71 protein-coding genes and 2 other annotated features (1 of these 73 running past the window's edge) are annotated in these 57,077 nt (G+C 38.6%); all 71 genes read left to right on the plus strand.

Going from position 1 to position 57,077, the window contains the following annotated elements; translation table 11 throughout:
- Positions 1–950 precede the first annotated feature (950 nt).
- Entirely contained in the window at positions 951–1,646 is a 696-nt protein-coding gene (locus tag ACFFIX_RS22500; RefSeq protein ID WP_378938033.1) for an MgtC/SapB family protein, read from the plus strand.
- Positions 1,647–1,772: 126 nt separating this feature from the next.
- Positions 1,773–2,234: a CtsR family transcriptional regulator gene (locus tag ACFFIX_RS22505; RefSeq protein WP_378938035.1), complete on the plus strand. Its 462-nt coding sequence runs from the start codon at positions 1,773–1,775 to the stop codon at positions 2,232–2,234.
- Between the two features lie 14 nt (positions 2,235–2,248).
- Positions 2,249–2,800, plus strand: a complete 552-nt coding sequence (gene mcsA, locus ACFFIX_RS22510; RefSeq protein ID WP_378938173.1) for a protein-arginine kinase activator protein McsA — start codon at positions 2,249–2,251, stop codon at positions 2,798–2,800.
- Positions 2,801–2,803: 3 nt separating this feature from the next.
- A complete protein-coding gene (mcsB, locus tag ACFFIX_RS22515) occupies positions 2,804–3,901 on the plus strand; it encodes a protein-arginine kinase McsB (RefSeq protein WP_378938038.1) in 1,098 nt (365 codons plus the stop codon).
- On the plus strand, positions 3,898–6,336 hold the full coding sequence (gene clpC / locus ACFFIX_RS22520; protein ID WP_378938040.1) for an ATP-dependent protease ATP-binding subunit ClpC: 2,439 nt from the start codon (positions 3,898–3,900) through the stop codon (positions 6,334–6,336). Before mcsB ends, clpC begins: the two co-directional genes overlap by 4 nt.
- A 117-nt stretch (positions 6,337–6,453) precedes the next feature.
- Positions 6,454–7,827 carry a DNA repair protein RadA gene (radA, locus tag ACFFIX_RS22525; RefSeq protein ID WP_378938042.1) on the plus strand — a complete coding sequence of 458 codons (1,374 nt, stop codon included), beginning with the start codon at positions 6,454–6,456 and terminating at the stop codon, positions 7,825–7,827.
- Between the two features lie 4 nt (positions 7,828–7,831).
- Positions 7,832–8,911 carry a DNA integrity scanning diadenylate cyclase DisA gene (gene disA, locus ACFFIX_RS22530; RefSeq protein ID WP_378938044.1) on the plus strand — a complete coding sequence of 360 codons (1,080 nt, stop codon included), beginning with the start codon at positions 7,832–7,834 and terminating at the stop codon, positions 8,909–8,911.
- 197 nt (positions 8,912–9,108) lie between these two features.
- Positions 9,109–10,203: a PIN/TRAM domain-containing protein gene (locus ACFFIX_RS22535; protein WP_378938046.1), complete on the plus strand. Its 1,095-nt coding sequence runs from the start codon at positions 9,109–9,111 to the stop codon at positions 10,201–10,203.
- Between the two features lie 139 nt (positions 10,204–10,342).
- Positions 10,343–11,038, plus strand: a complete 696-nt coding sequence (gene ispD, locus ACFFIX_RS22540) for a 2-C-methyl-D-erythritol 4-phosphate cytidylyltransferase (protein WP_378938048.1) — start codon at positions 10,343–10,345, stop codon at positions 11,036–11,038.
- Complete coding sequence (gene ispF, locus ACFFIX_RS22545) at positions 11,035–11,514, plus strand: 2-C-methyl-D-erythritol 2,4-cyclodiphosphate synthase (RefSeq protein ID WP_378938050.1); 480 nt, start codon at positions 11,035–11,037, stop codon at positions 11,512–11,514. Before ispD ends, ispF begins: the two co-directional genes overlap by 4 nt.
- A gap of 75 nt (positions 11,515–11,589) precedes the next feature.
- Positions 11,590–13,047: a glutamate--tRNA ligase gene (gene gltX / locus ACFFIX_RS22550; protein ID WP_378938052.1), complete on the plus strand. Its 1,458-nt coding sequence runs from the start codon at positions 11,590–11,592 to the stop codon at positions 13,045–13,047.
- Positions 13,048–13,100: 53 nt separating this feature from the next.
- Positions 13,101–13,346, plus strand: a binding site (T-box leader).
- Positions 13,347–13,479: 133 nt separating this feature from the next.
- A complete protein-coding gene (cysE, locus tag ACFFIX_RS22555; RefSeq protein WP_378938054.1) occupies positions 13,480–14,175 on the plus strand; it encodes a serine O-acetyltransferase in 696 nt (231 codons plus the stop codon).
- Positions 14,126–15,523: a cysteine--tRNA ligase gene (gene cysS, locus ACFFIX_RS22560; protein WP_378938056.1), complete on the plus strand. Its 1,398-nt coding sequence runs from the start codon at positions 14,126–14,128 to the stop codon at positions 15,521–15,523. Before cysE ends, cysS begins: the two co-directional genes overlap by 50 nt.
- A 3-nt stretch (positions 15,524–15,526) precedes the next feature.
- Positions 15,527–15,946, plus strand: a complete 420-nt coding sequence (locus ACFFIX_RS22565; protein ID WP_378938058.1) for a Mini-ribonuclease 3 — start codon at positions 15,527–15,529, stop codon at positions 15,944–15,946.
- 2 nt (positions 15,947–15,948) lie between these two features.
- Complete coding sequence (rlmB, locus tag ACFFIX_RS22570; protein ID WP_378938060.1) at positions 15,949–16,692, plus strand: 23S rRNA (guanosine(2251)-2'-O)-methyltransferase RlmB; 744 nt, start codon at positions 15,949–15,951, stop codon at positions 16,690–16,692.
- 6 nt (positions 16,693–16,698) lie between these two features.
- The gene (locus ACFFIX_RS22575) at positions 16,699–17,208 is read left to right on the plus strand and encodes an NYN domain-containing protein (protein WP_378938062.1); all 510 of its coding nucleotides are present in this window, start codon (positions 16,699–16,701) and stop codon (positions 17,206–17,208) included.
- A gap of 67 nt (positions 17,209–17,275) precedes the next feature.
- Positions 17,276–17,932: an RNA polymerase sporulation sigma factor SigH gene (sigH, locus tag ACFFIX_RS22580; RefSeq protein WP_378938064.1), complete on the plus strand. Its 657-nt coding sequence runs from the start codon at positions 17,276–17,278 to the stop codon at positions 17,930–17,932.
- Positions 17,933–18,076: 144 nt separating this feature from the next.
- Entirely contained in the window at positions 18,077–18,223 is a 147-nt protein-coding gene (rpmG, locus tag ACFFIX_RS22585) for a 50S ribosomal protein L33 (RefSeq protein ID WP_378938066.1), read from the plus strand.
- A gap of 62 nt (positions 18,224–18,285) precedes the next feature.
- Positions 18,286–18,468, plus strand: coding sequence for a preprotein translocase subunit SecE (gene secE / locus ACFFIX_RS22590; RefSeq protein ID WP_378938068.1), 183 nt, complete (start codon positions 18,286–18,288; stop codon positions 18,466–18,468).
- 173 nt (positions 18,469–18,641) lie between these two features.
- Entirely contained in the window at positions 18,642–19,175 is a 534-nt protein-coding gene (gene nusG / locus ACFFIX_RS22595) for a transcription termination/antitermination protein NusG (RefSeq protein WP_378938070.1), read from the plus strand.
- Between the two features lie 176 nt (positions 19,176–19,351).
- Complete coding sequence (rplK, locus tag ACFFIX_RS22600) at positions 19,352–19,777, plus strand: 50S ribosomal protein L11 (RefSeq protein WP_378938072.1); 426 nt, start codon at positions 19,352–19,354, stop codon at positions 19,775–19,777.
- 97 nt (positions 19,778–19,874) lie between these two features.
- A complete protein-coding gene (gene rplA / locus ACFFIX_RS22605) occupies positions 19,875–20,573 on the plus strand; it encodes a 50S ribosomal protein L1 (RefSeq protein WP_446686116.1) in 699 nt (232 codons plus the stop codon).
- A gap of 49 nt (positions 20,574–20,622) precedes the next feature.
- Positions 20,623–20,763 (plus strand) — a sequence feature (ribosomal protein L10 leader region).
- A gap of 54 nt (positions 20,764–20,817) precedes the next feature.
- A complete protein-coding gene (rplJ, locus tag ACFFIX_RS22610; protein WP_378938076.1) occupies positions 20,818–21,318 on the plus strand; it encodes a 50S ribosomal protein L10 in 501 nt (166 codons plus the stop codon).
- A gap of 59 nt (positions 21,319–21,377) precedes the next feature.
- Complete coding sequence (gene rplL / locus ACFFIX_RS22615) at positions 21,378–21,740, plus strand: 50S ribosomal protein L7/L12 (protein WP_378938078.1); 363 nt, start codon at positions 21,378–21,380, stop codon at positions 21,738–21,740.
- Positions 21,741–21,906: 166 nt separating this feature from the next.
- A complete protein-coding gene (locus ACFFIX_RS22620) occupies positions 21,907–22,506 on the plus strand; it encodes a class I SAM-dependent methyltransferase (RefSeq protein WP_378938080.1) in 600 nt (199 codons plus the stop codon).
- A gap of 346 nt (positions 22,507–22,852) precedes the next feature.
- Positions 22,853–26,431, plus strand: coding sequence for a DNA-directed RNA polymerase subunit beta (gene rpoB / locus ACFFIX_RS22625; RefSeq protein WP_378938082.1), 3,579 nt, complete (start codon positions 22,853–22,855; stop codon positions 26,429–26,431).
- Between the two features lie 62 nt (positions 26,432–26,493).
- Complete coding sequence (rpoC, locus tag ACFFIX_RS22630) at positions 26,494–30,093, plus strand: DNA-directed RNA polymerase subunit beta' (protein ID WP_378938084.1); 3,600 nt, start codon at positions 26,494–26,496, stop codon at positions 30,091–30,093.
- A 123-nt stretch (positions 30,094–30,216) separates the two neighbouring features.
- Positions 30,217–30,465, plus strand: a complete 249-nt coding sequence (locus tag ACFFIX_RS22635; protein WP_378938086.1) for a 50S ribosomal protein L7ae-like protein — start codon at positions 30,217–30,219, stop codon at positions 30,463–30,465.
- Between the two features lie 113 nt (positions 30,466–30,578).
- The gene (gene rpsL, locus ACFFIX_RS22640; protein WP_378938087.1) at positions 30,579–31,001 is read left to right on the plus strand and encodes a 30S ribosomal protein S12; all 423 of its coding nucleotides are present in this window, start codon (positions 30,579–30,581) and stop codon (positions 30,999–31,001) included.
- Positions 31,002–31,046: 45 nt separating this feature from the next.
- Entirely contained in the window at positions 31,047–31,517 is a 471-nt protein-coding gene (gene rpsG / locus ACFFIX_RS22645; RefSeq protein ID WP_378938089.1) for a 30S ribosomal protein S7, read from the plus strand.
- Positions 31,518–31,570: 53 nt separating this feature from the next.
- The gene (fusA, locus tag ACFFIX_RS22650; protein ID WP_378938091.1) at positions 31,571–33,649 is read left to right on the plus strand and encodes an elongation factor G; all 2,079 of its coding nucleotides are present in this window, start codon (positions 31,571–31,573) and stop codon (positions 33,647–33,649) included.
- Between the two features lie 110 nt (positions 33,650–33,759).
- A complete protein-coding gene (tuf, locus tag ACFFIX_RS22655) occupies positions 33,760–34,950 on the plus strand; it encodes an elongation factor Tu (RefSeq protein WP_378938093.1) in 1,191 nt (396 codons plus the stop codon).
- A gap of 470 nt (positions 34,951–35,420) precedes the next feature.
- Positions 35,421–35,729 (plus strand): 30S ribosomal protein S10, encoded by a 309-nt coding sequence (gene rpsJ / locus ACFFIX_RS22660; protein ID WP_378938095.1) that lies wholly within the window; start codon positions 35,421–35,423, stop codon positions 35,727–35,729.
- Between the two features lie 41 nt (positions 35,730–35,770).
- Positions 35,771–36,400: a 50S ribosomal protein L3 gene (rplC, locus tag ACFFIX_RS22665; RefSeq protein ID WP_378938097.1), complete on the plus strand. Its 630-nt coding sequence runs from the start codon at positions 35,771–35,773 to the stop codon at positions 36,398–36,400.
- Between the two features lie 27 nt (positions 36,401–36,427).
- Entirely contained in the window at positions 36,428–37,051 is a 624-nt protein-coding gene (gene rplD / locus ACFFIX_RS22670; protein WP_378938099.1) for a 50S ribosomal protein L4, read from the plus strand.
- Positions 37,051–37,338 carry a 50S ribosomal protein L23 gene (gene rplW / locus ACFFIX_RS22675; RefSeq protein WP_378938101.1) on the plus strand — a complete coding sequence of 96 codons (288 nt, stop codon included), beginning with the start codon at positions 37,051–37,053 and terminating at the stop codon, positions 37,336–37,338. Before rplD ends, rplW begins: the two co-directional genes overlap by 1 nt.
- 28 nt (positions 37,339–37,366) lie before the next feature.
- Complete coding sequence (gene rplB, locus ACFFIX_RS22680) at positions 37,367–38,197, plus strand: 50S ribosomal protein L2 (protein ID WP_378938103.1); 831 nt, start codon at positions 37,367–37,369, stop codon at positions 38,195–38,197.
- Between the two features lie 57 nt (positions 38,198–38,254).
- Complete coding sequence (rpsS, locus tag ACFFIX_RS22685) at positions 38,255–38,533, plus strand: 30S ribosomal protein S19 (protein WP_378938105.1); 279 nt, start codon at positions 38,255–38,257, stop codon at positions 38,531–38,533.
- A gap of 17 nt (positions 38,534–38,550) precedes the next feature.
- A complete protein-coding gene (rplV, locus tag ACFFIX_RS22690) occupies positions 38,551–38,892 on the plus strand; it encodes a 50S ribosomal protein L22 (protein ID WP_378938107.1) in 342 nt (113 codons plus the stop codon).
- Between the two features lie 3 nt (positions 38,893–38,895).
- Positions 38,896–39,552, plus strand: a complete 657-nt coding sequence (gene rpsC, locus ACFFIX_RS22695) for a 30S ribosomal protein S3 (RefSeq protein WP_378938109.1) — start codon at positions 38,896–38,898, stop codon at positions 39,550–39,552.
- A 1-nt stretch (position 39,553) separates the two neighbouring features.
- Entirely contained in the window at positions 39,554–39,988 is a 435-nt protein-coding gene (rplP, locus tag ACFFIX_RS22700; protein WP_378938111.1) for a 50S ribosomal protein L16, read from the plus strand.
- The gene (gene rpmC, locus ACFFIX_RS22705; RefSeq protein WP_378938113.1) at positions 39,978–40,181 is read left to right on the plus strand and encodes a 50S ribosomal protein L29; all 204 of its coding nucleotides are present in this window, start codon (positions 39,978–39,980) and stop codon (positions 40,179–40,181) included. The genes rplP and rpmC overlap by 11 nt, the downstream gene beginning before the upstream one ends.
- A gap of 20 nt (positions 40,182–40,201) precedes the next feature.
- Complete coding sequence (gene rpsQ, locus ACFFIX_RS22710) at positions 40,202–40,468, plus strand: 30S ribosomal protein S17 (RefSeq protein WP_378938115.1); 267 nt, start codon at positions 40,202–40,204, stop codon at positions 40,466–40,468.
- 41 nt (positions 40,469–40,509) lie between these two features.
- On the plus strand, positions 40,510–40,878 hold the full coding sequence (gene rplN / locus ACFFIX_RS22715; protein WP_378938117.1) for a 50S ribosomal protein L14: 369 nt from the start codon (positions 40,510–40,512) through the stop codon (positions 40,876–40,878).
- Positions 40,879–40,920: 42 nt separating this feature from the next.
- Complete coding sequence (gene rplX, locus ACFFIX_RS22720; RefSeq protein WP_378938119.1) at positions 40,921–41,232, plus strand: 50S ribosomal protein L24; 312 nt, start codon at positions 40,921–40,923, stop codon at positions 41,230–41,232.
- Positions 41,233–41,257: 25 nt separating this feature from the next.
- Entirely contained in the window at positions 41,258–41,797 is a 540-nt protein-coding gene (gene rplE / locus ACFFIX_RS22725) for a 50S ribosomal protein L5 (protein WP_378938121.1), read from the plus strand.
- Between the two features lie 29 nt (positions 41,798–41,826).
- A complete protein-coding gene (locus ACFFIX_RS22730; protein WP_112179302.1) occupies positions 41,827–42,012 on the plus strand; it encodes a type Z 30S ribosomal protein S14 in 186 nt (61 codons plus the stop codon).
- A 31-nt stretch (positions 42,013–42,043) separates the two neighbouring features.
- Entirely contained in the window at positions 42,044–42,442 is a 399-nt protein-coding gene (rpsH, locus tag ACFFIX_RS22735; RefSeq protein WP_378938123.1) for a 30S ribosomal protein S8, read from the plus strand.
- A 29-nt stretch (positions 42,443–42,471) separates the two neighbouring features.
- Positions 42,472–43,011, plus strand: a complete 540-nt coding sequence (rplF, locus tag ACFFIX_RS22740) for a 50S ribosomal protein L6 (RefSeq protein WP_378938125.1) — start codon at positions 42,472–42,474, stop codon at positions 43,009–43,011.
- A gap of 33 nt (positions 43,012–43,044) precedes the next feature.
- Entirely contained in the window at positions 43,045–43,407 is a 363-nt protein-coding gene (rplR, locus tag ACFFIX_RS22745) for a 50S ribosomal protein L18 (RefSeq protein WP_378938127.1), read from the plus strand.
- A gap of 23 nt (positions 43,408–43,430) precedes the next feature.
- Complete coding sequence (rpsE, locus tag ACFFIX_RS22750; protein WP_378938129.1) at positions 43,431–43,931, plus strand: 30S ribosomal protein S5; 501 nt, start codon at positions 43,431–43,433, stop codon at positions 43,929–43,931.
- A gap of 12 nt (positions 43,932–43,943) precedes the next feature.
- Positions 43,944–44,126: a 50S ribosomal protein L30 gene (gene rpmD, locus ACFFIX_RS22755; protein ID WP_378938131.1), complete on the plus strand. Its 183-nt coding sequence runs from the start codon at positions 43,944–43,946 to the stop codon at positions 44,124–44,126.
- A 32-nt stretch (positions 44,127–44,158) separates the two neighbouring features.
- A complete protein-coding gene (rplO, locus tag ACFFIX_RS22760) occupies positions 44,159–44,599 on the plus strand; it encodes a 50S ribosomal protein L15 (RefSeq protein ID WP_378938133.1) in 441 nt (146 codons plus the stop codon).
- The gene (gene secY, locus ACFFIX_RS22765; protein WP_378938135.1) at positions 44,599–45,888 is read left to right on the plus strand and encodes a preprotein translocase subunit SecY; all 1,290 of its coding nucleotides are present in this window, start codon (positions 44,599–44,601) and stop codon (positions 45,886–45,888) included. The genes rplO and secY overlap by 1 nt, the downstream gene beginning before the upstream one ends.
- 53 nt (positions 45,889–45,941) lie before the next feature.
- On the plus strand, positions 45,942–46,595 hold the full coding sequence (locus ACFFIX_RS22770; RefSeq protein WP_378938137.1) for an adenylate kinase: 654 nt from the start codon (positions 45,942–45,944) through the stop codon (positions 46,593–46,595).
- Positions 46,592–47,338 (plus strand): type I methionyl aminopeptidase, encoded by a 747-nt coding sequence (map, locus tag ACFFIX_RS22775; protein ID WP_378938139.1) that lies wholly within the window; start codon positions 46,592–46,594, stop codon positions 47,336–47,338. Before ACFFIX_RS22770 ends, map begins: the two co-directional genes overlap by 4 nt.
- A gap of 252 nt (positions 47,339–47,590) precedes the next feature.
- Entirely contained in the window at positions 47,591–47,809 is a 219-nt protein-coding gene (gene infA, locus ACFFIX_RS22780; protein ID WP_378938141.1) for a translation initiation factor IF-1, read from the plus strand.
- Positions 47,810–47,842: 33 nt separating this feature from the next.
- A complete protein-coding gene (gene rpmJ / locus ACFFIX_RS22785) occupies positions 47,843–47,956 on the plus strand; it encodes a 50S ribosomal protein L36 (protein ID WP_003156543.1) in 114 nt (37 codons plus the stop codon).
- A 22-nt stretch (positions 47,957–47,978) separates the two neighbouring features.
- A complete protein-coding gene (gene rpsM / locus ACFFIX_RS22790) occupies positions 47,979–48,344 on the plus strand; it encodes a 30S ribosomal protein S13 (protein WP_378938143.1) in 366 nt (121 codons plus the stop codon).
- Between the two features lie 19 nt (positions 48,345–48,363).
- Positions 48,364–48,753 (plus strand): 30S ribosomal protein S11, encoded by a 390-nt coding sequence (gene rpsK, locus ACFFIX_RS22795; protein WP_378938145.1) that lies wholly within the window; start codon positions 48,364–48,366, stop codon positions 48,751–48,753.
- Positions 48,754–48,935: 182 nt separating this feature from the next.
- Positions 48,936–49,880, plus strand: a complete 945-nt coding sequence (locus tag ACFFIX_RS22800; protein WP_378938147.1) for a DNA-directed RNA polymerase subunit alpha — start codon at positions 48,936–48,938, stop codon at positions 49,878–49,880.
- Between the two features lie 76 nt (positions 49,881–49,956).
- Entirely contained in the window at positions 49,957–50,352 is a 396-nt protein-coding gene (rplQ, locus tag ACFFIX_RS22805; protein WP_378938149.1) for a 50S ribosomal protein L17, read from the plus strand.
- Positions 50,353–50,680: 328 nt separating this feature from the next.
- Positions 50,681–51,520: an energy-coupling factor ABC transporter ATP-binding protein gene (locus tag ACFFIX_RS22810; RefSeq protein WP_378938151.1), complete on the plus strand. Its 840-nt coding sequence runs from the start codon at positions 50,681–50,683 to the stop codon at positions 51,518–51,520.
- A complete protein-coding gene (locus ACFFIX_RS22815) occupies positions 51,496–52,365 on the plus strand; it encodes an energy-coupling factor ABC transporter ATP-binding protein (RefSeq protein WP_378938153.1) in 870 nt (289 codons plus the stop codon). Before ACFFIX_RS22810 ends, ACFFIX_RS22815 begins: the two co-directional genes overlap by 25 nt.
- A complete protein-coding gene (locus tag ACFFIX_RS22820; RefSeq protein WP_378938155.1) occupies positions 52,362–53,159 on the plus strand; it encodes an energy-coupling factor transporter transmembrane component T family protein in 798 nt (265 codons plus the stop codon). The genes ACFFIX_RS22815 and ACFFIX_RS22820 overlap by 4 nt, the downstream gene beginning before the upstream one ends.
- 9 nt (positions 53,160–53,168) lie before the next feature.
- Positions 53,169–53,909: a tRNA pseudouridine(38-40) synthase TruA gene (truA, locus tag ACFFIX_RS22825; RefSeq protein WP_378938157.1), complete on the plus strand. Its 741-nt coding sequence runs from the start codon at positions 53,169–53,171 to the stop codon at positions 53,907–53,909.
- Between the two features lie 150 nt (positions 53,910–54,059).
- Positions 54,060–54,497 carry a 50S ribosomal protein L13 gene (gene rplM, locus ACFFIX_RS22830; RefSeq protein WP_378938159.1) on the plus strand — a complete coding sequence of 146 codons (438 nt, stop codon included), beginning with the start codon at positions 54,060–54,062 and terminating at the stop codon, positions 54,495–54,497.
- Positions 54,498–54,517: 20 nt separating this feature from the next.
- Positions 54,518–54,910, plus strand: coding sequence for a 30S ribosomal protein S9 (gene rpsI / locus ACFFIX_RS22835; RefSeq protein ID WP_378938161.1), 393 nt, complete (start codon positions 54,518–54,520; stop codon positions 54,908–54,910).
- A 364-nt stretch (positions 54,911–55,274) separates the two neighbouring features.
- Positions 55,275–55,718, plus strand: coding sequence for a DUF2521 family protein (locus ACFFIX_RS22840; protein WP_378938163.1), 444 nt, complete (start codon positions 55,275–55,277; stop codon positions 55,716–55,718).
- 57 nt (positions 55,719–55,775) lie between these two features.
- The gene (gene cwlD / locus ACFFIX_RS22845) at positions 55,776–56,489 is read left to right on the plus strand and encodes an N-acetylmuramoyl-L-alanine amidase CwlD (RefSeq protein WP_378938165.1); all 714 of its coding nucleotides are present in this window, start codon (positions 55,776–55,778) and stop codon (positions 56,487–56,489) included.
- 114 nt (positions 56,490–56,603) lie between these two features.
- On the plus strand, positions 56,604–57,077 hold the 5' portion of the coding sequence (gene salA / locus ACFFIX_RS22850) for an iron-sulfur carrier protein/transcriptional regulator SalA (RefSeq protein ID WP_378938167.1). 585 nt of this gene lie beyond the right edge of the window; the window shows 474 of its 1,059 coding nt (coding positions 1–474); the start codon lies at positions 56,604–56,606; the stop codon falls past the right edge of the window.

Raw genomic sequence — 57,077 nt, forward strand, 5'->3', positions numbered from 1 at the left:
AACTTCTACTAAGAGCGCCACGTCCTGTGGCAACGTAGAAGTCAGCACATCCATGTGCAAGTAAGGAAGCGAAGAGAACGAAGACCGGAGTGTGCGGAAGTTAAGCTCACAGCGCCGAGAGTTAAGTAATTATTGGATAGCTTTCCGACCTTCAGTTCTGAGCACAGGAAGGGTTTTTAGTCAAAGAGATGAGGCCGGCGTCATCCGCTAGCCAGCCTATGGGGAGAAGCCGCTCAGAAACCGTAGACGAAAAGTCTTTCTTCTTTCTGGTCACCAAGAGAGAGGCGATGGACAACCAATTATTTCTCGCATCGTTAAGAGACTAATCGGGTTTATACTATTTGTCAAACCGAAGTAGATGGTTTGAAATGCGTTGATAGAGCTGTCGAAAAAGATAGTATTTTGTCGAAGCGTTGATAAAAAGAAAATTTCGAAGATAAAATGACTATTTTCGAAGATAAACCGATTAAAATCGTAGAAAACCATTATTTCCGTAGATAAAGCACCTCTACAGCAAAAACAACAGTCCTAAACTTGAAATTCCCCACATAACGATGTATAGTCATCGAAAAATTATGACTTGAGTGAAAATATGTTCACTAAAGAGAGAAAAAGTCCAACTACCCCCATTAACGGGGGCATGTGCAAGTCCTGTGAAAGTAAGATATTGACGGGCAAAGAGGAAAAAGTTAGCAGCGATGCTAACTTTTTTGTTATAAGCTTATATATTTATATAAAAAGACGAAGTCGTGCATATCTGACAAAGTTTTAGACATACCCTAAATAAACTCTAGTCTCAATGCGATTCTATTACTACAAACAACCCTAACTCTCTCAAATACAAAAACTTAAAGAAAAGATTTTCTCCTCTCTCTCTAAAAAGGTGTTTAGAGTCAATTAAAAACGTATATATATATAGTTCAGTTATTTGTATTGAAAGGGGGAATTAGATGTTTACAGAGTTAATAGATAATGATTCCTTAATAATGATGATTCGTATAATTTTCGCAGCAATATTAAGTGGATTTATTGGTTTGGAACGTGAATTCAAAAGACATCCCGCTGGTTTTCGTACTCATTTATTAGTTGGAGTGGGAGCCTGTCTAATGATGGTATTGTCTTTGTATGGCTTTGAAGATTACATACATGAATATCCTAATGTTCAATTTGATCCCGCAAGAATTCCATCATACGTTATAAGTGGAATTGGATTTTTAGGAGCTGGAACCATTCTTGTAAAAGGTGCGACTGTAAGGGGCCTAACGACAGCAGCATCTATTTGGATAGTTGCAGGTTTAGGCTTGGTTATAGGTGCGGGGATGTACTTGTTAGCTGTTTTTACAACAATACTGGTTTTATTAAGCCTTATTTTCCTTAATCGTTTAGAACAATTTCTGTATCGAAAAACAAGGAGAAAAAGGTTAAAGATTACCACTTATTCTGGACAGAATGAAATAGGAAAAATTTTAACAAGTATAGCTGAATATGATCTAACCGTTTATAAATTGCACTTAATATCTTCGAAGAAAGATAAAAAGGGAATAATTAGTTTTAACTATTTTGTGGAATTAGAACCTGAAAATTTAGATGATAAGGTCTTATCAGACTTGATAACAAGCATTAAGGAAGTCGAAAAAGTTTTATAACAAGGTTTTATAAGAGCAGATTTTGGAAATATTTATTATTAAACGTCAAAGTTGAAAAAAATTGAGATTCGCTTTATAGTAAAGTTAAAGTCAAATATAGTCAAAGTCAAGTAAGGAGGAGGTTGGGTGAGGAATATATCAGATATCATTGAACAATATTTAAAAAAAGTACTGGATACTAACGGTAAAGAAATTGTTGAAATAAAACGAAGCGAAATTGCAGATAAATTTCAATGTGTACCTTCCCAAATAAATTATGTTATTAATACGAGATTTACCATCGAGAGAGGATACCTTGTTGAGAGTAAACGAGGTGGTGGAGGTTACATTCGAATTATTAAGGTTCAGGCCAACGACACTGCGCATTTAATCGATCAGATTTTACAGTTGATTCATCAACAGCTTTCCCAAGCTTCAGCTGGAGATATTATAACAAGATTAGTTTCTGAAGGAGCCCTAACTCTAAGAGAGGCAAAGTTAATGTTAAGTGTAATTGATCGGTCGGTTTTGTACATTGAATTACCGCACCGAGATGAGTTAAGGGCACGAATGGTAAAAGCAATGATAACTTCTTTAAAATATAAGTGAAAGTAGGTGAGGAGATGATTTGCCAAGAGTGTCAAGAAAGGCCGGCAACTTTTCACTTTACGAAAGTGATTAACGGTGAAAAAACCGAAGTTCATATTTGTGAACACTGTGCAAAGGACAATAGCGAACTTTTTATGTTTGATAGTAATACTGGCTTCTCTTTTAACAGTTTACTAACAGGTTTGCTAAAAATGGAACCTGTGATAGCAAAAGCGGAAGAGCACAATGTTTTTAAGCAAAGTGTAGTTTTACAATGTGAGCGGTGCAAGATGACCTTTCAGCAATTTTCAAAAGTGGGAAGATTCGGTTGTTCTAATTGTTATGAAACATTTAAAAATCAAATTACCCCTATATTAAAACGTGTGCACGGGGGTAATACGGTGCACGCGGGCAAAATTCCTGAACGGATTGGTGGAGACATTCACCTTCGAAAGAAAGTGGATGAATTGAAAGGCGTCATTCATAATCTTATTTTGCAGGAGGAATTTGAAAAAGTTGCAGAAGTGAGAGATGAAATAAGGTTGCTTGACAAAAAATTAAAAGGGTCAAAAGAGGAGGGGTCATAATATATGTCGCTCCAGCATTTTATAAATAAAGCAATGAGTGCTTGGATGAGTCAAGAAGGTCCAGATTCAGATATAGTGATAAGTAGCCGAATTCGTCTCGCACGAAATATTGCAAAGTATCAATTTCCTACTCTTGCTTCAAATGAGGAAATGCAAGAAGTACTAGACATATTTGAGCTGAAATACTCTGATAAAGACTTTAACCAAATAGGTAACCTTGAATTATTAAAAATGAATGATCTGCAACCGATTCAAAAAAGAGTGCTAGTTGAGAAACACCTAATTAGCCCTAACTTAGCTGAACATGCAAATTTTGGTGGATGTTTACTTTCAGAAAATGAAGAAGTAAGCATAATGGTAAATGAAGAGGACCATATTCGCATACAATGTTTATTCCCAGGTCTTCAATTAATGGAATGCTTAAATGTTGCTGGGAAAATTGATGATTGGATTGAACAAGAAGTTGACTATGCCTTTGATGAAGTAAGAGGTTACTTAACTAGTTGTCCAACAAATGTAGGTACGGGATTGAGAGCTTCGGTTATGATGCATCTTCCAGCCCTCGTGCTTACTCAAAAAATCAATCGCATTATTCCTGCAATCAATCAACTAGGATTAGTTGTCCGAGGTATCTACGGAGAAGGCAGCGAAGCCCTCGGGAATATTTTTCAAATTTCTAACCAAATCACACTGGGTAAGTCGGAAAAAGATATTGTAGAAGATTTAAATAGTGTTGTTGGGCAGCTTATTACTCAGGAAAGATTAGCACGAGAAGCACTATATAACACTTCCCAGGCGCAATTAGAAGATCGAGTTTTTCGATCCTTTGGAATTCTTGCTTATAGTCGAATAATTGAATCGAAGGAAACGGCAAGATGTCTTTCAGATGTTCGTCTAGGAATAGATCTCGGAATCATTAAAGATGTATCAAGAAATATTTTAAATGAACTAATTATTTTCACACAACCAGGTTTTTTACAGCAATACTTTGGTGGACCATTACGTCCAGAGGATCGAGATATTAAGCGAGCAACATTAATTAGAGAAAGATTGAACCTTGAGATGGAACGAAACAAACGGATGGAGGATGATGAATCATGATGTTCGGAAGATTTACTGAACGCGCCCAGAAGGTTTTAGCATTAGCACAGGAGGAAGCTGTTCGTTTAGGCCATAATAATATCGGAACAGAGCATATTCTTTTAGGTCTTGTTAGAGAAGGTGAAGGAATTGCAGCGAAAGCCCTTTTAGCATTAGGGCTTGTACCTGAAAAAATTCAAAAGGAAGTTGAAGGGTTAATTGGACGAGGACAAGAGAATTCACAAACGATTCACTATACTCCTCGTGCTAAAAAGGTAATTGAGCTTTCAATGGATGAAGCAAGGAAACTAGGACATTCTTATGTCGGAACTGAGCATATTCTCTTAGGGTTAATTCGTGAGGGTGAAGGGGTAGCTGCTCGTGTCCTAAACAACTTAGGCGTTAGTTTAAATAAAGCAAGGCAACAAGTTCTTCAGCTGTTAGGTAGCAACGATTCTTCCTCAGGTCATCAGGGTGGGGGAATGACAAATGCCAACACACCGACTCTCGATAGCCTTGCCCGTGATTTAACGGTGATTGCTAGAGAAGGCAACTTAGATCCAGTTATTGGTCGAGGCAAAGAAATTCAGCGTGTCATAGAAGTACTGAGTCGTAGAACAAAAAATAACCCAGTCCTTATCGGTGAACCTGGTGTAGGTAAGACAGCTATTGCAGAGGGATTGGCTCAGCAAATTATTAATAATGAGGTTCCTGAAATATTACGTGACAAAAGAGTCATGACGCTTGATATGGGGACCGTTGTTGCCGGTACTAAATATCGCGGAGAATTTGAAGATCGCTTGAAGAAGGTGATGGACGAGATTCGCCAAGCTGGAAACATTATTTTATTTATTGATGAACTTCATACACTGATTGGTGCGGGTGGTGCAGAAGGTGCAATTGATGCATCGAATATTTTAAAACCATCATTAGCTCGTGGGGAGCTACAATGTATCGGTGCGACTACATTAGACGAATACCGAAAATACATCGAGAAGGACGCTGCGCTTGAACGACGTTTCCAGCCAATTCAAGTCGCTGAGCCAACAATGGATGAAAGTGTACAAATTTTGAAAGGTCTGCGTGACCGCTATGAGGCACATCACCGAGTATCCATAACAGATGAGGCAATTGATGCGGCAGTTAAATTATCCGATCGATACATTGCAGACCGCTTTTTACCTGATAAGGCAATTGATCTAATTGATGAAGCAGGATCTAAGGTTCGCCTACGCTCATTTACAACTCCTCCAAACCTAAAGGAGCTTGAAGTAAAACTAGAAGAGGTTCGGAAAGAAAAGGATTCTTCCGTTCAAAGTCAGGAATTTGAAAAAGCTGCTTCCTTACGTGATACCGAGCAAAGATTACGTGAGCAGTTAGAAGAAACGAAAAAGACATGGAAAGAGAAGCAAGGTCAAGAAAACTCTGAAGTAACTGTTGAAGATATTGCAATGGTTGTTTCAAGTTGGACGGGAATTCCAGTGTCCAGACTGGCTCAAACAGAGACAGATAAGCTCTTGAATATGGAGAGTCTTATCCATTCACGTGTGATCGGTCAGGAAGAAGCAGTTGTTGCAGTTGCAAAAGCAGTTCGCCGAGCACGAGCAGGTTTAAAAGACCCGAAACGCCCAATAGGTTCATTTGTGTTTTTAGGACCAACAGGTGTTGGGAAAACAGAGTTAGCTAGAGCACTTGCAGAATCCATCTTTGGTGACGAAGACTCAATGATTCGAATTGATATGTCTGAGTATATGGAAAAGCACTCAACATCTCGTCTAGTTGGCTCACCTCCTGGGTATGTAGGCTATGAAGAAGGCGGACAACTAACAGAAAAGGTCCGTAGAAAGCCTTACTCTGTGGTTCTACTAGACGAAATTGAAAAGGCTCATCCAGATGTCTTTAATATTTTACTTCAAGTATTAGAAGATGGCCGATTAACAGACTCCAAGGGTCGCACAGTTGATTTCCGAAATACCATTTTAATTATGACGTCTAATGTTGGTGCAAGTGAATTAAAGCGAAATAAATATGTCGGATTCAATGTCCAAGATGAGACGCAGAATTATAAGAATATGAAAGATAAAGTCATGGGTGAATTGAAGAAAGCATTCCGTCCTGAATTCCTTAACAGAATTGATGAAATTATCGTTTTCCATGCACTTGAGAAAAAGCATTTAAAAGAGATTGTCTCACTAATGTCTGATCAATTAACAAAACGTCTAATTGAACAAGATTTATCATTAGAATTAACAGAAGCTGCAAAAGAGAAAATAGTAGAAGAAGGCTTTGACCTCGAATATGGTGCCCGTCCTTTGCGTCGAGCAATTCAAAAGCATGTTGAAGATCGACTTTCAGAAGAATTGTTAAGAGGTGCAATTGATAAAGAACAACTGATTATACTCGATGTTGAAAATAATGAATTTGTGGTAAAAACGGAAGTGAAAATAAATAAATAAACAAATGATCGAGGCATACTTCTCGCAGTATGTCTCAATTTCTTTATCAAGGAATTTATTCACAATCATCATAAATGTCTACAATCCTTGGTAATCTATTAAGAGAGGAACTAATTGATGGCAAAAACGAAAGTGAAGTTTATTTGTCAGTCCTGTGGATATGAATCACCGAAGTGGATGGGAAAATGTCCTGGCTGTGGCGAATGGAATACAATGACAGAAGAAGTGATAAAAGCCTCATCATCAAGGAAAACAGTATTTAATCATTCAAACCAAACTGTGCAAAAGCCATCTCCAATCACAAGTATTGAAACATCAAAAGAGCCCCGTATTCATACTAATTTAAAAGAGTTCAACCGCGTATTAGGTGGTGGAATTGTAAAAGGATCGCTTGTTTTAATAGGTGGGGATCCTGGTATCGGAAAGTCTACTTTGCTTTTACAAGTATCTTCTCAACTAGCAGACAACGGTAATGATGTTTTATATATTTCGGGAGAAGAATCCGTGAAACAAACAAAGCTAAGAGCCGATAGATTAGGTGTAAAAGCACAAAAACTATTTGTGCTCGCAGAGACGGATTTAAGCTTTATTTCAAAGGCAATCGAAGAAACCAACCCTGGTTTTGTTGTTGTAGATTCCATACAAACTGTTTTTCACAGTGAAATTAGTTCAGCGCCAGGCAGTGTTTCCCAAGTAAGAGAATGTACGGCGGAGTTAATGAGAATTGCTAAAACTAAGGGAATAGCGATCGTAATCGTTGGTCATGTAACGAAGGAAGGTTCAATTGCGGGGCCAAGATTGCTAGAACATATGGTTGATACAGTTCTTTATTTTGAAGGGGAAAGGCACCATACGTACCGAATTCTAAGAGCAGTAAAAAACCGTTTTGGTTCTACGAATGAAATGGGTATTTTTGAAATGAAGGAAAGTGGGTTAGAAGAGGTTCAAAATCCTTCTGAAATTTTCTTAGAGGAACGCTCCAAGGGTGCTGCAGGTTCAACAGTATGTGCTTCAATGGAAGGAACAAGACCGGTCCTTGTCGAAATACAAGCATTAATCTCTCCAACCAGCTTTGGGAACCCAAGAAGGATGGCAACGGGTATTGATCATAATCGTGTACCATTATTGATGGCAGTATTAGAGAAACGTGTGGGTCTCTTATTACAAAACCAGGATGCATATTTAAAGGTAGCGGGAGGGATTAAGCTAGATGAACCTGCTATCGATTTAGCTGTTGCGATAAGTATTGCATCAAGCTTTAAAGATGCTCCACCAAAACCGACCGATGTCATTATTGGTGAAGTCGGGTTAACAGGAGAAGTACGAAGGGTCTCTAGAATTGAACAAAGAGTGATCGAGGCTGCAAAGCTAGGATTTAAACGTGCGATTATTCCAGAGGCAAACATAGGTGGCTGGAGCCCTCCAAACGATATCGAAATAATTGGAGTGAAGAGTGTTGCGCAGGCCCTTAAACACACATTAGGGGGTTAAAAGAATGTCAGACAGAGAAAAAAAGTTTAGTGGAAAAACATTAAATGATATTCTTCAATTTGTAGCACCAGGAGCACCAATTCGGGAAGGAATAGAGAATGTCTTACGTGCAAAAACAGGTGGTTTAATTGTCGTCGGACACAATGACAAGGTAAAAGAAGTGATAGATGGCGGCTTTTATATTCATTCAGCCTTTTCACCTGCACATCTTTATGAATTAGCAAAAATGGATGGAGCTATCATTTTAAGTGATTCAGGAAACAAGATAGTTTTTGCTAATGCGCAGCTTGTCCCAGATTCATCAATTATTTCCTCGGAAACAGGTATGAGACATCGAACAGCTGAAAGAGTGGCAAAACAAACTGGAAACTTGGTCATAGCCATTTCACAACGAAGAAACGTTATTACTCTATATCACGGAGAGCTTAGGTATGTACTTAGAGATATTGGTGTCATTCTGACAAAAGCGAACCAAGCGATACAGACGTTAGAGAAATATAAATCGGTCCTTGATCAGTCCATTGTCAACTTAGGTGCACTCGAACTAGAAGAAATGGTCACCTTCAGAGATGTTCTGCAGGTTTTACACAGATTTGAAATGGTATTAAGGATTAAGAACGAAATTAATGATTATGTAAATGAACTCGGCGCAGAAGGACATTTAATTCGCCTTCAATTGACAGAACTTCTTTCAAATTTCGAAGAAGAAGCTGCCCTGCTTATTAGGGATTATAAATATGGTTCTGGAAATGATCACTATCCAATATTAAAACAATTACAGGACTTATCTAGCTTAGATTTATTAGAGGATGCAATTTTATTAAAACTATTAGGTTATTCTCCTTTCACAAATATTGATGAAGTCATCATGTCTAGGGGTTATCGAATTCTTCATAAAATTCCGAGGCTCCCTGGAATTATTATTGAAAAATTAGTGACAAAATTCTTAAATTTGAAACTTATTTTAAGAGCATCCGTAGAACAATTAGACGAGGTTGATGGAATAGGGGAAGTGAGGGCGAAAAAAATTAAAGAAGGTCTAAAAAGATTACATGATCAGCTAGATATTGACCGTCAAATATAACAACTATTTTTAAAAATTTCCCATTTGTTGTTTTATTATAGTGTATTTAGGGTATATTAAAATTGTTTTTCACTTTAAAAAACATTAATCTCAGCAGAAGATTACGAGAGGATTTCATTCTATTTACATTTTTAAGAAACTATTTAACAAATGTGTCATTTAGGTTAGAGTATTTAATACATAGAGGAGGTGAAGGTATGTTAAAACGCATTATACAGCTTGTTTTCCTAAGTGTTGGTGGTATGCTTGGAATCTTCTTCATGCCAAAGCTTATAGAACTCTTAAATATGCAGGACATACCTTTTATTGATACGCCATATACATTAGCGGTGTTAGGAGCCATCATATTCTTTTTAGTTACATTCTGGCTAGTGGATTATGTGGTAAATTGGATTAAAGTTTTAGAAGAATCATTAGTAAAAGCGCCTGTAACGGATGTATTATTTGGTAGTTTAGGTTTGATTTTTGGACTTATAGTTGCATTTCTTATTGTTATTCCATTACAGGACATTCAATACCAAATCTTTAATACGATTATTCCACTCTTTTTGACGCTATTATTAGGTTACTTAGGATTTCAGGTTGGTTTTAAAAAGAGAGACGAACTCGTCAATCTATTTTCGAATTCAAATCGAGCTGGTAAGAAAAAAGGCACAGATGAAGAAGAGGTTGAAGTTGAAGACAAAAAGTTAAAAATCTTAGATACAAGTGTTATCATTGATGGAAGAATCGCCGATATCTGTCAGACCGGGTTTTTAGAAGGAACAATGGTAATCCCTCAATTTGTTCTTGAAGAGCTTCAACATATTGCTGATTCATCTGATGTATTAAAAAGAAACCGTGGTCGAAGAGGTTTGGATATTTTAAACCGTATTCAGAAAGAGCTAGCTATTAAGGTTGAAATATACGAAGGTGATTTTGAAGAAATTCAAGAAGTTGATAGTAAGCTTGTAAAACTAGCAAAATTAACTTCGGGAATGGTGGTTACCAACGATTTTAATCTAAATAAAGTGTGTGAACTACAAAATGTTGGAGTTTTAAATATTAATGACCTTGCTAATGCAGTAAAACCGGTTGTTCTTCCTGGTGAAGAGCTTAAGGTACAGGTAATTAAAGACGGTAAAGAGCATAATCAAGGTGTTGCTTATTTAGACGATGGTACTATGATTGTTGTTGAAGATGGACGTAATTATATTGGAAAGCACATTGATGTTCTAGTAACGAGTGTTCTCCAGACTTCAGCAGGGAGAATGATCTTTGCTAAGCCAAAGCTTCTAGAGAAAGCTTTATAAAGTACTTTAAATACATTAGTATAAAAGAGATAGAGTAGCCCTCGGAAACCCACCAATTCACTAGGGTATTCCTAGGGCTGTTTTTCTTAGAAATAGAAATTTAGCGAAGCGCTGAGTTTACTGGTGAGGAGAACAAAGTATGAAATACCAAGTTGTGATACCTGCAGCAGGTCAAGGAAAAAGGATGAATGCAGGGAAAAATAAACAGTTCATAGAGTTAGAAGGTGTCCCTGTAATTATCCATACATTGCGTGTCTTTCAAAAGCACTCTTTATGCGAAGGAATTGTACTTGTTATTAATGATAAGGAAAGAAATGATTTTTCCTTTTTGTTAGAGAGATATAATATAAATAAAGTCATTCAAACTGTTTCGGGTGGGAGAGAAAGACAGGATAGTGTGTATAATGGATTAAAAGCCGTTAATAATGAAGCGATGGTTCTTATCCACGACGGTGCTAGGCCATTTATCAAGCTAGCAACGATTGAAAGGCTTTTAGAAGTAGCGGCAATTAAAGGGGCTGCAATTGTTGCTGTACCAGTGAAAGACACGATTAAGCGTGTTGAAGACAACCTTGTGAAAGAAACAATTGAACGTGCTAGTTTGTGGTCTGTTCAGACACCACAGGCTTTCAGATTTCCGATAATTTTGGAGGCACATAAGCAGGCTAAAAGTGAAGACTACCTAGGGACAGATGATGCGAGTCTTCTTGAGAGAATTGGACAAACTGTTGCTGTCGTTCAAGGTGATTATACAAACATAAAGCTCACTACACCGGATGATTTATTACTAGCAAAAGCGATACTAGATCAAAAAGAGGAGAAAGATTATCTATGATACGTATTGGTCAAGGATTTGATGTGCATCAATTAGTAGAAGGAAGACCTCTTATCCTAGGGGGCATTGAAATACCATTTGAAAAAGGACTATTAGGTCACTCTGACGCAGATGTTTTGCTCCATACTGTTGCAGATGCTTGTCTAGGTGCGATTGCAGCTGGAGATATTGGAAAGCACTTTCCAGATACAGATGCTAACTTTAAAGATGCAGATTCGGCAAAACTGCTCTCACATGTATGGCAATTAGTGAAGGAACAAGGCTACATTTTAGGAAACATTGATTGCACAATTATTGCTCAAAAACCGAAGATGGCTCCATATATTGATCAAATGCAAGCTCGAATTGCAGAATTACTTGAGTCAGAGGTTTCAAATGTTAATGTTAAAGCTACAACTACTGAGAAACTAGGATTTACTGGAAGGCAAGAAGGGATCGCGTCCCAGGCTACAGTTTTGCTACAAAAAAGCACGTAACTGAGGCAGGCTTTTGTATCTGATCGTTTTTGGTGATAAAATAGGCATGAATTTAGTTTAGTGGAGGTACATAGGATGACAAATGAAATTAGAGTGCGTTATGCACCAAGTCCAACTGGACATTTACATATAGGAAATGCACGTACAGCATTATTTAATTATTTATTTGCTCGAAATCAAGGTGGAAAGTTTATCATTCGTATTGAAGACACGGATCAAAAACGAAACATTGCAGGCGGAGAAGAGAGTCAATTAAAATACCTAAAATGGTTGGGTATTGAGTGGGATGAAAGCGTAGATAAACCAGGCGAATATGGTCCATACCGACAATCTGAACGCACAGATATCTATAAAAAGTACTATGAAGAATTAATTGAAAAAGGGTTGGCATACAAGTGTTATTGTTCAGAGGATGAGCTTGAAAAAGAGCGTGAAGAACAAATTGCTCGTGGAGAAACACCCCAATATTCAGGCAAGCATGCAAACCTTTCCGTAGAGGAAGAGCAAGAGCTTGAAAAAGATGGAAGACAACCGAGTATCCGCTTCCGTGTACCAACTGGTAAGGTGTACCGTTTTAACGATATGGTGAAAGGCGAAATAGCTTTTGAATCGGATGGCATTGGTGACCATGTAATTGTCAAAAAAGATGGGACACCAACGTACAATTTTGCCGTAGCGGTGGATGATCATTTGATGAAAATCTCCCACGTGCTTCGTGGAGAGGATCATATTTCGAATACACCTAAGCAAATGATGATTTTTGAAGCATTTGGATGGGAGACACCAATTTTTGGTCATATGACACTGATTGTAAACGAAAATCGTAAAAAATTAAGCAAACGGGATGAATCAATTATTCAATTCATTGAACAGTATGAAGAACTAGGTTATTTACCAAGCGCTTTATTCAACTTTATTGGTTTGCTTGGTTGGTCACCAGGTGGAGAAGAGGAGATATTTAATAAAGACCAATTCATTGAAATCTTTGACCCTACACGTCTCTCAAAGTCTCCGGCTGTTTTTGATACTCAAAAGCTTGAGTGGATGAATAATCAGTATATAAAAGAAATTGATGGGGATCTTCTTACAGAGCTCTCGCTCCCACATCTAATCAAAGCAGGAAGAGTTGCGGAGACTATGGGTGACCAGGAGAAACAATGGGTTCGTAAGCTCATTACACTTCATCAAGAAAAAATGAGCTACGGGGCAGAAATTGTTGAGCTCACAGAGTTATTTTTTAATAAGGACATTTCCTATAACCGTGAAGAACAAAGTGTCTTAGATGATGAGCATGTTCCAGAAGTGTTAAAAGCATTTTCAAACGAGCTAGCAGCATTAGAGGATTTTTCAGCTGATCAAATTAAAGCGTCAATGAAAGCTGTACAAAAAGCAACAGGTCAAAAAGGTAAAAATCTATTCATGCCAATTCGAGTAGCGACTACTGGGCAAACTCACGGACCAGATCTTCCACAAGCAATTGAAATTTTAGGAAAAGAAACCGTTTTAACTAGATTACAGAAACTTATTGGTTAACTTTTTTTAAAAAATATAATATAGTATGTATAACTACAAGTCACCATAATAGTATGAAAGCGTTGATAAGGAGAGTAAGGCACTGTTTCCTTTATTAGAGAGAACCTTCTAGGCTGAAAGAGGTTTAAGTGAAGCAATGCATGAAATGCACCTTTGAGTCTCTTGCTAAACATCCGAGTCTTTAGATTCGGTCAGTAAGCAAGGGCGGATAGCTCTACGTTAACAGAGCAAAAGTTGAGGTAACAGGTAAGAACACTGTTTCCTAAACAGAGTGGAACCGCGCGGACAGCGTCTCTGTATATGTAAATATGCAGAGGCGCTTTTTTGTATTAGAGAGAACTTTTCTAAGAAGGCTTGCTTCTAGATACAGAAGTTGTTTAAATAACAACAATTCGTATGAAAACTAGACTTAATAAATAGGGAGGGAAATCAATGTTACGTATGTTTAAAGAAGATGTGGAAGTGGTGTTTGATCAGGATCCTGCTGCAAGAAGTTATGTTGAAGTCATTCTTACTTATTCAGGTTTACATGCAATTTGGGCCCATCGGATTGCTCATGCCTTTTTTAAACGCAGATTGTTCTTTATGGCTAGAGTGATCTCTCAAGTTAGTAGATTTTTCACGGGCATTGAGATTCATCCAGGGGCGAAAATTGGTAAAAGGTTTTTTATCGATCATGGTATGGGGGTTGTTATTGGAGAAACGTGTGAGATTGGAGATAATGTCACTGTTTTTCAAGGGGTTACATTAGGTGGGACAGGAAAAGAAAAGGGAAAGCGACACCCGACAATTCAAGATCACGCACTCATTGCTACAGGAGCAAAAGTACTAGGATCAATTACGGTTGGAGCATACTCTAAAATAGGAGCGGGTTCAGTCGTTTTGCACAACGTACCAGATCACTCCACGGTTGTAGGGATACCTGGTAAAGTTGTCATTCAAAACGGAGCAAGAATTAAGCACAATTTGAACCACTGTGACTTACCTGATCCGGTTGCCGATCGTTTTAAAGACCTAGAAGCTGAGATTATAAAATTACGAGGCGAAATTCAACATCTTAAGAAAGGGAGTTTAGAGTATGACGATAAAGTTGTTCAATACGCTAACGAGGCAAAAAGAAACGTTTGAACCGTTAGAAAAGGGTAAAGTAAGTATGTATGTATGTGGTCCAACCGTCTACAATTACATCCACATTGGGAATGCAAGACCAGCAATCGTTTATGATACCGTTAGACGCTACCTAGAGTATAGCGGATATGACGTGAACTTTGTTTCGAATTTTACGGACGTCGATGATAAACTCATAAAGGCAGCAAATCAACTAGGCGAAGATGTGCCGACGATTGCAGAACGTTTCATAGAGGCGTACCATGAAGACGTTAAAGCACTAGGCTGCAAACAGGCAGATGTTCATCCTCGTGTTACAGAAAGTATTGACATCATTATCGAATTTATTGAAGCGCTTATTAACAAAGGATTTGCATATGAAGCTTCAGGTGATGTTTATTATAAAACAAGAGAATTCAAAGATTACGGAAAATTATCACATCAATCCATAGACGAATTACGTATTGGTGCAAGAATAGAAACAGATGATAGGAAGAGAGATGCCCTTGACTTTGTTCTTTGGAAAGCAGCAAAGGAAGGGGAGATTTCTTGGGATAGTCCATGGGGAAAAGGACGTCCAGGCTGGCATATTGAATGCTCGGCAATGGTAAAAAAATACCTCGGTGATACAATTGATATTCATGCTGGTGGACAGGACTTAACATTTCCGCATCACGAGAACGAGATTGCTCAATCTGAAGCACTTACCAACAAGCCTTTTGCAAAGTACTGGATGCATAACGGTTATATTAATATTAATAATGAAAAAATGTCGAAATCGCTTGGGAACTTCGTGTTGGTCCATGACATCATTCAACATCATGATCCACAAGTTGTTCGATTTTTCATGCTTTCTGTCCATTATCGTCACCCGATTAATTTTTCAGATGAGTTGCTTGATAGTACGAAAAATGCATTCGATCGCTTGAAAACGTCTTACTCCAATTTAAAGCACCGTATCCAAAGTAGCACAAATTTAACGGAAAACAACTCAGAATGGCTCTCACAAATAGAAGAATTGCAAACGCAGTTCAAAAGGGAAATGGACGATGATTTTAATACTGCAAATGCAATATCAGTCCTTTTTGAGTTATCAAAGCAAGCAAATTATTACTTGCAAGAAAAAAATACCTCAGTAGAAGTAATTCAAACTTTTCTACAAAGATTCGATGATCTAGGAGAAGTACTAGGTCTAACATTCTCATCAATTGAGTTGTTGGATGAAGAAATAGAAGTTATGATTGAGCAACGAATTCAAGCTAGAAAAGACCGGAATTTTGCACTGTCCGATGAAATTCGCGATAAACTAAAAGAGTTGAACATTATCTTAGAAGATACTCCTCAGGGTACAAGATGGAAAAGAGGTTAACAGATGTTTTTTGACTTTCCAAACATTGAGGAATCCAAACAATTAAATAGCTTAGCAATGGCGTATATTGGCGATGCTATATACGAAGTGTATGTGAGGCATCATCTTTTAGCAGAAGGAAATGTACGACCAAATCAATTGCATCGAATAGCAACAAAGTATGTGTCAGCAAAGGCGCAGGCAGCAACGTTGCATCATTTTTTTTCAAAAGATTATTTTGATGAGGAAGAACAAGCGGTTATCCGCCGTGGACGAAACGCCAAATCAAGAACAGTCCCTAAAAATACTGATGTTCAAACATATCGGTACAGCACTGCATTTGAAGCCCTAATCGGTTATCACTTTTTAGAGAAAAATAAAGAACGACTAGAAGAAATTATACAAGCATCATTTGTTTACATTTCAAGTGAAGGGAGGAAATAATAATGGAACAGGATTACATTATTGGTCGCAACCCTGTTCTTGAGGTTTTAAAATCCTCAAGAGATATAAATAAAATATGGGTTGCAGAAAACTCCATTAAAGGATCGGCACAAGTGATTACCGCGCTTGCAAAAGAAAGAGGCGTTACAGTCCTAATCGTTCCGAAGAAGAAGATCGATCAGATGGTTGAAGGAAATCACCAAGGAGTTGTAGCACAGGTAGCGGCTTATGACTATGTAGAGGTTGATGATCTACTTAATGTTGCAAAGGATCGAAACGAACCCCCATTCTTACTAATACTTGATGAAATTGAAGATCCGCATAACTTAGGATCTATTATGAGAACTGCAGACGCGGTTGGTGCCCATGGAATTATTATTCCTAAAAGAAGAGCAGTTGGGCTCACAGCAACGGTTGCAAAGGCATCCACTGGGGCAATTGAATATATTCCAGTCGCCAGAGTTACGAATACAGCAAGAACAATTGAAGAATTAAAAGAACAAGGAGTATGGATTGTTGGCACAGATGCAAAAGGCGCTGACGATTATCGAAACCTAGATGGTAAGATGGCACTAGCCCTAGTGATTGGTAGTGAAGGAAAAGGGATTGGACGTTTAATTAAAGAGAAATGTGATTTTCTAGTAAAAATGCCGATGGTTGGTCATGTGACATCGCTTAACGCATCAGTAGCAGGGAGTTTACTTATGTATGAGGTTTATCGAAAGCGGTACCCTTTAGGGGAGTAAGGGAAAATGGATATCCTTTTAGTTGATGGATATAACATTATAGGCGCATGGCCTGATTTACAAATATTGAAAAAGAGTAATTTAGCTGAAGCTAGAAATTTGTTGATTGAAAAAATGGCGGAATACCAGGCATACACTGGTTACCGTGTTATTATCGTCTTCGATGCGCACCTTGTTAAAGGAATTGAAAACAAACAAAAAAGGTATCGTGTTGAAGTCATTTTCACTCGAGAGAATGAAACAGCAGACGAACGTATTGAGAAACTTGCAAAAACTTTAAATAATATAAAAACACAGGTTCATGTTGCCACCTCCGACTTTACAGAGCAATGGGCAATCTTCGGTCAAGGTGCTTTAAGGAAGTCTGCTAGAGAACTATTAAACGAGATGGCATCAATAGAAGGCCGCATAAAAAAAAGAGTGAAAAAAATTGAAGATAACCGCCCTTCATCGAAAATACTTTTTCCAAATGATGTTATGGAAAAACTTGAAAAAATGAGAAGAGGCGACCTATAGATGGTTGACGCTTACAAAATAAATAAAGTATACTAATGTTATCTTGTGTGCGGTCGGGGGGATCGGCGTGAACTCACATTTCAACAAGGGGAAACTCAACAAAGAAGATTTTCTAACACTCCAGGATGAACAGATCATTGAAATGGTTCATCAAGGGGACAGTGATGCGCTCGATTTTTTAATTACCAAGTATCGTAATTTTGTTCGTGCGAAAGCAAGATCTTATTTTTTAATTGGCGCTGATAGAGAAGATATTATTCAAGAAGGAATGATCGGTTTATACAAATCCATTCGTGACTTCAAAGAGGACAAGCTTACTTCATTCAAAGCATTTGCTGAATTATGTATTACCCGCCAAATAATAACCGCAATTAAAACTGCAACTCGCCAAAAGCACATTCCACTTAATTCTTATGTTTCTTTGGACAAGCCAATTTACGATGAAGAGTCGGATCGTACTCTGATGGATGTTATTTCTGGCACAAAGGTAATGAATCCAGAAGAATTAATTATTAACCAAGAGGAATTCGATGATATTGAAGTAAAGATGGGTGAGCTATTAAGTGATCTAGAACGTAAGGTACTAGTTTTATACTTAGATGGCCGCTCATACCAAGAAATTTCAGAAGAGTTAAACAGGCATGTGAAATCAATTGATAATGCTCTTCAGAGAGTAAAGAGAAAGCTTGAGAGATACTTAGAACTCAGAGAAATTAGTTTATAATGATTATCGCTCTCTTTAAAAAGACAAACTAGCAGAAAGTCACAACAGATACTACGTTCAAATCATCACTTTTTAACGTTTATTGACGAAAAAACAGCACTATGATACAGTTTTAGGGAATCAAACCGTAACGGCAGGTGAAACATGCGAAATAAAGTAACGATGGCTTGTACAAACTGTGGAAGTCGGAACTACACAACAATGAAGAATACGGCAGACATCGAACGACTCGAAGTTAAGAAGTTCTGTAAAACGTGTAATTCGCATACAAACCACCGTGAAACGAAATAGCACTTATTGTTTACTATTTATTCTAAGTCAAGGTTTTCCTATTTCTCTTGGAGGTAGCTTACATGCAACGTTTAGTTAAATTTTTCCGAGATGTCGCTCGTGAAATGAAAAAGGTTAGTTGGCCAAAAGGAAAAGAACTTACTCGCTATACAATTACTGTTGTTACAACAGTTGTATTTGCGGCATTGTTCTTTGTGGTTGTTGATTTAGGAATTTCTTCTATAATTCGATTTATCCTTGAATAACAATGGCTTAACCGTGCTATAATAGAAGATATGAATCTTTGTCTGCAAAACCCGTTTAGCGGGTTTTTTCATTGTTTAAAAAAATACGAGTTACGTTACAGAGTTTATTGAAAACCCAAAGTAAAAAAAGTGATTTTTAAATGGGGAGGGAAGGACAAGTTGTCCTGCTAAAGATGGAAAAGAATTGGTATGTGGTACACACGTATTCCGGTTACGAAAACAAAGTCAAAGCAAATCTTGAAAAGCGTGTTGAATCAATGGGCATGCAAGATAAGATTTTCAGAGTAGTCGTACCTGAAGAAGAAGAAACAGATTTTAAGAACGGTAAAAAGAAAGTTTCAATGAAAAAAGTTTTCCCAGGTTATGTACTAGTGGAAATTGTTATGACAGACGACTCTTGGTATGTAGTCCGCAATACTCCTGGTGTTACAGGATTTGTAGGTTCTGCTGGTCATGGTTCAAAACCAACACCATTACTTCAGGAGGAAATAGATTTTATCCTAAAACGCATGGGTATGGATGAGCGAAAAATCGAAATCGACTTCGAATTAAAAGAGACAGTCAAAGTTTCAGAAGGACCATTTGCAAACTTTACTGGTTCTATAGAAGAAATCGATCGCGATAAGAGCAAAGTCAAAGTACTTGTGAATATGTTCGGACGTGAAACACCAGTCGAATTGGATTTTGCGCAAGTTTCTAAATTATAATTTAAAAGAACTTGAAATAGAAGTCGAAAAGTGATAATATGTCATAAGTCAGTATGTCTCAACTAGTTGAGGCTAAAAACTTGATTTTTTTTATCATTCATATAAAAGAATGAGTTAATGAGTGGGAGGGTTTTTTAACCCAATTACCACATCACGGACTTAAGGAGGTGTGTCTCGTGGCTAAAAAAGTAATTAAGCTTGTAAAACTACAAATTCCTGCTGGGAAAGCAAACCCTGCACCGCCGGTTGGACCTGCATTAGGTCAAGCTGGTGTTAATATCATGGGATTCTGTAAAGAGTTTAATGCTCGTACAGCTGATCAAGCTGGTTTAATTATTCCAGTTGAAATTACGGTATTTGAAGACCGTTCATTTACATTTATTACTAAAACTCCACCTGCTGCAGTATTACTTAAAGTAGCAGCTGGTATTGAGTCAGGTTCTGGTGAACCAAATCGTAATAAAGTAGCGACAGTGAAGCGTGACAAAGTACGTGAAATCGCTGAAACAAAAATGCCGGATTTAAATGCAGCAAGTGTTGAAGCGGCTATGCGTATGGTTGAAGGTACTGCACGTAGCATGGGTATTGTTATTGAAGACTAATTTTTGATTAGTCAAGGATTGTGTTTAGGGTTGCGAGTTTTCGCAACCTTTATTCGTGGGAGGTTATTCCGCTAAAACCACTAAGGAGGAAATAAACATGGCTAAAAAAGGTAAAAAGTACGCTGAAGCTAGTAAATTAGTAGATCGTACAAAAGTTTACGCAGTTGGAGAAGCGATCGATTTAGTAAAGAAAACAAGCGTTGTTAAATTTGATGCAACGGTTGAAGTTGCTTTTCGTCTAGGAGTAGATCCTAAGAAGGCAGACCAACAAATCCGTGGTGCAGTTGTACTTCCGAACGGAACTGGTAAAACTCAACGTGTATTAGTTTTTGCAAAAGGTGAAAAGGTAAAAGAAGCAGAAGCTGCTGGTGCTGATTACGTTGGAGATGCTGATTACATTACTAAAATTCAACAAGGTTGGTTTGAGTTTGATGTAATCGTTGCGACACCTGATATGATGGGTGAAGTTGGTAAGCTTGGTCGCGTATTAGGACCAAAAGGTTTAATGCCAAACCCTAAAACAGGAACTGTAACATTTGACGTAACAAAAGCAGTCAACGAAATCAAGGCTGGTAAAGTTGAATACCGCTTAGATAAAGCTGGAATTATTCACGTGCCGATCGGTAAAGTTTCATTTGAAGATAGCAAGTTAGTAGAGAATTTCACAACTATTTTCGAAACTCTTCTTAAAGCTAAGCCTGCTGCTGCAAAAGGAACTTACATGAGAAGTGTTGCAGCTACCTCTACTATGGGACCTGGCGTAAAAGTTGACACTTCAAGCTTCTCAGCAAAATAATATTGACTTTATAAAAAAGTTTATATATAATAATTTAGGTTGCATGACAACTTTATAATTCGCTATACCGTAGACAGTAGGAGCTCAAAATTGAGCTTAATATCCTACCTAGGTGTATTTACGCAAATAAGCTTACGTGCTTATGTATATACGACCTCCATGTCTAACGTGGAGGTCTTTCATTTATACGCGCCTACACACGAACGGTACTAGTGTACACATCGAAATTTCAGGAGGTGTAACGATGAGCAGCGCTATTGATCAAAAGAAACAGGTCGTAGAAGAAATTTCTACAAAATTCCGCGATAGCAAATCTACAATCATTGTAGATTACCGTGGACTAAAAGTTGCTGAGCTAACAGAATTACGTAAGAGCTTACGTGATGCAGGCATCGAATTCAAAGTGTATAAAAACACAATGACTCGCCGTGCTGCAGAACAAGCTGAACTTTCTGGTTTAGACGAAGCACTCACAGGACCAAATGCAATTGCATTCAGTAACGATGATGTAGTAGCTCCAGCTAAAATTCTTAATGACTTCGCAAAAAAACATGAAGCATTAGAAATCAAAGCGGGTGTTGTCGAAGGCAACGTTGCAACAGTTGAGGAAATTAAAGCTCTTGCTGAACTTCCATCAAGAGAAGGTTTACTCTCTATGTTGCTTAGCGTACTTCAAGCTCCAATTCGCAATCTTGCTCTTGCTACAAAAGCAGTTGCAGAACAAAAAGAAGAACAAGGTGCATAATTCACTTTGTCTAACAAACGCATTACTAAAATAATAGGATAATAAGGAGGAACAATACAATGACTAAAGAACAAATCATTGAGGCAGTTAAAGAAATGACTGTTTTAGAATTAAACGACTTAGTTAAAGCAATTGAAGAAGAGTTTGGTGTAACTGCTGCAGCTCCTGTAGCTATGATGGGTGGCGCTGGTGCTGAAGTTGCTGAAGAGCAAACTGAATTTGATGTAATACTTACAGCTGCGGGCGCTCAAAAAATCAAAGTTATCAAAGCTGTACGTGAAATCACTGGTCTTGGCTTAAAAGAAGCTAAAGAAGTAGTAGATAACACACCTAAAGCTGTAAAAGAAGCTATTGCTAAAGACGAAGCTGAAGCAGTAAAAGCTAAACTTGAAGAAGTAGGCGCTTCTGTAGAGGTTAAGTAATTAATTTTTTAAACATGAAAGCTCGCTGTATTTGTTATAGCGAGCTTTTTTCTGCGTTTTAGTTTTTATTGGTTTTTTTATAGTGAAATCTCAAGTATTCACTATAAAATTTTTTGTATGAATTTATCATTTATATCCTATACTCCTATGATAGGGAGGTTCTTATATGACCGATCATTATTACTCGCAAAAACCAAATGTTCAAAGCAACCGAAAAACTTGGACCTATGAATTGAAAGGTCATTCCTTCACATTTCAAAGTGACCGCGGTGTATTTTCAAAAAATGAAGTTGATTACGGGTCGCAATTATTAATTGAGAGCTTTGTCATGCCGGAAACGTCTGGAGACGTTCTTGACGTTGGTTGTGGGTATGGACCAATCGGTTTAACAATTGCTAAAGATTCAGATAGACAAATAGAAATGATTGATATCAACGAGAGAGCGGTTGAACTTGCAAATAGTAATGCGACTCTCAATAAGATATCGAATGTTATTGTTTATCAAAGTGATCAATTCACCAATGTAAAGTCTAATAAATTCGCAGCTATTTTAACTAATCCACCGATTCGTGCAGGAAAAAAAGTAGTCCATGAGATTTTTGAAGAGAGCTACAATAGATTGACTGACTACGGGGAGTTATGGATTGTTATACAGAAAAAGCAAGGTGCGCCCTCGGCAATTGAGAAATTGAATGAATTTTTTCAAGAGGTGGAAGTTGTTACAAAGAAGAAAGGCTATTATATTATTAAAGCTAAAAAATATTGACTCAATTTTCTAGCTATGTTAACATTATAAAATGCCAATATATAATTTCCATAACTATCTAATTTTATAGGAAATATGTATAAATTTAGAAATATTGGAAAGACTTATAAAATCAATAGTTCGTTTGTGAAATGTGGTTTTTCTATGAAGAAACCCTTTTTCTTTTTGTTTTTCCCTTACATTGTACCATGATTATACCATACATAATTGGCAGAAATTCATATATATAGTAGATGTTGGGATCTAAGAGAATCAATTTTGTATTCTCTTATTCGTCTGTCTATGTTTTGAGTGTAATTTAAGTACATTGTAAGATCTATTACGCTAGATTTGAGGGGTGAATCAGTTGACAGGTCAACTAGTTCAGTATGGACGACACCGCCAACGCAGAAGTTATGCACGTATTAGTGAAGTATTAGAATTACCAAATCTTATCGAAATTCAATCATCCTCTTATCAGTGGTTTCTTGATGAGGGCTTGAGAGAAATGTTCCAAGACATTTCTCCTATTGAGGATTTCACAGGTAACCTTTCGCTAGAATTTATCGATTACAGCTTGGGTGATCCAAAATACTCTGTAGAAGAAACAAAGGAAAGAGATGTAACCTATTCTGCACCACTTCGTGTAAAGGTACGTTTAATTAACAAGGAAACTGGTGAAGTGAAGGATCAGGATGTCTTTATGGGTGATTTTCCTTTAATGACAGAAACAGGTACATTTGTAATCAATGGTGCTGAACGTGTCATTGTTTCACAACTAGTGCGCTCACCAAGTGTATATTACAGTGGTAAAGTTGATAAAAACGGAAAAAGAGGCTTTACTGCGACTGTTATTCCAAACCGTGGAGCCTGGTTAGAATACGAAACAGATGCGAAGGATGTCGTATATGTTCGTATTGATCGTACTCGTAAATTGCCAGTTACGGTTCTTTTGCGTGCTCTTGGGTTTGGTTCTGATCAAGAAATCACCGACTTATTAGGTGAAAATGAATATTTGCAGAACACACTCGATAAAGACAATACAGAAGGCAGTGAAAAAGCTTTACTGGAAATCTATGAGCGTTTAAGACCAGGAGAGCCACCAACCGTTGAGAATGCGAAAAATCTATTAGATACAAGGTTTTTTGATCCAAAGCGATATGATTTAGCTAGTGTTGGTCGCTATAAAATCAACAAGAAACTTCATATTAAAAATCGATTGTTCAACCAACGTTTAGCTGAAACATTAGTGGATCCTGAAACAGGTGAGATTATTGCTGAAAAAGGAACGTTGATTGATAGAAGAACATTGGATCGTATTATTCCAAACCTTGAGAGTGGAGTAGGTTTTAAAACACAAAACCCATCAGGTGGAGTAGTAAAGCAAGAGATTATCCTACAATCTATTAAAATCTTTGCTCCAAATGATCCTGAAGGTGAAAAGATTATTAATGTATTAGGTAATGCTTACGTCGGCGAAAAAGTAAAAAATATCACTGCTGCAGATATCCTGTCTTCCATTAGTTACTTCTTTAATCTTCTACATGGAGTAGGCGACACAGATGACATTGATCATCTTGGAAATCGTCGTTTACGTTCTGTAGGTGAGTTGTTACAAAACCAGTTCAGAATTGGACTTTCAAGAATGGAACGTGTAGTTCGTGAAAGGATGTCCATTCAAGATACTGCGACGATTACACCGCAGCAATTGATTAACATTCGTCCAGTCATTGCATCTATCAAAGAGTTCTTTGGTAGTTCACAATTATCTCAATTCATGGATCAGACAAATCCTCTTGCTGAGCTTACTCATAAGCGTCGTTTATCTGCTTTAGGACCCGGTGGACTAACGCGTGAACGTGCAGGATTTGAAGTCCGTGACGTTCATTACTCTCACTATGGTCGTATGTGTCCGATTGAAACGCCTGAGGGACCGAATATTGGTCTTATCAACTCATTGTCATCTTACGCAAAAGTAAATCGTTTTGGATTCATTGAAACGCCTTACCGTCGAGTTGATCCTGAAACAGGAAAAGTAACAACGCGCATTGATTACCTAACTGCCGATGAAGAAGATAATTATGTTGTAGCGCAAGCGAATGCAAAACTTGGTGAAGATGGTTCATTCCTTGATAATGACATCGTTGCTCGTTTCCGTGGTGAAAATACGGTAGTCGTTCGAGATCGTGTGGATTACATGGATGTATCCCCTAAACAAGTTGTTTCTGCTGCAACAGCGTGTATACCTTTCTTGGAAAATGATGACTCCAACCGTGCACTTATGGGTGCGAATATGCAACGTCAAGCTGTGCCACTTATGCAACCGGAATCACCGATTGTAGGTACAGGTATGGAATATGTATCTGCAAAAGATTCAGGGGCAGCAGTCATCTGTAAACAACCAGGAATTGTAGAACGTGTTGAAGCGAAGAATGTTTGGGTTCGTCGTTACGAAGAAGTGGACGGCCAGCAAGTTAAAGGAAATCTTGATAAATACAATATGATGAAGTTCATCCGTTCTAACCAAGGAACTTGCTATAATCAACGTCCAATTGTTAGTGTTGGCGATGAGGTAGTAAAGGGTGAGATTTTAGCAGATGGACCTTCCATGGAAAAAGGAGAGCTTGCATTAGGACGTAATGTAATGGTTGCTTTCATGACATGGGATGGTTACAACTACGAGGATGCTATTATCATGAGTGAACGTCTTGTAAAAGATGACGTTTATACCTCTATTCACATTGAGGAATATGAATCAGAGTCACGTGATACAAAACTAGGACCTGAAGAAATCACGCGTGATATTCCAAACGTTGGAGAAGACGCGCTTCGAAACTTAGATGATCGTGGTATTGTTCGAGTAGGTGCTGAAGTAAAAGACGGTGATTTGTTAGTAGGTAAGGTAACGCCTAAGGGAGTTACAGAACTGACTGCAGAGGAACGTTTGTTACACGCAATCTTCGGTGAAAAAGCCCGTGAAGTTCGTGATACATCACTAAGAGTTCCACATGGTGGTGGGGGAATCGTACTTGATGTTAAAGTGTTTAATCGCGAAGATGGCGACGAATTACCACCTGGTGTTAACCAATTAGTTCGTGCTTATATTGTTCAGAAACGTAAAATTTCTGAAGGAGATAAAATGGCTGGACGACATGGTAACAAAGGGGTTATCTCTCGCATCCTACCTGAAGAAGATATGCCGTTCATGCCAGATGGAACACCGGTTGACATCATGTTAAACCCATTAGGAGTTCCTTCACGTATGAACATTGGTCAGGTATTAGAGTTACATCTCGGAATGGCTGCACGTAAACTAGGTATACATGTTGCATCACCAGTATTTGATGGAGCACGTGAAGAAGATGTATGGTCTACTTTAGCAGAAGCAGGAATGGCTAGAGATGCCAAGACAGTCTTATATGATGGACGTTCAGGAGAACCATTTGATAACAGGGTATCAGTCGGAATTATGTATATGATTAAACTCGCTCACATGGTTGATGATAAACTTCATGCTCGTTCAACTGGACCGTATTCTCTTGTTACACAACAACCACTCGGTGGTAAAGCACAGTTCGGTGGACAACGTTTTGGTGAGATGGAAGTATGGGCACTTGAAGCTTATGGTGCTGCCTATACACTACAAGAAATTCTCACAGTTAAATCCGATGATGTTGTGGGTCGTGTTAAAACATACGAAGCGATTGTAAAAGGTGAGAACTTACCAGAACCAGGCGTTCCAGAATCATTTAAAGTATTAATTAAAGAGCTTCAAAGCTTAGGTATGGATGTTAAGATTCTATCGGGTGACGAAAAGGAAATTGAATTGCGTGACACGGAAGATGACGAAGATACTAGTCAAGCAGAAGGTCTTTCTATAAATGAAAAAGATACGGCAGAGTCTGCAAGCATTGTAAAAGAAAAGGACGCTGTCGTAAAAGAATAGTAGCTGTAGCAAATGTTAAGCAATAAGGGTAAAACCTGAAGAAGAATAGGGAGGTAGGCCCCTTGCTAGATGTAAATAACTTTGAATATATGAACATCGGTCTTGCATCACCTGATAAAATCCGTTCTTGGTCATTTGGTGAAGTTAAGAAACCAGAAACGATTAACTATCGTACGTTAAAGCCGGAAAAAGATGGTTTGTTCTGTGAACGTATTTTCGGTCCTCAAAAAGACTGGGAATGTCATTGTGGAAAATACAAACGAGTACGTTATAAAGGTGTCGTTTGTGATCGTTGTGGCGTAGAAGTCACGCGCGCTAAAGTGCGTCGTGAGCGTATGGGGCATATTGAGCTAGCTGCCCCTGTCTCTCATATCTGGTATTTCAAAGGAATACCAAGTCGAATGGGATTAGTATTGGATATGTCACCACGTGCATTGGAAGAAATTATTTATTTCGCTTCTTATGTAACAACGGATACGGGCGATACGCCTCTTGAAAAGAAACAGCTTCTTTCTGAAAAAGAATACCGTGCATACCGTGAAAAATACGGAAACACATTCCAAGCATCAATGGGTGCAGAAGCGATCAAAAAACTTCTGCAAGATATCGATTTAGATAAAGATGTTGAGGGATTGAAAGAAGAATTAAAAACTTCTCAAGGTCAACGTAGAACGAGAGCAATCAAAAGACTCGAAGTACTTGAAGCGTTTCGTCACTCAGGCAACAATCCATCATGGATGATCCTTGATGTACTACCAGTAATCCCGCCTGAACTACGACCAATGGTACAATTAGATGGTGGCCGTTTTGCAACATCTGATTTGAATGACTTATACAGACGTGTAATTAACCGTAATAACCGTTTAAAGCGTTTATTGGACTTAGGTGCACCAAGTATTATCGTTCAAAACGAAAAGCGTATGCTACAAGAAGCTGTTGATGCTTTAATCGATAATGGACGTCGAGGTAGACCTGTCACAGGTCCTGGTAATCGTCCATTAAAGTCACTTTCACATATGTTAAAAGGGAAACAAGGACGTTTCCGTCAAAACCTTTTGGGTAAACGTGTTGACTATTCAGGTCGTTCTGTAATTGTTGTAGGACCAAACCTACAAATGTATCAATGTGGATTACCAAAAGAAATGGCCCTTGAGCTTTTCAAGCCATTCGTTATGAAAGAGTTAGTTGAAAAAGGATTAGCTCATAACATAAAAAGTGCAAAACGTAAGATAGAGCGCGTGCATCCGGAAGTTTGGGATGTTTTAGAATCAGTTATTAAAGAACACCCAGTTTTACTTAACCGTGCACCGACTCTTCATCGACTAGGAATTCAAGCGTTTGAGCCAACTCTAGTAGATGGACGTGCAATTCGTCTTCATCCACTCGTATGTACAGCATACAACGCTGACTTTGACGGTGACCAAATGGCTGTTCACGTTCCTTTATCATCAGAAGCACAAGCAGAAGCTCGTATTCTAATGCTGGCAGCTCAAAACATCTTGAATCCTAAAGATGGAAAACCAGTTGTTACCCCGTCACAGGATATGGTACTAGGTAATTACTACTTAACAGTAGAGCGCGAAGGTTCGATTGGTGAAGGGATGATCTTCAAAGATACAAACGAAGCCCTTCTTGCTTATCAAAATGGATATGTTCATTTACACACTCGTGTTGCTGTGCATGCAGGTTCTCTTAACAACGCAAGGTTTACCGAAAAGCAAAACAAGATGTTGCTTGTTACAACGATTGGTAAGTTGATTTTTAATGAAATTCTTCCAAGCTCATTCCCATACATGAACGAGCCTACTAGACAAAACATTGAAGAGAAAACACCAGAGCGATACTTTATTGAACCAACGGTTAATGCGAAAGAATACATTAAGCAACAAGAACCTATTTCTCCTTTCAAAAAAGGAATTCTAGGAAAAGTCATTGCGGAAGTATTTAAGAAGTCCCATATAACTGAAACTTCAAAAATGCTAGACAGAATGAAAAATCTCGGCTTTAAATATTCAACAAAAGCTGGAATCACAGTTGGCGTTGCTGACATTCTCGTTTTAAAAGAAAAAGAAGAAATCGTTGGAGAAGCGCAAGCAAAAGTTGATAACGTTTTAAAACAATTCAGACGCGGATTAATTACAGATGATGAACGTTATGAACGCGTAATCTCTATCTGGAGTGCTGCGAAAGATACGATTCAAGGGAAACTGATGGAGTCACTAGATAAACGTAATCCAATCTTCATGATGAGTGATTCAGGTGCCCGTGGTAACGCATCTAACTTCACACAGCTAGCAGGTATGCGTGGACTAATGGCCAATCCGGCTGGACGTATCATTGAGTTACCAATTAAATCTAGTTTCCGAGAAGGATTAACTGTACTAGAATACTTTATCTCGACTCATGGTGCTCGAAAAGGTCTTGCGGATACAGCACTAAAAACAGCTGACTCAGGATACCTAACACGCCGTCTAGTTGATGTTGCCCAAGATGTAATTATCAGGGACGAAGATTGTGGAACTGACCGAGGAATTCTCGCAGTTTCAATCAAAGACGGTACAGAAATCATTGAAAAACTTGATGAACGCCTTATCGGTAGACATGCTCGTAAGAAACTTGTCCATCCTAAAACAGGTAGTGTCATTCTTAGAGAAAATGATTTAATTACTGAAGATCTTGCTGAAGAAATTGTCGAAGCTGGAATTCAAGAAGTTTGGATTCGTTCTGCCTTTACTTGTAATACGAGACACGGTGTGTGTAAGAAATGTTATGGTCGTAACTTAGCTACCGGAACTGAGGTTGAGGTTGGAGAAGCAGTAGGAATTATCGCAGCCCAATCAATCGGTGAGCCAGGTACACAGTTAACGATGCGTACCTTCCATACAGGTGGAGTTGCAGGAGACGATATAACCCAAGGTTTACCGCGTATTCAAGAGTTATTTGAAGCGAGAAATCCTAAAGGTCAAGCAACGATCTCTGAAATAGATGGTGTAGTATCAGAAATTAATGATGTAAAAGAGAGACAGCAAGAAGTTGTGATTCAAGGAACAGTGGAATCTCGCACATACACCGCCCCATTCAACGCACGCTTAAAAGTAGTTTTGGGTGAAAAAGTTGAAAATGGTCAAGTGTTGACTGAGGGTTCAATTGATCCAAAAGAATTATTAAAAGTAAAGGATTTAACAGCTGTTCAAGAATACTTACTACGTGAAGTTCAAAAAGTATACCGTATGCAAGGGGTAGAAATTGGCGATAAACACGTAGAAGTAATGGTTCGTCAAATGCTACGTAAAGTAAGAGTAATGGATGCAGGAGACACAGATGTTCTACCTGGAACACTACTTGATGTACATCAGTTTACGGATGCAAACGAAAAAGTGTTGTTAAAAGGAGAACGTCCTGCAACGGGTCGTCCTGTTCTACTTGGAATTACAAAAGCATCATTGGAAACAGATTCATTCCTATCTGCTGCTTCTTTCCAAGAAACAACGCGTGTCTTAACAGATGCTGCAATTAAAGGAAAACGTGATGAGCTTCTCGGTCTTAAAGAGAACGTAATTATTGGTAAGTTAGTTCCTGCTGGAACTGGTATGCCAAGATATCGTCAAGCACAACCGATTACTAAAATTAAACCAAAAGAAGAAACAGTCACAGTAGAATAAAGTTTAATGAAGAGATGGATGGATAAGAATTATTTACAACGTATAGTTGACATCCATCTCTTCCAATGATAATATATTCTAGGTGCGCTGGTCTTAACCTGTTACTTTGGAGGATGTATTTCTATGTCTTATGAAAAAGTATCACAGGCACATAAAATTATCGTTGGTACAAAGCAATCAGTTAAAGCTCTATTAAACAATGAAGTTAAAGAAATGGTAATTGCTGAAGATGCGGATCCAAGAATAACGATTAAAGTTATTCAGACTGCTGAAAGTAATCAAATCCCTTTGACAAAAGTTTCTTCTATGAAAAAGCTTGGTAAAGCTTGTGGAATAGAAGTAGGAGCTGCGGCTGTAGCTATAATCCAGTAAAAACCTGTTTTTGCACACGGGACTGTCTTTCGATGCAAAAACTTTGTTTTTGCCAAAAAAATGAACCACCTGGATGTGTGGTATTAAAAACATCATGAAAGGAGGACAAAACAATGCCTACAATTAACCAATTAGTGCGCAAAGGTCGCGTAAGTAAAGTTGTAAAATCAACATCACCTGCATTAAACAAAGGTTATAACAGCTTCAAAAAAGAGCAAACAAACGTGTCTTCACCACAAAAACGCGGTGTATGTACTCGTGTAGGTACGATGACGCCAAAGAAACCGAACTCGGCGCTTCGTAAATATGCTCGTGTTCGTTTAACTAACGGAATTGAGGTAACAGCTTACATTCCAGGAATCGGACATAACTTACAAGAACATAGTGTAGTACTAATCCGTGGTGGTCGAGTAAAAGATTTACCTGGAGTACGTTATCACATTGTTCGTGGTGCACTTGACACTGCTGGTGTTGAAAACCGCAGACAAGGTCGTTCTAAATACGGAACAAAAAGACCAAAAGCAGCAAAAAAATAAATCAATTAATCATTTGATGATAACAGCATGAAGGGAGGAAATAACATGCCACGTAAAGGCCCTGTTACAAAAAGAGATGTATTACCAGATCCGATTTACAATTCAAAGCTTGTTACACGTTTAATTAACAGAATTATGGTTGACGGAAAAAGAGGTAAAGCACAATCACTTCTTTACAATGCATTTGAGGTAATTAAAGAACGCACTGGTAAAGAACCAATGGAAGTTTTTGAACAAGCACTTAAAAACATCATGCCGGTTCTAGAAGTTAAAGCACGTCGTGTAGGTGGAGCAAACTATCAAGTACCTGTAGAAGTACGTCCTGATCGTCGTACAACTTTAGCACTTCGTTGGTTAGTAAACTATGCGCGTCTTCGCGGTGAAAAAACAATGGAAGAACGTATTGCTAACGAAATTCTTGATGCAGCTAACAGCACGGGAGCAGCAGTTAAGAAACGTGAAGATACACACAAAATGGCTGAAGCTAATAAAGCATTCGCACACTATCGCTGGTAGAATATCGATCAATAAATATACTAATTCCTTAATCAGGAAGGAGAAATTACCCAATGGCTAGAGAGTTCTCCTTAAATAACACACGTAATATCGGTATCATGGCTCACATCGATGCTGGTAAAACGACAACAACTGAGCGCGTTCTGTATTATACAGGACGTATTCACAAAATTGGTGAAACTCATGAAGGTGCATCTCAGATGGACTGGATGGAGCAAGAACAAGAACGTGGAATTACAATTACCTCTGCAGCAACAACTGCTCAGTGGAAAGGCCACCGTGTTAACATCATCGATACACCAGGACACGTAGACTTCACTGTAGAAGTTGAACGTTCTCTGCGTGTACTAGATGGCGCGGTTGCAGTTCTAGATGCACAATCAGGTGTTGAGCCACAAACAGAAACAGTATGGCGTCAAGCAACAACTTACAAAGTACCCCGCGTAGTATTCGTTAACAAAATGGATAAGCTCGGAGCAGATTTTATATACTCTGTAGGGACATTGCATGATCGTTTACAAGCAAATGCACATCCTATACAACTTCCAATTGGTTCAGAAGACCAATTCGAAGGTATTATCGACTTAGTTGAAAATGTAGCTTACTTCTATGAAGATGATCTTGGTACACGTTCAGACGCAGTAGAAATTCCTGACGAGTACAAAGAAATCGCAGAAGAGTGGCGCGGTAAGCTAGTTGAAGCAGTTGCAGAACTTGATGAAGAGTTAATGATGAAATACCTTGAAGGTGAAGAGCTTTCGGTTGAGGAAATCAAAGCTACAATCCGTAAAGGTACAATTGACGTTGAATTCTATCCTGTAATTTGTGGATCGGCTTTCAAAAACAAAGGTGTACGTTTAATGCTAGATGCAGTTCTGGATTATCTTCCAGCACCAACAGATGTTCCTGCAATTAAAGGTACAGTTCCAGATTCAGATGAGGAAGTTGTGCGTGAATCTAGTGATGAAGGTCCTTTCTCAGCATTAGCATTCAAAGTTATGACGGATCCTTATGTAGGGAAGTTGACATTCTTCCGTGTTTACTCTGGTACATTGAATGCAGGTTCTTATGTACAGAACTCAACAAAGGGAAAACGTGAGCGTGTTGGACGTATCCTACAAATGCATGCAAATAGTCGTGAAGAAATCTCAATGGTTTATGCAGGAGATATTGCTGCAGCAGTAGGATTGAAAGATACAACGACTGGTGATACTCTATGTGATGACAAAAGTCCTGTTATCCTAGAATCAATGAATTTCCCAGATCCTGTTATTCAATTGTCTGTTGAGCCAAAATCAAAAGCTGACCAAGATAAAATGACGACTGCACTTCAAAAACTACAAGAAGAAGACCCTACATTCAGAGCACATACTGATGTGGAAACTGGTCAAACCATCATTGCTGGTATGGGAGAACTTCACTTAGACATCCTTGTGGATCGTATGAGACGTGAGTTCAAAGTAGAAGCTAATGTTGGTGCTCCTCAAGTAGCTTACCGTGAGACTTTCCGTGCAAGCGCGAAAGTTGAAGGGAAATTTGCTCGTCAATCGGGTGGTCGTGGACAATTCGGACATGTTTGGATTGAATTCTCACCTAACGAAGAAGGAAAAGGTTTTGAATTCGAGAACAAAGTTGTCGGAGGATCTGTACCTCGTGAATATATCCCAGCTGTAGGAGCAGGACTTGAAGACTCAATGAAGAACGGTGTTCTTGCTGGATACCCTCTAGTTGACGTTAAAGCTGCTTTGGTTGACGGATCTTACCATGATGTCGATTCAAGTGAGATGGCATTTAAGATCGCTGCATCACTAGCGTTAAAAAATGCAATCTCTAAATGTAATCCTGTAATTCTTGAACCGGTAATGAGAGTAGAAGTTGTTATTCCGGAAGAGTATATGGGAGACATTATGGGTGGAGTTACATCTCGTCGTGGTCGTGTAGAAGGAATGGAAGCACGCGGAAACGCTCAAGTAGTACGCGCTATGGTTCCACTTTCTGAAATGTTCGGATATGCTACTTCCCTACGTTCTAACACTCAAGGTCGTGGTGTGTTCACAATGCATTTTGATCATTATGAAGAGGTACCAAAATCTATCTCTGAAGAAATTATTAAAAAAAATAAAGGTGAGTAATTGATTTTACCCCTATATTGAAGTATAACTACTTGTGTAAGAGTAGATAGCGAAGTTAATTTGCTATCTACCATTCATACTTAATTACAAACACTAAGGAGGATTTTAGAATGGGTAAAGAAAAATTCGACCGTTCCAAAACTCATGCCAATATCGGTACAATTGGACACGTTGACCATGGTAAAACAACTTTAACAGCTGCAATTACAACTGTACTTGCAAAACGCAGTGGTAAAGGTGCAGCTATGGCTTATGATATGATCGATGCTGCTCCAGAAGAGCGCGAGCGTGGAATCACTATTTCAACAGCACACGTTGAGTACGAAACTGAAACTCGTCACTATGCACACGTTGACTGCCCTGGACATGCTGACTATGTTAAAAACATGATCACTGGTGCAGCTCAAATGGATGGCGGAATCTTAGTAGTATCTGCTGCTGATGGTCCAATGCCTCAAACTCGTGAACACATTCTTTTATCTCGTCAAGTAGGTGTTCCATACCTTGTTGTATTCATGAACAAATGTGACATGGTAGATGACGAAGAATTACTTGAATTAGTAGAAATGGAAGTTCGTGACCTTCTAACTGATTACGATTTCCCTGGTGACGATATTCCTGTAATTAAAGGTTCTGCTCTTAAAGCTCTTGAAGGAGATGCTGAGTGGGAAGAAAAAATCGTTGAGCTTATGGCTGCTGTTGATGATTACATCCCAACTCCTGCACGTGCTACTGACAAACCATTCATGATGCTTGTTGAGGATGTATTCTCAATCACTGGTCGTGGAACGGTTGCTACTGGTCGTGTTGAGCGTGGACAAGTTAAAGTTGGAGAAACAATCGAAATCGTTGGATTTACAGAAGCGCCTAAGAGCACAACTGTTACTGGTGTTGAGATGTTCCGTAAACTACTTGACTATGCTGAAGCTGGTGACAACATCGGAGCACTTCTTCGTGGAGTTGCTCGTGAAGATATCCAACGTGGACAAGTTCTTGCTAAACCAGGAACAATTACTCCACACACTAAGTTCAAAGCTGAAGTTTATGTTTTATCTAAAGAAGAAGGTGGACGTCACACTCCATTCTTCACAAACTATCGCCCACAATTCTACTTCCGTACAAGTGATGTAACTGGTATCTGCCAGCTTCCTGAAGGAGTAGAAATGGTTATGCCTGGTGATAACGTAGAAATGTCTATCGAACTTATCGCTCCAATCGCAATTGAAGATGGTACTAAATTTTCAATTCGTGAAGGTGGACGTACAGTAGGCGCTGGCGTTGTTGCTACAATCGTTGAATAATTAGTAAAAAAAGATGAGCTCCCTGAGCTCGTCTTTTTTTTACGCTAAAATATAAATAGAAAATGTGTATTAGAATCTTGAGATATTAGAGTTTTGTAGAAGTTATTACTATAGAAGAAACAGTTTCTATTAGATCCAACAAGTAAAAAAATTTACATGAAAACTCATGTATAATAGCGGATTGTTTAAATGCGGAATTAAAAATTGTTCAAGCCCATAAAAGTAATTTAAGTTACACTTGAAAACATCTTTATAAATCTGTATAATGGAAAAAGTGCGCTGGATTCGGAAGAATATAAAATTTTTCTTGCATCGCGCGTAAATTATCTATATAATAGACAATGTTGGTCTTTGACTGCGATGAAGCAGGAGGTTGCCGACACACCTGGCCGCTTTGCCATGGCGGGTGTGGGGAAAATTCTTGCTGAGAAAATGTCTATTTTAAAAGTAGGCGAAAAGGAGGGAAAATAATGGCAAAACAAAAGATTCGTATTCGTTTAAAAGCTTATGATCATAGAATTCTTGATTCATCTGCTGAAAAAATTGTAGAAACAGCTAAACGTTCTGGTGCTAATGTATCTGGTCCAATTCCGTTACCAACAGACAAGTCTATCTATACAATTCTGCGTGCGGTTCACAAGTATAAAGATTCTCGTGAACAATTCGAAATGCGTACTCATAAACGCTTAATTGATATCATCAACCCAACACCACAAACTGTCGATGCGTTAATGCGTTTAGACTTACCGTCAGGTGTTGACATTGAAATCAAACTTTAATAATAAAAATATAATACTTATTTAATTAGGAGGTGTGACTGATGACCAAAGGAATCTTAGGAAGAAAAATTGGTATGACGCAAGTATTTGCAGAAAACGGTGATTTAATCCCTGTAACTGTAATTGAAGCGACTCCAAACGTAGTACTTCAAAAGAAATCTGTTGAAACTGATGGGTATGAAGCAGTTCAAGTAGGATTTGAAGATAAGCGTGAAAAATTAGCTAACAAACCCCACAAAGGGCATGTTGCTAAAGCGAATACTGCACCTAAGCGCTTCATTAAAGAAGTTCGTGAAGTTAGCCTAGATGAGTATGAAGTTGGTCAAGAAGTCAAGGTTGATATTTTCACTGCAGGTGAAATTGTTGATGTAACAGGAATTTCAAAAGGTAAAGGTTTCCAAGGTTCGATTAAGCGTCACAATCAATCTCGTGGACCTATGTCCCATGGTTCTCGTTACCATCGTCGCCCAGGTTCAATGGGACCTGTAGCGCCAAACCGTGTATTCAAGAATAAATTATTACCTGGACGCATGGGTGGAGAACGTGTTACTGTTCAAAACTTAGAGATCGTAAAGGTTGACTTAGAGCGTAACTTACTTTTAATCAAAGGTAATGTACCAGGACCAAGAAAAGCCCTAATAACTGTTAAAAACGCAGTTAAATCTAAATAATTTCTTTAGGAAAGGAGGAGTTGGATAATGCCGAAAGTAGCATTATTTAACCAAAACGGTTCAAACGTTGGAGAAATCGAACTTAATGAATCTGTTTTTGGTATCGAACCTAATCAGCACGTATTATTCGAAGCAGTAATTATGCAAAGAGCTTCATTACGTCAAGGAACTCATAAAGTTAAAAATCGTTCTGAAGTAGCTGGCGGAGGACGTAAACCTTGGCGTCAAAAAGGTACTGGACGTGCTCGTCAAGGATCTATCCGTTCACCACAATGGCGTGGTGGTGGTGTCGTATTTGGACCTACACCTCGTAGCTATGCATACAAATTACCTAAAAAAGTTCGCCGTTTAGCAATCAAATCTGCTTTATCATCTAAAGTACTTGATAACAACATTGTTGTATTAGAGGACTTAGCGTTAAATGCACCTAAAACAAAAGATATGTTTACTGTATTGAACGGTCTTTCTGTTGAAAGAAAAGCGCTAATTGTTACTGCTGACACAAATGAAAATGTTGCATTATCAGCACGTAATATCCCAGGTGTAACTGTTGTTACAGCAAATGGTATTAGCGTATTAGATGTACTTAACCATGATAAGCTTATCATTACTAAAGCTGCGGTGGAAAAAGTAGAGGAGGTACTTGCATAATGAAAGATCCTCGTGATATTATTAAGCGCCCAGTAATCACTGAACGTTCTACAGACCTAATGGCTGAAAAGAAATATACGTTCGAAGTCAATGTGAAAGCTAATAAAACACAAGTTAAAGATGCTATCGAATCAATCTTCGGAGTGAAGGTTGAAAAAGTTAACATTATGAACTATAAAGGTAAATTCAAACGCGTTGGTCGTTATAGCGGCTTAACAAATCGTCGTCGTAAAGCAATTATTAAATTAACTGCTGATAGCAACGAAATCGAATTATTTGAAGTTTAATAATTAATAGATAAGGAGGGAAACCGATATGGCAATTAAAAAGTATAAACCAACCTCTAATGGTCGTCGTGGGATGACAGTATCTGATTTCGCTGAGATCACCACTGATAAACCAGAAAAGTCTTTACTTGCACCTGTTCACAGAAAAGGTGGACGTAATAACCAAGGTAAAATAACTGTACGTCATCAAGGTGGCGGACACAAACGTCAATATCGTATCATCGACTTTAAGCGTGATAAAGATGGTATACCTGGACGCGTTGCTACAATAGAATACGATCCAAACCGCTCTGCAAACATCGCATTAATTAACTACGTTGATGGTGAAAAAAGATACATTCTAGCTCCTAAAAACCTTAAAGTAGGTTTAGAAGTTATGTCTGGCACTGAAGCTGACATCAAAGTAGGTAACACACTTCCTTTACAGAACATTCCTGTTGGTACAGTTGTACACAACATTGAATTAAAACCTGGAAAAGGTGGCCAGTTAGTTCGTTCAGCTGGAACATCTGCTCAAGTACTTGGTAAAGAAGGTAAGTACGTACTAGTTCGTTTAAACTCAGGAGAAGTTCGCATGATCTTAGCAACATGCCGCGCTACTATTGGTCAAGTTGGAAACGAACAACATGAACTTATTAACATCGGTAAAGCAGGTCGCTCACGCTGGTTAGGCATACGCCCAACAGTTCGTGGATCTGTAATGAACCCTAACGACCATCCACACGGTGGTGGAGAAGGAAAATCTCCTATTGGACGTAAATCACCAATGTCACCATGGGGTAAACCAACTCTTGGCTTTAAAACTCGTAAGAAGAAAAGCAAGTCTGATAAGTTTATCGTGCGTCGTCGTAAAAAATAACGGGGTTGAACTACGGTTCATCAGGACCGTAGCGCAATCACGAAGGGAGGTACAATCATGGGCCGCAGCTTAAAAAAGGGACCATTTGTGGATGAACATTTAATTAGCAAGGTAGAGAAATTAAATGAAACAGAAAAGAAGCAAGTTATTAAAACTTGGTCTCGTCGTTCTACTATTTTCCCACAATTTATTGGTCATACAATCGCAGTTTATGATGGTCGTAAACATGTTCCTGTATATGTAACTGAGGACATGGTAGGTCACAAGTTAGGTGAGTTTGCACCTACACGTACTTACAAAGGTCATGCAAGTGATGACAAAAAAACAAGACGTTAATGAGAGGAGGCATTTAAATGCAAGCTAAAGCTGTCGCAAGAACAGTTCGTATCGCTCCTCGTAAAGCTCGTTTGGTAATTGATCTTATCCGAGGTAAGCAAATTGGTGAAGCGGTTGCGATTTTACTTCATACACCGAAAGCAGCTTCTCCAATTATAGAAAAAGTATTAAAATCTGCAGTGGCTAATGCGGAACACAACTATGAAATGGACATTAATAACTTAGTTATTTCTGATGCATTCGTAAACGAAGGTCCAACTCTTAAACGTTTCCGTCCACGTGCAATGGGTCGTGCTAGTGCAATTAACAAGCGTACGAGTCACATCACTATCGTAGTATCAGAAAAGAAGGAGGGATAATTCGTGGGTCAAAAAGTTAATCCTATCGGACTTCGTATTGGCGTTATTCGTGACTGGGAATCTAAATGGTTTGCAGGAAAAGATTATGCAACTCTTTTACATGAAGACATCAAAATTCGTGAATATGTTAGCAAACGTCTAAAAGACGCATCTGTTTCTAAAATTGAAATTGAGCGCGCTGCAAATCGTGTCAATATCACAATCCACACTGCGAAACCAGGTATGGTTATCGGTAAAGGTGGTACTGAAGTTGAAGCACTTCGCAATGCACTTAATTCTTTAACAAACAAACGCGTTCACATAAATATTTTGGAAATTAAAAGAGCGGATCTAGATGCGAAATTAGTAGCAGAAAATATCGCACGTCAATTAGAAAACCGTATCTCATTCCGTCGCGCACAAAAGCAAACGATTCAACGCGCAATGCGTGCTGGAGCAAAAGGAATCAAAACACAAGTATCAGGTCGTTTAGGTGGAGCTGACATCGCGCGTGCTGAACACTATAGTGAAGGAACAGTACCACTTCACACACTTCGTGCTGACATCGACTATGGAACGGCTGAGGCTGACACAACTTACGGTAAGTTAGGTGTGAAAGTTTGGATCTATCGTGGAGAGGTTCTTCCTACAAAGAAGAAAAAAGAGGAAGGAGGAAAATAATATGTTATTGCCAAAACGCGTAAAGTATCGCAGAGAGCACCGCGGAAAAATGCGTGGTCGCGCTAAAGGCGGAACTGAAGTACACTTTGGTGAGTTCGGAATCCAAGCTCTAGAAGCTTCATGGATTACTAACCGCCAAATCGAAGCAGCTCGTATCGCTATGACACGTCATATGAAACGTGGCGGTAAAGTTTGGATTAAAATCTTCCCTTCAAAGCCTTACACTGCAAAACCTCTTGAAGTCCGAATGGGTTCTGGTAAAGGTGCTCCTGAAGGTTGGGTAGCTGTTGTTAAACCTGGTAAAGTATTATTTGAAATTTCGGGTGTTTCAGAAGAGGTTGCACGTGAAGCACTACGTTTAGCAGCACATAAATTACCGATCAAAACGAAATTTGTAAAACGAGAAGAAATTGGTGGTGATTCAAATGAAAGCTAATGAAATTCGTGACCTAACCACTGCTGAAATTGAACAAAAAGTAAAGTCTTTAAAAGAAGAGCTTTTTAACCTTCGCTTTCAATTAGCGACAGGACAATTAGAAAATACTGCTCGCATCCGTGAAGTTCGTAAATCGATCGCTCGTATGAAAACAGTTATTTGCCAAAGAGAGATCGCTGCTAATAATCGATAACCAGAGAGGAGGTTTGCAGAATGAGTGAAGAACGCAACCAACGCAAAGTATATACTGGTCGTGTCGTGTCTGATAAAATGGATAAGACGATCACTGTTCTTGTCGAAACCTATAAGAAACATACACTTTATGGCAAACGCGTAAGGTACTCTAAGAAATTCAAAACCCATGATGAAGAGAACCAAGCTAAAATTGGTGATATCGTTAAAATTATGGAAACTCGTCCGTTATCAGCTACTAAACGTTTTCGACTAATAGAAATCGTTGAAGAAGCTGTTATTATCTAATACTGTTTCGGAAAAGTTAAGTCCGATGGGAGGTAACGTAAATGATTCAACAAGAATCTCGTTTAAAAGTTGCTGACAACTCAGGAGCTCGTGAAGTACTTACAATTAAAGTATTGGGCGGTTCTGGTCGCAAAACAGCTAACATTGGTGATATTATTGTTTGTACAGTTAAACAAGCAACACCAGGAGGCGTTGTTAAAAAAAGTGACGTTGTTAGAGCGGTTATTGTTCGTACAAAAACTGGCGCTCGTCGTTCAGATGGATCTTATATTAAGTTTGACGAAAACGCATGTGTAATTATCCGTGATGACAAGAGCCCTCGTGGAACACGTATATTCGGACCTGTAGCTCGTGAATTACGTGACAACAATTTCATGAAGATTGTTTCTTTAGCTCCAGAAGTTCTATAAAAAAATGAAAACTGATTGCCTTACTAAGGAGGTGCAACTAGGATGCATGTAAAAAAAGGTGATAAAGTAATGGTTATCTCTGGTAAGGATAAAGGTAAGCAAGGTGAAATTCTTGCTTCATATCCGAAAAAAGACCGCGTGCTTGTAGAAGGAGTAAACGTGGTGAAAAAGCACTCTAAGCCATCACAAGCAAATCCTCAAGGAGGAATTGTGAGCAAAGAGGCACCTATCCATGTATCAAATGTTATGCCACTTGATCCTAAATCAGGCGAGCCGACTCGCGTTGGTTTTAAAGTGGTTGACGGTAAAAAGGTACGTGTAGCAAAAAAATCTGGTGAAACTTTAGATAAATAGTAAATAAGGAAGGGAGGTCTGTCTCGTGAACCGCCTTAAAGAAAGATATCAAAAAGAAATTACACCTGCAATGATGAGCAAGTTCAATTACAAATCTGTTATGCAAGCACCAAAGCTTGATAAAATTGTAATCAACACTGGTGTTGGTGACGCTGTTGCTAACTCTAAAGCTCTTGATATCGCAGTTGAAGAATTAATACAAATTACTGGACAAAAACCTATAATTACAAAAGCAAAAAAATCAATCGCTGGTTTCCGTTTACGTGAAGGTATGCCAATCGGTGCAAAAGTTACCCTTCGTGGTGAGCGTATGTACCAATTCTTAGATAAGTTAATCTCTGTTTCTTTACCTCGTGTACGTGATTTCCGTGGTATTTCGAAAAAGTCATTTGACGGACGTGGAAACTACACACTTGGTGTTAAAGAACAATTAATCTTCCCTGAGATTGATTATGATAAAGTAACTAAAGTTCGTGGTATGGATATCGTTATCGTTACAACTGCTAACTCTGATGAGGAAGCACGTGAACTATTAACTCAGTTCGGTATGCCGTTCCAAAAATAATCGCTAATTAATTAGAGGGAGGCGAAAACGTGGCTAAAAAATCAATGATTGCGAAGCAAAAGCGCACGCAAAAATTTCAAGTTCAAGAGTATACTCGCTGCGAACGTTGTGGCCGTCCACATTCTGTACTTCGTAAATTCAAGCTTTGCCGTATTTGTTTCCGCGAGCTTGCTCATAAAGGTCAAATTCCAGGCGTCAAAAAAGCTAGTTGGTAATACCTAATAATGGGAAGGAGGTTATTTAGATATGGTTATGACAGATCCTATTGCAGATTTGCTAACTCGCATTCGTAATGCGAACATGGTACGTCACGAAAAGCTTGAAGTTCCTGCTTCTACAATTAAAAAAGAGATTGCAGAAATCTTAAAGCGTGAAGGTTTTGTTCGTGATGTTGAGTATGTAGAAGACAACAAACAGGGTATCGTTCGTATTTTCTTGAAATACGGAGCAAACAATGAGCGTGTTATTACTGGTTTAAAACGTATCAGTAAACCTGGCTTACGTGTTTATGCAAAAGCTGATGAAGTACCACGTGTACTTAACGGATTAGGTATTGCAATCGTTTCAACTTCTCAAGGTGTTTTAACAGACAAAGAAGCTCGTGCAAAACAAGCAGGCGGAGAAGTATTAGCATACGTTTGGTAATAAGTTCAAGATGAATGGAGGTGTATGGATTGTCTCGTATTGGTAAAAAAATATTAGAAATTCCTGCAGGTGTTACTGTTACAATCGCGAGCGATAACACTGTAACAGTTAGAGGGACTAAAGGTGAGTTAACTCGCTCTTTTAACCCGGACATGAAAATAACAATTGAAGATAACATCCTAACAGTTAGCCGTCCTTCAGATGTGAAGGAACATCGTGCTCTTCATGGTACTACTCGTAGTCTCTTAGGGAATATGGTTGAAGGTGTTTCTAAAGGATTTGAAAAAGGCCTTGAATTAGTTGGTGTCGGTTACCGTGCTACTAAATCTGGAAACAAGTTAATTCTTAACGTAGGATACTCACATCCAGTTGAAATGACTCCAGAAGAAGGAATTGAGATTGAAGTTCCTGCTCAAACAAAAATTATTGTTAAAGGTACTGACAAAGAACGTGTTGGTGCAATTGCTGCAAACATCCGTGACGTTCGTCCACCAGAGCCGTATAAAGGTAAAGGTATTCGTTACGAAGGTGAATTTGTTCGTCGTAAAGAAGGTAAAACTGCGAAGTAATATCGCCTAGAAGATAAGAAAGGAGTGACCTAGATGATTACGAAGGCTAATAAGAATTTAGTTCGTAAAAAAAGACACGCACGTGTTCGTGCTAAACTTTCAGGAACTACTGTTCGTCCTCGTTTGAACGTTTTCCGTTCTAACCAGCACATTTATGCGCAAGTAATTGATGACGCAAATTCAGTTACAATCGCAAGTGCTTCTACTCTAGATAAAGATATAAGCATAGATTCTACAAAAAACATTGACGCTGCACAAAAAGTTGGAGAATTAGTAGCACAACGCGCTGTTGAAAAAGGCGTTAAAGCTGTAGTATTTGACCGCGGTGGATATTTGTATCATGGTCGTGTTAAAGCGCTAGCTGAAGCTGCACGCGAGGTTGGACTCGAATTTTAATCAAAGAAGGAGGGACACAAAGGATGAGTCGTATTGATCCTAACAAATTAGAGCTTGAAGAACGCGTAGTTACCATAAACCGAGTAGCGAAAGTTGTTAAAGGTGGTCGTCGTTTTCGTTTCGCAGCGCTAGTCGTTGTTGGAGATAAAAACGGTCACGTTGGTTTCGGTACAGGTAAAGCACAAGAGGTACCTGAAGCGATTCGTAAAGCAATAGAAGATGCAAAAAAGAACCTTATAGAGGTACCTATGGTAGGTACAACGATCCCGCATCAAATCATCGGAAGATTTGGAGCAGGTAATATATTTATGAAACCAGCATCAGAAGGTACTGGAGTTATCGCTGGTGGACCGGTTCGTGCAGTATTAGAGCTAGCAGGAGTAAGCGATATTCTTTCAAAATCTCTAGGTTCTAGCACACCTATTAACATGGTGCGTGCTACTATTTCTGGATTGAGTGAATTGAAAAATGCTGAACAAGTTGCGAAGCTACGTGGAAAAACGGTAGAAGAACTGTTAGGATAAGGAGGGAAAACAATGGCGAATAAGTTAGAGATTACCCTCACTCGCAGTGTCATTGGTCGTCCGCAAGACCAACGTGTTACTGTCAAAACACTAGGATTGAAAAAGATGCATCAAACTGTAGTACTTGATGATAACGCTGCGATTCGCGGTATGATTAATAAGGTTGCTCATCTATTAACGGTTAAGGAACAATAATTGAAAAAACGAATAAATAAGGAGGTGTCCCGATGAAACTTCATGAGTTGAAACCTGCAGAAGGATCACGTAAAACACGTAATCGTGTTGGTCGCGGTATTGGTTCTGGTAACGGTAAAACAGCTGGTAGAGGTACTAAAGGACAAAATTCTCGTTCTGGTGGTGGAGTTCGTCCTGGATTCGAAGGTGGTCAAACTCCTTTATTCCAACGCTTACCTAAACGTGGTTTTACCAACGTCAACCGCAAAGATTATGCTGTAGTTAACCTTGAAAGACTAAATAGCTTTGACGCAGGTACTGAGGTAACACCAGAATTGTTGCTTGAAACAGGTGTTGTAAGCAATGTGAAGTCTGGTATTAAAATTCTTGGAAACGGTCAATTAGAGAAAAAACTTACTGTAAAAGCTAACAAATTCTCTGCTTCAGCAAAAGAAGCAATAGAAGCTGCTGGCGGTTCAGTTGAGGTGATCTAATGTTAAAAACAATCTCCAATTTTATGCGCGTGGGTGACATCCGTAATAAGATCATATTCACTCTTTTAATGTTATTAGTATTTCGTATAGGCACGTTCATTCCTGTACCAAACGTCAATGCAGATGTTTTAAGTGCACAGGATGAAATGAATGTTTTCGGGATTTTGAATACATTTGGTGGTGGTGCATTGTATAATTTCTCTATTCTAGCAATGGGGATTATGCCATATATTACTGCTTCAATCATCATTCAACTTTTACAAATGGATGTTGTGCCAAAGTTTACTGAATGGTCTAAACAAGGTGATGTTGGGCGTCGTAAGCTTGCCCAATTTACTAGATACTTTACGATTGTTTTAGGTTTCATCCAAGCGTTAGGTATGTCCTACGGATTTAATAATCTAGCTGGTGGTGCGCTTATTGAGAACCCTAGTATTGGAACATACTTATTAATTGCGATTGTATTAACAGCAGGAACTGCATTTTTACTGTGGTTGGGTGAACAAATCACATCAAAAGGTGTTGGGAACGGTATATCGATAATCATCTTTGCAGGTATTGTCGCAAGTATTCCAACAACACTAAATCAAATATACGCACAACAATTTACAGATGTAGGAGATCGATTGTTCATCAATATTGTAACAGTTGTCCTACTTCTACTAGCGATTTTAGCTGTTATAGTTGGGGTAATCTTTATCCAACAAGCGCTTCGTAAGATACCGATTCAATATGCGAAACGTTCTGCGGGCACAAACCAAGGCGGTGCTTCTCATTTACCGTTGAAGGTGAATCCTGCGGGGGTAATTCCTGTAATCTTTGCGGTATCATTCATCATTACTCCACCAACGATCGCTTCGTTCTTTGGTCCTAATGATGTAACGGATTGGATTCAGGCAAGCTTCGACTACACTAAACCTGTTGGCATGATTGTCTATGTAGCGTTAATTATTGCTTTCACATATTTCTACACATTTGTCCAAGTAAACCCTGAACAAATGGCAGAAAACTTGAAGAAGCAAGGTGGCTATATTCCAGGTATACGTCCTGGTAAGAGTACGCAAGAATATGTAACAAAAGTTTTATATCGTTTAACGTTTGTCGGCTCTCTTTTCTTAGCAGCAATTGCTGTACTTCCTGTTTTCTTTATTGAATTTGCTGGCCTGCCTCAAACAGCGCAGATTGGTGGAACGAGCTTGCTAATCGTTATAGGAGTTGCTCTAGAAACGATGAAACAACTTGAAAGTCAGCTAGTAAAACGTCATTATAAGGGTTTTATTAAATCGTGAGGATATGGGATCATGTCCCTGTCCTCTAAAATAGAGACTGAGGGGGGAATTAAATGAATCTAGTATTGATGGGCTTACCAGGTGCCGGAAAAGGTACTCAGGCTGAGCGTATCGTAGAAAAATGCGATATCCCTCATATCTCAACAGGAGATATGTTTAGAGCTGCTATAAAAGGTGAAACGGAATTGGGTCTTAAAGCGAAATCATTCATGGATAAGGGAGAACTTGTTCCTGATGAAGTCACGATTGGTATTGTCCGAGAACGATTAGGCAAGAATGATTGTGAAAAAGGTTTTCTTCTAGATGGTTTTCCGAGAACTGTTGCTCAAGCTGAAGCGCTCGAGGACATTTTAGTAGATCTAAACAAGAAAATTGACTACTGTATAAACATTGAGGTTAACCAAGAAATTCTTATGGAACGTTTAACTGGTCGACGCATTTGTAAACAATGCGGTTCAACTTATCACTTGATTTTCAATCCCCCTGCAAAAGAGGGTGTATGTGATAAGTGTGGAGGAGAACTTTATCAGCGAACAGATGATAACGCTGAGACAGTCGCTAATCGATTAGAAGTAAACCTCGTACAAACAAAGCCATTGTTATCATTCTATGATCAAAAAGGATATTTAAGAAATATTGATGGTCAACAAGATATTGACAAGGTGTTTGTAAACATTAGCAATTTACTTGGAGGAGCAAGTGAATGATCATATGTAAGACACAGCGCGAGTTAGATATCATGCGTGAAGCTGGTCGAATTGTTGCTCTCACTCACAAAGAACTCCAAAAATACATTCAACCAGGCATCTCGACAAAAGAATTGGATGCAATTGCTGAAAAGTTTATTGTTGAGGCTGATGCATTCCCGTCTTTTAAAGGGTATAATGGTTTCCGCGGAAGCATTTGTGCTTCTGTTAATGAGGAACTCGTTCACGGAATACCCGGCGACCGTGTATTGCGTGAAGGAGATATAATCAGTATCGATATCGGTGCAAAATATAATGGTTATCACGGTGACTCTGCTTGGACATATCCGGTTGGGAAAATATCCGATGAGACTCAACTGTTGTTGAAGGTCACGGAGGAATCTTTATATAAAGGTTTAGACGAAGCCAAACCAGGTGAGAGGTTATCCAATATCTCTCATGCCATTCAAACTTATGCTGAACAACATTCATTCTCGATAGTTCGTGAGTATGTTGGTCATGGAATAGGTCAAGACTTGCATGAAGATCCGCAAATTCCACACTACGGTCCACCAAACAAGGGACCAAGATTGAAACCCGGTATGGTGTTTGCTATAGAACCAATGGTAAATGCGGGAAGCCGTTATGTTAAAACTTTGGCGGATAATTGGACGGTTGTTACTGTTGATCGTAAGATGTGTGCTCATTTTGAACATACGATTGCGATAACAGAAACTGGCTATGAAATCTTTACAAAAGCCTAAGTGAACAAGATATTGTTTGAACAATCCTGAATCATTGAGGTATTAAATTCTCGGGTGTTGGGTATTACTTCGTTACTAACTGATGGAGAAGACCAAAGCTTAATCTCCCAACAGAAAGAAAGTTTATCATCTAGAATTTTTAAATTGCGTATCTCCGGAAGTTCGAACAGTATAATAGGCACTTGTCGTGTGAAAAACTGCTCACTATTGTGGTTGAGTAAGTTACTGATTTGATGAAGGGAGAACAGTTCGATGGCGAAAGACGATGTAATTGAAGTTGAAGGAACTGTCGTTGAAACGTTGCCAAACACAATGTTTAAAGTAGAACTTGAGAACGGCCATAGCGTTTTGGCACATGTATCTGGAAAAATCCGCATGCATTTCATACGTATTTTACCTGGAGACAAAGTTACGGTAGAATTATCTCCATATGATTTAACTCGTGGCAGAATTACGTACCGTTTTAAATAATAGCACTCCGTACTATTAAGGAGGTAAGAAATCATGAAAGTCAGACCATCTGTTAAACCGATCTGTGAAAAATGTAAAGTTATACGCAGAAAAGGAAAAGTCATGGTTATTTGTGAGAATCCTAAGCATAAGCAAAAACAAGGTTAATTTGAAGGAGGTTTAAGCTTAAATGGCTCGTATTGCTGGTGTTGATATTCCTCGCGACAAACGCGTGGTAGTTTCATTAACATATATTTTTGGTATTGGACGTCCAACTGCTGAAAAAGTCTTAACTGAAGCAGGTGTTTCAGTAGATACACGTGTACGTGACTTAACTGAAGAAGAGTTAGGTAAAATTCGTGATATCATTGACAAATTAAAAGTCGAAGGAGATCTTCGTCGTGAAGTTTCTCTTAACATTAAACGTCTAATCGAAATCGGTTCTTTCCGTGGCTTACGTCACCGTCGTGGCTTGCCAGTTCGTGGACAAAATACGAAAAACAATGCTCGTACTCGTAAAGGACCACGTCGTACGGTAGCGAATAAGAAAAAATAAGTAAGGAGGTTAACCAATAATGGCACGTAAAACAAACACTCGTAAACGTCGTGTAAAAAAGAATATTGAGAGTGGTATCGCTCATATTCGTTCAACTTTTAACAACACGATTGTTACTATTACTGACACACATGGTAATGCAATTTCATGGTCAAGTGCTGGAGCATTAGGGTTCAGAGGTTCTCGTAAATCTACTCCATTCGCTGCACAAATGGCTGCTGAAACAGCTGCAAAAACATCTATTGAACATGGTATGAAAACATTAGAAGTAACAGTTAAAGGACCTGGTGCAGGACGTGAAGCTGCGATCCGTTCTCTTCAAGCTGCTGGTCTTGAAGTAACTGCTATTAGAGATGTAACGCCAGTTCCACATAATGGATGTCGTCCGCCAAAACGTCGTCGTGTGTAAATTTTCTGTATAGATTTTGTATCCCTGTCTATAATGGGTTATGATACAGTATATAAGTTCTTGCAGAATTACTCTGTTGTTGTGCACATTCGGGAACTTTTGAATGGGGAATTTCGGTTAGGCGCCTAAAAAGAATCCATAAGTCTAGCCGGGGTTTCGACGTTTTGAAGGAGGGTTTATAGATGATAGAAATTGAAAAACCAAAAATCGAAACGGTTGAAATCAGCGAAGATACCAAATACGGTAAATTCGTCGTCGAGCCACTTGAGCGTGGATATGGTACTACTTTGGGTAACTCCTTACGTCGTATCCTTTTATCCTCTCTCCCTGGTGCCGCAGTAACATCGATCCAAATAGATGGTGTATTGCACGAGTTTTCAACAATCGAAGGTGTTGTAGAAGATGTTACGTCGATCATCTTAAACATTAAGAAACTTGCTCTTAAAATCTATTCTGATGAAGAAAAGACACTAGAGATTGATGTTCAACGTGATGGAATTGTTACAGCTTCAGATATTACTCATGATAGTGATGTAGAAATTCTTAATCCAGACCTGTTTATCGCTACTCTTGCAAAAGATGCTAGCTTTAGAATGAGACTAAATGCTAGACGTGGACGTGGTTATACAACAGCTGTTTCTAACAAACGTGAAGATCAGCCGATTGGTGTTATTCCAATTGATTCAATCTTTACGCCTGTTGCACGTATGTCTTATCAAATAGAAAATACTCGTGTTGGTCAGGTTGCAAACTACGATAAATTAACATTAGACGTCTGGACAGACGGTAGCACTGGACCAAAGGAAGCTATCGCTTTAGGCTCTAAGATCTTAACTGAGCACCTTAATATTTTTGTAGGGCTTACTGATGAAGCTCAAAATGCAGAAATCATGGTTGAAAAAGAAGAAGATCAAAAAGAAAAAGTTTTAGAGATGACGATTGAAGAGTTAGATTTATCTGTTCGTTCTTATAACTGTTTAAAACGTGCTGGTATTAATACAGTACAAGAGTTAGCTCATAAAACAGAAGAAGATATGATGAAGGTTCGAAATCTTGGTCGCAAATCTCTTGAAGAAGTAAAAGCTAAATTAGAAGAACTAGGATTAGGTCTTCGTCAAGACGACTAGTTAGGAAGTTAACTAGCGTTTTCGTATGTTCAATACAACTTAAACATACATTATTCAACGAAGGAGGGGACATCTCATGGGATACAGAAAACTAGGTCGTACTAGTTCACAGCGTAAAGCATTGCTTCGTGATTTAACAACTGATTTAATTATCAACGAACGCATTGAAACGACTGAAACACGTGCTAAAGAATTACGTTCAACTGTTGAAAAGATGATTACTTTAGGAAAGCGTGGAGACCTTCATGCTCGTCGTCAAGCTGCTGCTTACGTTCGTAATGAAGTAGCTGAAATGGTTTCAGTAACGACTGATGAAGGCAAAGAGAAGGAAAAGCCGAAATATGCTTTAGAAAAACTTTTTGCTGACATCGCTCCTCGTTACCAAGAGCGTCAAGGCGGATATACTCGCATTATGAAGCTTGGACCTCGCCGCGGTGATGGCGCACCAATGGTTATCATTGAATTAGTTTAATCAAATCTATTACTATTACAAGGGCGGGACAGTTGTAAAACTGGATCTATGCCCTTTTTTTATGGGTAAAAAAAATATATAATTCTTTTACAAAATATTAATCGAGATTAGTTGAGGATGCTTTGCGTTTTTTTCATACACCAGAATTTATATAATTCTAAGACACAGTAAGCGTTTCGCAAATCCAGCTCCAGCGCCTAGCCCCTCGAGGTCATAAGTCAATTCTAAATTGAAGGCAAAGACCACCTTCTATTTAGAATCGCCTTATGCTTGTCGGGGCTGACCAAGGCGCTTGCGCTTTTTTCATCGAGGTGAGAGGAGAACAGTGATGGGACAGCAGATAATAACCATAGAAAATATTAGTTTCACGTATCATGATGAATCAACACCCGCTTTAAATTCTGTTTCGCTTTCAGTAGAACAGGGTGAATGGTTAGCAATAGTAGGACATAATGGGTCTGGTAAATCAACACTCGCACGGATTTTGAACGGTTTAATACTACCTCAAAGTGGACGTGTAAGTGTTTGTGGAGTAGATCTTTCTGAAGAGAGTATTTGGGAAATCCGTAAACAAGTTGGTATGGTATTTCAAAATCCAGACAACCAATTTGTTGGGACAACGGTGATCGATGATGTGGCTTTTGGCTTAGAAAACAATGGCATTCCTCGTGAGGAAATGGTTAAGAGAATTGATTGGTCAACAAAGCAAGTAAAGATGGAAGCCTTTCTTGATCAAGAGCCACACCATCTATCAGGTGGACAAAAACAGCGTGTTGCGATAGCTGGCGTCATTGCTGTTCAGCCCACGATTCTTATATTAGATGAAGCAACGTCAATGTTAGATCCAATTGGAAGAAGCGAGGTCCTCGAAACAGTCAGACTCTTAAAAGATCAAGGTATTGTAACGGTAATTTCAATTACACATGATCTTGAAGAAGCAGCCAAGGCTGATAGAGTCATCGTACTGAATCGTGGTGAAAAATTTGCTGAGGGAACACCATCAGAAATTTTCAGCCTCGATCATAAATTAGTTGAAATAGGTTTAGATCTTCCCTTCTCTTATATTGTTAGTAAAAAATTAAAAGAAGCAGGTATACCTATACAGCAAGATCATCTCTCTGAGGAAAGTCTGGTGAATGAACTGTGGACATTACAATTAAAGATTTAGAACATCGCTATCAAGTTCATTCACCCTTTGAGCGCTTAGCACTATATGATGTGAATTTGATGATTAAAGACGGGACATACCTAGCAATTATTGGTCATACTGGTTCGGGTAAATCGACAATTCTTCAACACTTGAATGGTTTATTAAAGCCAACTAAAGGCACCTTGTCGATTGGGACGCATGAAATTACTGCTGGAAAAAAGCAAAAGAACCTAAAAGCTGTAAGAAGGCTTGTCGGCATCGTTTTTCAATTCCCTGAACATCAGCTATTTGAAGAAACTGTAGAAAAGGATATCTCATTTGGTCCTTTAAACTTCGGTGTAAGTGAAGATGATGCAAAAGTAAAGGCAAAGGAAGCTTTGTTACGAGTTGGTTTACCTTTGGAGATCCTCCAAAAATCACCCTTTGAACTAAGTGGTGGACAAATGCGTCGAGTAGCAATTGCTGGCGTGCTGGCAATGGAACCAAAGGTACTAGTTTTAGATGAGCCAACAGCTGGTCTTGATCCTAAAGGGAGAAAAGAGATCATGGATTTATTTTATCAACTTCATAAGGATAAACAATTAACAACGATTCTTGTTACACACAGCATGGAAGATGCAGCAAAGTATGCCGATGAAATCGTTGTAATGAACAAAGGAACAATTGAAATGAGAGGAACACCTAGGGAAGTTTATCGATCTACAGAAACTCTTAAAAAGCTAGGATTGGATTTACCTGAAACAATTAAGCTGCAACTGCAAATAGAAAGTAAACTTGATGTGAAGTTTGATAAAGTTTCTCTAACAGTAGAAGAAATGGTCGAACAGATCAAGACAGTCGTTCGCAGGGATGATACCATATGATGGACAGTATAATCATTGGGAAATATGTCCCTGGAAAATCCCTAATTCATCAAATGGACCCACGATCAAAGATGCTAATGATCTTTATTTTTGTCTTTATTGTCTTTTTGGCTAATAATTCATTATCCTATGCTGTACTTGGTATTTTTACATTGACCATAGTCTTGCTCACCAAGCTCCCTCCTAAATTTTTAGTAAATGGATTAAAACCGATCTTGTGGATAATCCTTTTTACCTTTATTCTCCATCTTGTCGTAACTAAGGAGGGTGAGGTACTATTAGACTTTGGAATCATTCAAATATATGAAGAGGGAATTCGGCAAGGTATTTTTATTTCATTGCGATTTCTATTCCTAATTCTAATGACTACCATACTTACGTTAACAACAACACCCATTGAAATAACGGACGGTATAGAAAGTTTGTTTAACCCTCTTAAGAAAATAGGACTACCTGTACATGAGCTTGCATTAATGATGTCTATTTCCTTACGATTCATTCCTACGCTAATGGAAGAAACAGATAAAATTATGAAGGCTCAAATGGCAAGGGGCGTAGACTTTACTAGTGGACCGATCAAAGAGAGAGTAAAATCGATTGTGCCATTGCTTGTCCCTTTATTCATAAGTGCCTTTAAAAGAGCAGAAGAACTTGCTACTGCAATGGAGGCAAGGGGGTATAAGGGTGGAGAGGGCCGGACAAAGCTTCGTTTGTTGAAGTGGAGTGGTCTAGATACAGCAATTTTAATCCTGTTAGGCGGGGTTGGTATTGTTTTACTATTATTACGTTCGTAGGGGTAGATTATGAGACTTAAATGCACAATCTCTTATGATGGGTCACAGTTCAGTGGGTATCAAGTTCAGCCGAATAAGCGAACCGTCCAAAGTGAGCTTCAAGAAGCTTTGAGCAAGCTCCATAAAGGGCAGGAAGTTAGAGTCTCTGGTTCAGGTAGGACGGATGCAAAAGTCCATGCAGTCGGTCAGGTGATTCATTTTGATACATTCCTCGAGATCCCAACGGATAGATGGCCTGTTGCTTTAAATTCACTTTTACCTGAGGACATTTTCGTGACTGAGGCAAAAGTTGTTGATGATCATTTTCACGCGCGATTTGATGCAAAGGCCAAAGAATACAGGTACCGAATAACCCAGAGTGGACCTAGAGATGTTTTTAAACGAAATTATAGTCTCTATTTTCCCTATGCACTTGATAAAACAGCAATTACTGATGCATCGAGCTATCTATTAGGTACACATGACTTCACAAGCTTTTGCGCAGCAAGGACAGATGTTAAAGATAAAGTTAGAACGATTTATGAGATTGATGTTTATGAAGAAGGTACCGACTTAATTATTCGGTTTTTAGGTAATGGGTTTTTGTATAACATGGTCAGAATTATAGTAGGCACTTTACTTGATGCTGGACAAGGATTGCTTCAGCCATCTGAGTTAAAAGATATAATTGTAGCGCAGGATCGTAGTCTAAGTGGCAAAACAGTACCGGGTCATGGCTTATATTTATGGAAAGTTTATTATGACAACTAAACCAGGTGTAACATTTTCTTGACTTTGTTTTGTAGACGTTATATCATATCATATGGTATGTATTTCAACCCCACGGTTAAGCCCCGGAACTTTATCGTGTTATGAAATAGAATAGAACCACTTTTATATATTGAACTAGGAGGGAAAAGCATGCGTACAACATTTATGGCAAACGCCAGCACGATCGAACGTAAATGGTTCGTTGTAGATGCGGCAGGCAAGACTTTAGGTCGTCTTTCAACTGAAGTAGCATCTATTTTACGTGGTAAACACAAACCAACATTTACACCTCATGTTGATACTGGAGATAACGTAATTATTATCAACGCAGAGAAAATTGAATTAACAGGTAAAAAATTAACTGACAAAATCTACTACCGTCACAGCCAATTCCCAGGCGGTTTAAAAACAAGAACTGCTTTGGAAATGCGTACAAACTATCCAGAGAAAATGCTTGAGTTAGCAATTAAAGGTATGCTTCCAAAGAATTCTTTAGGACGTCAAATCTTTAAAAAGCTACACGTATATTCTGGTAGTGAGCATACACATCAAGCACAACAACCTGAAGTTTACGAACTTCGCGGATAATAATAAAGGAGGTTATTCATTTGGCACAGGTTCAATATTATGGTACTGGTCGTCGTAAGAGCTCAGTAGCTCGCGTACGTCTAATTCCTGGTGAAGGCCGTATTGTTGTAAATAATCGTGAGATTACAGATTACATTCCTTCAGCAGCACTAATTGCAGATGTTAAACAACCATTAAACTTAACAGAAACAGAAGGCAACTACGATGTTCTTGTTACAGTTTCAGGTGGAGGATACACTGGTCAAGCTGGAGCGATCCGTCACGGTATCTCTCGTGCTCTTTTAGAAGCAGATCCAGAATACCGTCCAACGTTAAAAAGCGCAGGATTACTAACTCGTGATTCTCGTATGAAAGAGCGTAAAAAATACGGTCTTAAAGGCGCTCGTAAAGCACCTCAGTTCTCAAAACGTTAATTATCTTACGAAAAACCACAACCAAGCGTTGTGGTTTTTTTATTGTTTAGGACACCAGGAAATTATAAAATTCTTGTACTGTGGTTAACGTTTCTGCATCCAGCTCCAGCGCCTAGCCCATCGAGGTCATAAGTCAATTATAAATTGAAGGCAAAGAACACCTTAATCGCCTTATGCTTGTCGGGGCTGTTCAAGGCGCTTGCGCTTTTGTTCTGTATATATCCTTATCCAAAACCCTCCCTAAGCTTTATCACCCAAAACCCCTAAAGTATTAAGTGAAAATTTAAACCTACTGATAATTGGAAATGCATTCACGAATGAGAAAAAAAGGTAGGTTAAACAATATATTTAAAGGGGGCTTATCATGAATGAGATCATCTCTTTAAAACAAAAAAGACATCAGAAGCAATTGAAATATGAACGGAAAATGCTAAAAGAGCTATCGTTAGTTGAAATTCAAGCAAAGATTGAGGATTGTTTTGGTAGCTTTATTAATAAAAGAAAGATAAAAGATACATCCACAGAGGACGGTTGTGTGGATTTTGCAATCGAAGCGTTTCTGCTTGGAGCAAAATACAGCAAATTTGGTTATTATGGCGAGTCGATGCAGTCTGCAAATAGAAGGTGCCGATACGAGGAAAAGCAACTAATCGATGATCTATATGACTACTTTGTACATTGGGGGGAATTTGGATCTCAAGAAATGCTCTTAGAGTCCATCTACTATGCATGTGAGTATTATGTTCAAAGCTGGTGGAAGGCAGGGTTTATAAAAGGTGAAAAACGTTACAAGTTAAGGCTACATTAATCATATTCTCACTGCTAGTTCCATATATTGATTTAAGGACGAGCAGGAGGGAATAAAATGAAAAAGCAATTAAAGTGGATTAGTTTTTTGGGGGGCTTTATTTTATTACTTATCCTTTTTCAATGGCAATTCACCAACGACAACTCGTGGAAATCTTGGAACTTACCTTTGACTGGAAAGGTCATTTATCTTGATCCAGGTCATGGTGGACCTGATGGTGGAGCTGTAGGAAATAAAAAGTTAGAAAAGGATGTTGCACTAGAGGTCTCGCTAAGAGTCCGTGATTATTTACAGGAACAAGGTGCGCTGGTTATATTAACTCGTGAAAGTGATGTTGATTTAGCAGAAGAAAGAACAAAAGGCTATAGTCGAAGAAAAGCTGAAGATTTAAGAAATCGAGTGAAAATGATAAACGAGTCTGAAGCAGATCTATTTCTAAGTATTCATTTAAATGCTATTCCCTCTTCAAAGTGGAGTGGTGCTCAATCCTTTTATTACGGTAAATACCAAGAAAATGAACAACTTGCAAAGTTTGTACAAGATGAGCTTCGTAAAAATTTAGAAAACACAACTCGAAAAGCAAAACCTATTAATGGTATCTATTTATTGAAATACGTTGATAAGCCAGGTGCACTAATTGAAATAGGATTTTTATCTAATCCAAACGAAGAAAGACTCCTTTCGAACGAGGATTATCAAGATAAATTATCCGCGTCGATTTACAATGGTGTGCTAAGATATTTTTCAAATGAACAAAACCCACCTGACTAAAATGACTTCAGTATGAGTTTTTACACGATTCCGACAACTGGCAATTTAAATGCTCAACTTGATAATACAAGTATGATATACTGATGAAAACGAATACATTAAAGGGTGGTAAATATGCTAAGAGAAGAAAATGTACGCAAAATTGTAGGACAACTTAAAGAACCATATTTACATAAAACATTAGAAGAATTAAAAGCAATAGAAGAAATCAAAATTAAACCTGAGAAGGCACATGTTAGTGTTAAAATTGGACTTGCTAAAACAGGAACAGCCGAACAACTTCAGCTCCAACAGCAAGTGGTAGCTTTACTAAAGGAAGCAGGTGCAGAAACAGTCGGCTTACGATTTGTTGAGCTTCCTGAAGAAACGATTGCAGCTTTTCAAGAACCGGCACAAGAGTCAGACTCACTTTTGAAATCTGAAAACAAAACAACTTTCATTGCAATCGCAAGTGGAAAAGGTGGAGTGGGGAAATCAACTGTTTCTGTTAACTTAGCTGTTGCGCTTGCGCGGCTAGGAAAGAAAGTCGGTTTAATCGATGCCGATATCTATGGATTTAGTGTACCTGATATGATGGGGATTACGAAA

This window comes from Metabacillus herbersteinensis (genome assembly GCF_042433335.1).
GTDB lineage: Bacteria > Bacillota > Bacilli > Bacillales > Bacillaceae > Metabacillus > Metabacillus herbersteinensis.

Coding starts and splice junctions, on each gene's coding strand:
- rplR (WP_378938127.1), top strand. CDS start 43,045: ATGATTACGAAGGCTAATAAGAATTTAGTTCGTAAAAAAAGACACGCA.
- ACFFIX_RS22575 (WP_378938062.1), top strand. CDS start 16,699: ATGGATATCCTTTTAGTTGATGGATATAACATTATAGGCGCATGGCCT.
- rpsK (WP_378938145.1), top strand. CDS start 48,364: ATGGCACGTAAAACAAACACTCGTAAACGTCGTGTAAAAAAGAATATT.
- rplP (WP_378938111.1), top strand. CDS start 39,554: ATGTTATTGCCAAAACGCGTAAAGTATCGCAGAGAGCACCGCGGAAAA.
- rplV (WP_378938107.1), top strand. CDS start 38,551: ATGCAAGCTAAAGCTGTCGCAAGAACAGTTCGTATCGCTCCTCGTAAA.
- rpmJ (WP_003156543.1), top strand. CDS start 47,843: ATGAAAGTCAGACCATCTGTTAAACCGATCTGTGAAAAATGTAAAGTT.
- mcsB (WP_378938038.1), top strand. CDS start 2,804: ATGTCGCTCCAGCATTTTATAAATAAAGCAATGAGTGCTTGGATGAGT.
- ispF (WP_378938050.1), top strand. CDS start 11,035: ATGATACGTATTGGTCAAGGATTTGATGTGCATCAATTAGTAGAAGGA.
- rpsL (WP_378938087.1), top strand. CDS start 30,579: ATGCCTACAATTAACCAATTAGTGCGCAAAGGTCGCGTAAGTAAAGTT.
- rplX (WP_378938119.1), top strand. CDS start 40,921: ATGCATGTAAAAAAAGGTGATAAAGTAATGGTTATCTCTGGTAAGGAT.
- rplW (WP_378938101.1), top strand. CDS start 37,051: ATGAAAGATCCTCGTGATATTATTAAGCGCCCAGTAATCACTGAACGT.
- rplL (WP_378938078.1), top strand. CDS start 21,378: ATGACTAAAGAACAAATCATTGAGGCAGTTAAAGAAATGACTGTTTTA.
- ACFFIX_RS22840 (WP_378938163.1), top strand. CDS start 55,275: ATGAATGAGATCATCTCTTTAAAACAAAAAAGACATCAGAAGCAATTG.
- tuf (WP_378938093.1), top strand. CDS start 33,760: ATGGGTAAAGAAAAATTCGACCGTTCCAAAACTCATGCCAATATCGGT.
- rpsM (WP_378938143.1), top strand. CDS start 47,979: ATGGCTCGTATTGCTGGTGTTGATATTCCTCGCGACAAACGCGTGGTA.
- rplJ (WP_378938076.1), top strand. CDS start 20,818: ATGAGCAGCGCTATTGATCAAAAGAAACAGGTCGTAGAAGAAATTTCT.
- rplQ (WP_378938149.1), top strand. CDS start 49,957: ATGGGATACAGAAAACTAGGTCGTACTAGTTCACAGCGTAAAGCATTG.
- ispD (WP_378938048.1), top strand. CDS start 10,343: ATGAAATACCAAGTTGTGATACCTGCAGCAGGTCAAGGAAAAAGGATG.
- rplM (WP_378938159.1), top strand. CDS start 54,060: ATGCGTACAACATTTATGGCAAACGCCAGCACGATCGAACGTAAATGG.
- ACFFIX_RS22810 (WP_378938151.1), top strand. CDS start 50,681: ATGGGACAGCAGATAATAACCATAGAAAATATTAGTTTCACGTATCAT.
- rpsE (WP_378938129.1), top strand. CDS start 43,431: ATGAGTCGTATTGATCCTAACAAATTAGAGCTTGAAGAACGCGTAGTT.
- rplB (WP_378938103.1), top strand. CDS start 37,367: ATGGCAATTAAAAAGTATAAACCAACCTCTAATGGTCGTCGTGGGATG.
- ACFFIX_RS22770 (WP_378938137.1), top strand. CDS start 45,942: ATGAATCTAGTATTGATGGGCTTACCAGGTGCCGGAAAAGGTACTCAG.
- rpmC (WP_378938113.1), top strand. CDS start 39,978: ATGAAAGCTAATGAAATTCGTGACCTAACCACTGCTGAAATTGAACAA.
- ACFFIX_RS22500 (WP_378938033.1), top strand. CDS start 951: ATGTTTACAGAGTTAATAGATAATGATTCCTTAATAATGATGATTCGT.
- truA (WP_378938157.1), top strand. CDS start 53,169: ATGAGACTTAAATGCACAATCTCTTATGATGGGTCACAGTTCAGTGGG.
- gltX (WP_378938052.1), top strand. CDS start 11,590: ATGACAAATGAAATTAGAGTGCGTTATGCACCAAGTCCAACTGGACAT.
- rlmB (WP_378938060.1), top strand. CDS start 15,949: ATGGAACAGGATTACATTATTGGTCGCAACCCTGTTCTTGAGGTTTTA.
- map (WP_378938139.1), top strand. CDS start 46,592: ATGATCATATGTAAGACACAGCGCGAGTTAGATATCATGCGTGAAGCT.
- infA (WP_378938141.1), top strand. CDS start 47,591: ATGGCGAAAGACGATGTAATTGAAGTTGAAGGAACTGTCGTTGAAACG.
- ACFFIX_RS22535 (WP_378938046.1), top strand. CDS start 9,109: ATGTTAAAACGCATTATACAGCTTGTTTTCCTAAGTGTTGGTGGTATG.
- fusA (WP_378938091.1), top strand. CDS start 31,571: ATGGCTAGAGAGTTCTCCTTAAATAACACACGTAATATCGGTATCATG.
- radA (WP_378938042.1), top strand. CDS start 6,454: ATGGCAAAAACGAAAGTGAAGTTTATTTGTCAGTCCTGTGGATATGAA.
- mcsA (WP_378938173.1), top strand. CDS start 2,249: ATGATTTGCCAAGAGTGTCAAGAAAGGCCGGCAACTTTTCACTTTACG.
- ACFFIX_RS22800 (WP_378938147.1), top strand. CDS start 48,936: ATGATAGAAATTGAAAAACCAAAAATCGAAACGGTTGAAATCAGCGAA.
- cwlD (WP_378938165.1), top strand. CDS start 55,776: ATGAAAAAGCAATTAAAGTGGATTAGTTTTTTGGGGGGCTTTATTTTA.
- rplC (WP_378938097.1), top strand. CDS start 35,771: ATGACCAAAGGAATCTTAGGAAGAAAAATTGGTATGACGCAAGTATTT.
- cysE (WP_378938054.1), top strand. CDS start 13,480: ATGTTACGTATGTTTAAAGAAGATGTGGAAGTGGTGTTTGATCAGGAT.
- clpC (WP_378938040.1), top strand. CDS start 3,898: ATGATGTTCGGAAGATTTACTGAACGCGCCCAGAAGGTTTTAGCATTA.
- rplA (WP_446686116.1), top strand. CDS start 19,875: ATGGCTAAAAAAGGTAAAAAGTACGCTGAAGCTAGTAAATTAGTAGAT.
- ACFFIX_RS22565 (WP_378938058.1), top strand. CDS start 15,527: ATGTTTTTTGACTTTCCAAACATTGAGGAATCCAAACAATTAAATAGC.
- rpsQ (WP_378938115.1), top strand. CDS start 40,202: ATGAGTGAAGAACGCAACCAACGCAAAGTATATACTGGTCGTGTCGTG.
- rplO (WP_378938133.1), top strand. CDS start 44,159: ATGAAACTTCATGAGTTGAAACCTGCAGAAGGATCACGTAAAACACGT.
- rpsH (WP_378938123.1), top strand. CDS start 42,044: ATGGTTATGACAGATCCTATTGCAGATTTGCTAACTCGCATTCGTAAT.
- secE (WP_378938068.1), top strand. CDS start 18,286: ATGCAACGTTTAGTTAAATTTTTCCGAGATGTCGCTCGTGAAATGAAA.
- ACFFIX_RS22820 (WP_378938155.1), top strand. CDS start 52,362: ATGATGGACAGTATAATCATTGGGAAATATGTCCCTGGAAAATCCCTA.
- ACFFIX_RS22620 (WP_378938080.1), top strand. CDS start 21,907: ATGACCGATCATTATTACTCGCAAAAACCAAATGTTCAAAGCAACCGA.
- rpmD (WP_378938131.1), top strand. CDS start 43,944: ATGGCGAATAAGTTAGAGATTACCCTCACTCGCAGTGTCATTGGTCGT.
- disA (WP_378938044.1), top strand. CDS start 7,832: ATGTCAGACAGAGAAAAAAAGTTTAGTGGAAAAACATTAAATGATATT.
- rplN (WP_378938117.1), top strand. CDS start 40,510: ATGATTCAACAAGAATCTCGTTTAAAAGTTGCTGACAACTCAGGAGCT.
- cysS (WP_378938056.1), top strand. CDS start 14,126: ATGACGATAAAGTTGTTCAATACGCTAACGAGGCAAAAAGAAACGTTT.
- nusG (WP_378938070.1), top strand. CDS start 18,642: ATGGAAAAGAATTGGTATGTGGTACACACGTATTCCGGTTACGAAAAC.
- rpsJ (WP_378938095.1), top strand. CDS start 35,421: ATGGCAAAACAAAAGATTCGTATTCGTTTAAAAGCTTATGATCATAGA.
- rpmG (WP_378938066.1), top strand. CDS start 18,077: ATGCGAAATAAAGTAACGATGGCTTGTACAAACTGTGGAAGTCGGAAC.
- rplD (WP_378938099.1), top strand. CDS start 36,428: ATGCCGAAAGTAGCATTATTTAACCAAAACGGTTCAAACGTTGGAGAA.
- rpsS (WP_378938105.1), top strand. CDS start 38,255: ATGGGCCGCAGCTTAAAAAAGGGACCATTTGTGGATGAACATTTAATT.
- ACFFIX_RS22635 (WP_378938086.1), top strand. CDS start 30,217: ATGTCTTATGAAAAAGTATCACAGGCACATAAAATTATCGTTGGTACA.
- rpsG (WP_378938089.1), top strand. CDS start 31,047: ATGCCACGTAAAGGCCCTGTTACAAAAAGAGATGTATTACCAGATCCG.
- secY (WP_378938135.1), top strand. CDS start 44,599: ATGTTAAAAACAATCTCCAATTTTATGCGCGTGGGTGACATCCGTAAT.